Raw genomic sequence first — 57,429 nt, 5'->3', positions numbered from 1 at the left:
GAACTTAAAGGAAATAAGCTGAACCAGCACAAAGCACGCATTCATATACAGGTGGCAAGTGGCCTGAACTGGTTTAATGCAGAAGTGGCTGTTCGCTACGGTAAAAAGAAAGCTTCTTTAACGCAATTGCACCGTGCAGTTAAAGACAAGAGCAAGTACGTTGAGCTGGGCGACGGTTCGCTTGGCATTTTACCGGAAGAATGGCTCCGGAAATTCGAAAGCTATTTTGCAGCGGGTACCATAGAAGAGGACACTCTAAAAATACCTAAAACAAACTACACTGTACTTGCCGAGCTTTACGAGCAGCACATGCTCGATGAGCAGGTAAGACAGGAGGTGGCGTATTACAGCAGACTGCTCTCAGATGTAAAAACCATACCGGCCGTTCCGGCACCTGAAGAACTGCAGACAACGCTCCGCCCGTACCAGCTGCAGGGCTTAAGCTGGCTACACTTTTTAGATAACGCAGGCTTTGGGGGTTGCCTGGCCGATGATATGGGGCTGGGGAAATCGGTGCAGGTAATCGCTTTCATGCTGCTGTTAAAAGGCAGGCCAGAAAAAGGAGCCCATCTGCTGGTGGTGCCAACATCGCTCCTCTATAACTGGAAAGCTGAAATCGGTAGGTTTGCACCAGGCCTTAAGCTGTATGTTTTACATGGTGCCGACCGGGCTAAAACCGCCGACTCGTTCGATTCCTACGATGTGGTTATGACTACCTATGGTACCCTTGTTTCAGATATAAGCTTCCTGCGCCAGTACCGGTTCCATTATGTTTTCCTGGATGAGTCCCAAAATATCAAAAACATTGCCTCACAGCGATACAAGGCAGCACGTCTGCTTCAGTCACGGAACAGGATAGTACTTTCGGGTACACCGCTCGAAAACAATACCTTTGATATCTATGCCCAGCTTTCCTTTGCCTGTCCCGGCCTGTTGGGCTCCAGAAACTTCTTTCGGAACACCTATGCCATACCGATAGATAAATTCAAAGACAGGCGCAGTTCCGCCGCCTTACAAGCCAGGATCAGTCCGTTTATACTGCGAAGAACAAAGCAGGAAGTAGCTACGGAATTACCCGAAAAAACAGAAGTAATTTTATACTGCGAAATGGGGCCGGAGCAGCGCAAGATTTATGATGCATACGAAAAAGAGTTCCGGGAATTTATTTCGGCCAGTACAGAAGAAGAACTTCCAAAGCAATCGGTGCATGTGCTGGCAGGCATTACCAGGTTACGGCAGATATGTAATTCGCCGCTGCTGCTGGGGGAGGATGGGCTTTACAGTGAATCTTCGGCCAAAATAGAAATGCTGCTGGAGCAGGTACGGGCTGTTTCCAAAACACATAAGATACTGGTGTTCTCGCAGTTTGTGTCGATGCTAGACCTGATCAGAAAGGAGCTGGTAAAGGAAGAGATCAAACATGCTTACCTGACGGGCAGCACCCGGAACCGGGGAGAAGTAGTGAGCCGGTTCCAGGAGGATGATGCAACAAGGGTATTCCTGATCAGCCTGAAAGCAGGCGGCACTGGTCTTAACTTAACGGCCGCCGACTATGTGTTTATTGTGGACCCGTGGTGGAATCCGGCGGTCGAAAACCAGGCCATCGACCGCAGTTACCGTATCGGGCAGCAGAAGAACGTTATAGCCGCGCGCCTGGTTTGCCCCGACACAGTGGAGGAGAAGATCCTGATCATGCAGAAAAACAAAGCCAAACTTGCCTCCAACCTGGTACAATCTGATGATCGTGTTTTCAGAAACTTTAGTAAACAGGATTGGCTGGGCCTGACAAAGCCCTGATAAGAGTGGTGCAGCAAATATTATAAGTTAGAAGATGTATGGAGCCGAAACTGCTTTTCGTTTACAATGCCGAGACGGGTTTATTTAACAAAATGACCGATTTTGCACATAAAATCATTTCACCCGCCACCTATGCCTGTAGCCTTTGCGCGCTCACCTACGGTAACTTTACCATAAAACAGGAATGGGCAGCCTTCCTCCGACAGCTTCCGCTCCGGGTAGAATTCATCTATAAGAACGATTGGAAATTTTCACACATCCATAACCATTACCCGCTGGTGGGCCTGCATGCCTCTGATGGCTCCCTGCAGTTACTGTTGGAGGCAGAGGAACTGAACGAACTGAAAAGTCTGAAACAGCTGATGCTTCGGCTCGACCAAGTCCTTGCAAAGGCAGGCTACCAGTTGTAAAGGTCGTGCCGGTAAAATCAGCATGAAGCGCTCTGGAAGCATCTGATAAATTACTGATTGGCCAGGCTCATTTTTTAGTGAACAGTTTGAGAATGGAGGGTAATGTAAATTATATTTGCTACTGTTTCTCGTGTTGGTTTTCAGGTATGACCTTTTTAAAAGTACAATTTCCATTAGTGCGGTGCCTAACAGCATCCTTATTCAGTTTGTTTTTAGTTTCCTGCTCCGGTTCCGAAGAAGAAGGCCAGAGTAGTTTCTCCTTCTGGAGAAGAGGCGACGATAGAGAGAAGGTTGACATACCTGCTTCATTTACAGAGGCCAGTGCCCGGAAAATGGGGCAGCAGCTCGATTCAATTTTCACTCACCTGCACAAGAGAAAAGGCTTTAACGGTACCGTGCTGGTGACAAAGTATGACCAAGTGATCTATAAGGGGGCTTTTGGTTATGCAGATTTCTACCGCAAGGATTCCCTCAGCACCGAAACTGCCTTTCAGCTGGCCTCTGTGTCGAAACAGTTTACGGCAATGGCCATTATGATGCTGAAAGAGCAGGGGAAGCTCCAGTATGATGATAGTGTGCAGCAGTATTTGCCTGATTTCCCCTATAAAGGCGTTACCATACGGCAACTGCTTACCCATCGATCCGGGCTGCCAAACTATACCTATTTCAGCGATGAGCTGTGGCCGGACCGGAAGAAGCCTTTAACCAACCAGGATGTGGTGCATCTGATGGTTCAACACCAGCCAAAGATTTTTTACACTCCCAACACACGCTTCGATTACAGCAATACAGGCTACTGCCTGTTAGCGGCTATTGTGGACGAGGCTTCCGGGATGCCCTTTTCTACTTTTTTGCGGGAGCGCATTTTTGAGCGGCTGGATATGAAGCATACTTTTACTTTTAGCGATGATCTGACTGCTTATATGGGAAAATTTGCTACCGGCCATACCCGTGGCAGGCAGAAAAGAACCACCGACTATTTAGATACGGTGCTCGGAGATAAGGGCGTATACTCTACTGTAGAAGATCTTTACAAATGGGACCAGGCATTGTATACCCAGAAACTGGTTAAGCGGGAAACTCTTGAAGAGGCATTTAAAGGCTCCCGTACAGAAAAAAAGAAAACCGAAGACTACGGGTTCGGGTGGAGAATTAAAGCCCTGGAAAGTGGCGACAGCGTGGTATACCACGGTGGACTGTGGCATGGGTATACTACATACCTCATGCGCAATAAAAAAGACCATAGCGCCCTAATTGTATTGAGTAATCTGCCAAACGGCAGCCTGCAGTACCTAAAAGATGTGCAGCGGTTCCTGTATCCCATCCAGCCCGACACAGCAACCATTAAAGACACAAAGCCGGCTAAAGTAGCCAGTGCGCAGCTTTAAGGAACAGCTTCAATGTTAAAAGCCATCCCGAAAAAACGGGATGGCTTTTTTGTGTTGTATCCTGTAGCAGATCAGAACGAGATACTAAAAATTACTCTGCTTTTGCATTTGATTGAAGGGCATCAGCTACGGCAACAGATAAGGGCGTGGTAGGCCTGTTGAGGAGTGCCGAGAGCTGATGGCTGTCATCGAACAGGTTGCCTTCCGATGCGGCGGCATCCCATCCGGCAATCGCCTGCGCCAATCCTTCGGGTAAGCCAAAGCCCGTGAGTGCAGCAGCATAATCAGTCTCTGACAAGTTCTTGTAAGGAATTGTAGTACCTGTCTGGCGGGAAACTTCCGCAGCCAGTTCGCTGAGGGTATAGGCTTCATCTCCGGCCAGTTCATATGTCTTTCCTTCGTGTCCTTCCGTGGTCAAAACAGCAACAGCGGCCTCCGCAAAATCTAACCGGGTAGCCGAAGAAATTTTGCCTTCGCCTGCGCTACCCATAAAGGCACCACCCGCAAGTGCTCCCGGAATGGAACCTGTGTAATTTTCTGTATACCAACTATTACGAAGTATAGTATAGGGAATGCCAGAATTCTTCAGGGCAGCTTCTGTGGCGCGATGTTCTTCTGCTAGGCTGATGGAAGAAGTATCTGCATGTAGAATGCTTGTATAAACGATTCGTTTCACACCAGCCTGTTTTGCCGCATCTATAACATTTTGATGCTGTACAGCACGTTGCCCCACTTCACTTCCTGAAATCAGGAGTAATGTATTTATGCTGGCCAGTGCCCGGTGAAGTGTTTCAAGTTTGTTGTAGTCAGCTTCCCTGGCTTCCACACCCAGGTCAGCAGCTTTCTGAGGTGAGCGAACAAGCGCAACAATGTGCTCAGAGGATGTTTTTTCTTTCAGCTTTTCAACCACGAGACGGCCCAGTTGCCCCGTAGCTCCTGTAATGGCTATTTGCATACGAATAAAATGCTTTGGTTTAAATGTTAAGTTTTTACGCGTAGTTCGCTAACTACGCCAAGGATGAGTATAAAATATTGCAACAAAGGCAGCAGCCTCTGGCAGCATTAAATATGGTGCATGATACTACTAAGCTTTGTTATTTCAAAATGAACTCTTACTTTTGTTAACACTGTTAGGTAATTTAACAGATATAAAATGGGAATAGCAGAAAGAAAGAAACGGCACAAAGAGGAGCTACGCTCTTCTATTCTGGAGGCAGCTTGGGAGCTTGTCGTACAGGATGGGTGGCAGGCGCTTTCTATTCGCAAAATTGCGGAGGTAATTGAGTACAGCGTTCCTGTGATATATGATCATTTCGCTAATAAAGAAGCTATTCTGCTCGAGTTAACCAAGCAGGGTTTTCAGCATCTGAACCAGGAACTGATTAAAGCAAAAGCAGGTGCAGGCAGCTACGAAAAGCAGGTGGAGGCAATGGCAGATGCATATTGGAAATTCGCTTTCAGTCAAAAGGCTTATTACCAGGTGATGTACGGGTTAGGCATTCCTTCCTGTGAAAAGGTGAACCAGATAAACGAACTGGCAACTTTTAGCGAGTTGGTGCTGGAGCCTATTCACGGACTGATTGCTTCCGGTAACAGCCCCGATACCGATCCGTTTCTGAAGCTGCACACCTTCTGGTCTATGTTGCACGGGCTAGTATCTATTAACATGATGGGAGCAGAGGAAGGCAGAGAAGACATGAACCAGATGGTGCTGAAAGATTTTATACGTGGCTTTATCTCAAGTATGAAGGCATAATTTTTTTTGCATTATACCTAACAGTGTTAGAAAATATAACATTATTAATTTTTTCATATAACTTTAACTTTAGCATACATAACAATGTCAACAACTAAATGGTCACTGGACCTATCCCACAGCGAACTTGGCTTTAAAATTAAGCACCTGATGATTTCCAACGTAACAGGTAAGTTCACACAGTTTGATGTAGAGGCTGAAACAGCCGGAGAAGATTTCGCTGGTGCAAAAGTAGTGGCAAATATTAACCCGGCCTCTATTGATACAAGTAATGCGCAGCGCGATGAGCACCTGCGTAACGCCGACTTCTTTGGTGTGGAAAACCACCCGAATATGAAGTTTGTTTCTACGAAAGTGGAAAAAGTAGACGACGACACTTTCAACCTGTTCGGAGATCTTACAATAAAGGAAACTACCAAACCTGTGAAGCTTACGGTAGAGAACAATGGTGTCGCGACAGACCCTTGGGGCAATGTGAAAGCTGGTTTCTCTATCAGTGGTAAAATTAACCGAAAAGACTGGGGAATAAACTACAATGCAGCGCTTGAGACAGGTGGTGTCATGCTGGGCGAAGAACTGAAGATTCAGGGTGAAGTGCAGCTGGTAAAGCAGGCCTAGTTTATCCAGTGCTTAAAAAAAGAGGCTGCCCGGGCATAAAGTGTCGGGCAGCCTTTTTTTTAAGTACTTTCAGGAAATGGTGACTGGTAAAAGGTGTCGATAAAAAACAAGAATTAAGCAGGGTTTATTGCGGCAATGCCAGCAGTCTGCTTTTCGTATGCCTCTTTTCCTAATTTTTTGAGCACCTTGTAGTGAGACTGTATAGCAGTCCAGAAACTTTTGCTTTCCAGGTATGGCAGGTTAAACTCCTGAGCCGTTTGCTTTACAATAACAGAAATTGCAGGATAGTGCACATGGCTGACCTTCGGGAAGAGGTGATGCTCAATCTGCCTGTTCAAGCCTCCGAGCAGGAAGCTGGCCAGAGAGCTTTGAGGAGCAAAATTGGCAGTAGTCCGCATCTGATGATCCGCCCAGGCCTCCTCCACATTGCCCTGGTTGTTTGGAAGAGGGAACGCAGTACCCTCCACCACGTGAGCCAGCTGAAAGACAAGTCCCATTACCATACCTTCGGCCAGATGCATTACCAGGAACCCCAGCGCAGCCTGCCACCAGTTAAGGTTCAGCAACAGCAGAGGCAGGCCTATAAACAGGAAGTAATGCAGTATCTTATAGAAGAACAGGTTGAAGTACTCTCTTTTAGGATGGCTTTTTGTGTGCTGCCCAATCTGCTTCTGAAAGAATTTTACATAGTCTTTCCGCAACACCCAGGACAGGGAGGCCAAGCCATATAACCAGAAAGCATACAGGTGTTGGTAACGTTGCACCCTGTTCACTTTCTCGCTTTCATCTAAGCGTATCAAACCCGGGGCAACCTCAATGTCTTCATCGTGGCCCGGTATGTTTGTAAAAGTATGGTGTACAATGTTATGTGAGATATTCCAGAGGTATGGATTAGCTCCGATAAGATAAAAGAGATAGCTAAGGACTCTGTTAATTTTGCTGTTCCCGGAGAAAGAGCCATGTATGGCGTCGTGGCAAATGTTAAAGCCAATAAAGGCTGCAAATGCCCCCAAAGCTGCTGCCATGCCGAGTGTTGCCCAGGCACTGAAGGAGCCGGAAAGGATGAAGAAATATAGCGTAAAGAAGCTTAAAAGGAAGAAAGCTGCCTTCACCCAAATCCTTACGTTTCCATTCTTGGAAATGCCCTGCTCTTTGAAATAAGAGTCTACCCGCTTCCGGACCGTGGCAAAGAAGGCAGACTGGGTGGTATTGATGAACTTTAAATTTTGTGACATGATGGTTTTTTTAGCTGAGGGAGTAATAGTAGATGCAACTTCTTGATGTTGTAATCCCAGAGCCTCAGTCACTGCAAAAACATAAATCAGAATTTAAGAATGCCTGGCGGAAAGTGCTATTTGTTCTATAAAGCCAAGCAGGAGGTATTGTAAAATGAGATGGATGCTGTCAGAACCCTGTGTCAGCCTTTTCCTGTACTGTTGCACACATTATGCTTCTTATTCTTTTACAGGTTAAATTTTAGCGCAACAGCATCACCAGAAGGATTCGGGCAGGAGAAAAAATGTAATAACAAGACCAGAGTCGTTCCAGTTATAGAACAGGAGTAGCTGCATTAAAGTTTAAAGTTTGCATTTTATTCTCAGTTTAAGCAGGTGCTTTAACAGACAGGGTTACTTCAATGAGTGTAATCTTTAAATTGAGGCTGCAAATTAATTCAGAGGATTATATGCCTTTAAAGGCTTTGAGAAGGTATTTGTAAAATAATAATGTATTATTGGAAAAAATAATGAACATATAGTGCAGGTATTATGTAGAAGGGGTATAATACATAAACAAACAACATGAATAACGGAACAGTAAAATTCTTTAATGACCTGAAAGGGTTCGGGTTCATCAAAGAAGCAAATTCAGATCAGGAGTATTTCGTACACGTATCAGGACTGGTGCATGATATACATCAAAACGACGAAGTAACCTTTGACCTGGAAGAAGGAAGAAAAGGGCTGAACGCAGTAAATGTGATGCGTGCATAGCTTTATCATATATGCTTTAACAGGGAAAGCCTTACAGTTTGTAAGGCTTTTTTTATGTGGCTGATCCTGGTAATATTAACAGCATTTATAGCTACAGCGCTTTGTCATACTAAACGTATATTAGTAACGTATGCTAAGTGATCAAATAATTGAGTTATGATGCCAGCTTTATCTGAGCAACTGAAGCACAAATGCTTTTGCCGCTGATATCCGGCACAATGTAAAGTTCGAGCACACTTACAGCCTGCAGGTTTACAGTATATTCTTCCCGTTCCTCAACAGTATGAGGAGGACTAAAGTTATAGTGCTGTCTTATTATCTCTTTAGGCTCTTTATCTCCCGAGGATATCCACCTGAGTAAAAACTCCTGTGTTCGTTCCTGCTCCTTCTCATCAAAATGAAGTTGAATGCGACGGATGTTTTGCGGCTCATCAAATACTATTCTTACCGTTTGCTCCCCCGGCTGTGCCGCTCTCCATCCGCCTTCAACTCCTTTAAAAGCGGATTCGATAGGATATGCATCATGCTCCGATGTGAGTTCTACCCGGGCAAGTTGTTCCAGGTCTAACCAAACCTGCTCAGCAGGAAGGGCTGTTTGCTGCTCCCGCGTAACTATTTTTTTGCGCATACATGCATTTCTATAACTCTATTCACAAATAAGTTAATCTTACGGAGGAGAAGGTAGCAGGGCAAGCGTACTGGTGCTCAGAGCCGCCCTTTACCCCATTATCTCCGGCGCAGTTAATAAGTTAGCTTCTGAACTTTTCCAAGCCCATAGCTGAGCACATAGTACGTTGTGGTACCGCTTCGTTCTATATCTGTAGGCATGTTCAGGCCCTCAATCAGGTAAGCGCCGGCTTCATTTGCTACGCGCCCCGACACCGGATTAAAGCCCGGAGGAGTTGTGGTGAGGGAGAAATCCGCGAACTGCGTAACCAAAGGGTTGTTTTTTGGTGTCAATACAATGTCTGTGAGTGTGGTGAAGCCGCTTTTGAACTCGCTGACATTCCCTTCCTGGCTAACCCGGAATATTTTTGCCGCACCGCTGGCAAAAGGAAATCCGGTTAAAGTAGATACCAGGAATTTTTTTCCATCATATACAATACCGGTGGGCACAGCATCTGTTGTAGGGCTAACATTCGGAATCCTGGCAAACAAGCTTAGCACCTTACTGTTCCTGTCGCGTTTAATGATAGCATTAGCACCAGCATCTACTATATAAAGATGCCCGCCGGGGCCAAAGGTCAGGTTGTAGATATTGGAGTTGATCGGATCGGTCAGGTTCAGGCTTCTGACGTACGTGCCGATATCTTCGCTGGGCAGGGTACTTGCCTGCATCACCGGGTCGCCAGGTTTATAAGCGGCAACATCAGCAATATAAAGCATACCAGAAAATCCATGCAGAATATAAAGTTTGCCCTCTTTGTAAAGCAGGTGGCTTAAGCCTTCAGCACCAGGGCTCTCAGCAGAAGTGAAGGAGCTAAAGCCGGTAATAACCTGGTGTACGGTGCCATTTTTTGTGATCACAGATACGCTGCCGTCGCTGTTTCCTGTTCCGGCTTCGGTTACCCACAAGCGCCCGCTGTCATCCACGCTCATCCCTATAGGCGAATTTAATCCGTTGGCAAAGTCGGTTGCGTGTAGTTGAACAGGGTCAAAGATTATTCCCTTAAAATCATCGTCTTTGCAGCCAGCAGTTAGCAGCAGCGCAAACAGGCAAAGGAGAGAAATTTGTTTTGAAGTCATGATTTGAAGTTTTTAGATAAAAAAATAGTTTAACTAAAGAAAGAAGGTAGGGTGTTCGCCGTGACAGCAAAGAGCAGGATTATAAGTAAGAGCAATCCTTGACAGCCGGTGGAAGTTGTCTAAAAGATTAAAGGCTTGGGAAAGACTATTTTGGTAAGCGTTCTACAACATTAAATTAGTTATTTACTTGTTTAATAAAATATATAAAACATATAATTTAGCCAAGTGCTGAAATTAATGGGTGAACTCTTTAAAATTGAGGTTAATTAACTTATAAATAGAAAGTTATGGTTTGGTGGGTAGGGATTTTAATGGTGGTAACTATGCAAGGAAGAGCTTTACAGCGGCAGCTGTTTTACTGAGCTGCCGCTGAACCATAGCAGATCTGCCCGGTTGCTTTTAAAGCTGCGACGGAGGAGACTAAGCAGTAGAGCAGGTTAATTTTTTTACAGACGCATTATTTATTTGATGGCTTAATCGGATAAGCTTTTATCAGTGCCCTGGCTTCCGCAGCAGTTAAAACCGAAACACAGCCGTGTCGGGCCTCAGAAGGAAAACTAACATTTTCTTCAACGTTCCAGTGAAGGAGGTCTTGCGAATAAGAAGCACCAAAGCGGTTCGTCATGCAATAGTCGTACAGCAGTAACCAGCCAGGTTTAACCGGGTCTTTCATGGCTGTTGGCCCTTCCGTAATCACAGGGACAATCTGCCCTTCGTTTAAATGTCCTTCTATAATATTGTATGGCCCCAAAAGATTTTCGGATGTAGCCACACGGATGGCTCTTCTTTCACCAGTCCTGGCACCAAATTCTTCTTCTTTGTGATACAGGTAATACGTACCCTCATGCTCCAGCAATGTTCCGTCTATCACGGAGTAGGAGGGAGCAAAAAGTACCTTCGCAGGTGTAAATGTTTTCCAGTCCCGGGTTTTGCAGTACCAGAGCCTGCTTTCTTTCCAACCCGCATCCTCAAATGAAGAAGACCAGAGCAGGATGTACTCGTCTGTTTTAGCGTCGTAGAACCATTCGGGTGCCCATATATTTCTGGCTAAGGCTCCCGACTCATCCCGTGCATCTTTCATCAAGGGCAGGCCCCCTTCAACCTTCCAATGGATCAGGTCCCGGGAAGTTGCATACAGGCAGCTTGGCCCTACCTTCTCCCTGTCTTTTCCCATTCCACCGCCGGTTGCCAGGATGCGCCAAAGTCCATCAGGGCCTCGTCGAACATAAGGATCACGCATTTGCTGCTCCCACACAGGCTTGTTGTCGTTCAGGGGAGTCCAATGGCGGCCATCCGTGGACAGAGCTATGTGCATTTTTTCAATCTGCATAGGATCTGGCAAAGGTACCTCTACTGTGTTCCCGTTCTCATCGATCTCTATACGGGTAGGGTATCGTTGGCGGAAGTAAGTCATCATCCAGACATCTTTACCTTCTTCAATTTTGAGCTGTTGTTTTGCAGCTGGATCTTTGGGGGCAGGTTTTTTATTGGTTTGCGCAAAAGCTCCTGTAAAGGAGATAAGCAGTAGGATGATTAAGATAGGCTTCATAGTTACAACATTATTACAACCATCTAATATATAAAAATTTCCACCATTCAAGTAAGTTGATTGCATTTCTCTGATCAGCTCCGTCTGAAAGGATAAACCAGCCTGATAATAAACGCTCTCTTGCGTAAACGCTCTCTTGCGTAAACTTTTGCATCTTTGTTGGTGCAGCATGGTTGTTGTCCAGCTATTGGTGCTTCTATTTTAGTGCTGTTTCGGTAGCAATTATTCTGTGCCCTGCCGGACCCGTGCATGGAGCCTTGTTCCTGTTTTTTGTGATCAACGCTTTGCGTGTAAGTATAGAGCAACAATGGGAATTTAAAGTAACGACCTGGAAAATCCTTGTTGCCTGTTTCATCCCATTTGGGACTTTTTACATTGACTATAAAATACTCCGCTACATACAGACAGACCAAAATTAATCAACTAAAAAGAAGAGTAAGCCATCTGCAACAGAAACAGCTGTCTCTGACTGCTCTGATGACCAATTGCCCGTGTTAGAAGGTCTTGCAGCAATGACTTCCTTACGCTATACCTCGTATAGGTAACCACACCGTAGCCTTAGTACAAAAGAAATATGAATATACAAGAGAATAATAAATCAGTATTGAAAAAAGCTAATGAGGCTATTTCTGTTGGCGACTATGAGGGATTTCTATCATACTGCACCGACGACACGGAGTGGACTTTTGTAGGTGATAAAACACTGCGCGGGAAGGAGGCCGTACGACAGTGGATGGCAACAGCTTATATGGAGCCGCCAAAGTTTGTAGTGGCAAATTTGATTGCCGAGGGGGATTATGTTACGGCTCTCGGTAATATAACGCTAAAAGATGAAGATGGGCTGGAGGCGCTTTATGCGTACTGCGATGTTTGGCAATTTCGCAACGGTAAGATGGCCGGATTACAGGCTTTCGTAATCAAGCCAGAAGCGCAAGGCTAGAAGTGGAAGAATTGCTTGAAATATGTAAGAATACGGTCTACCAGTTAAAAACTAATTATGTTATAGAATGAGTACAAGGTCAAGAGATCAACAGAAGAAGCAGCGTCAAAAAGAATTTAAGGAAAGGAAAGAACATCAGGAGTTGCTTAAAGCTGCGGCAAAAAAAGCTAAAAGTGATTTATCAAAAAATGATGAAGTTGATAGAATGCCCGAAAGCTAAGACTAAGATCTTGCCTCCTTGGGAATTTTAAATGAAACTCATAAAGCCTCTAAAAATCTGGCAGACTGAAGGGAAAAGGTTTTGAAGATGCTAAAAGAATAATAAATAGCACTATACATTCTAGTAAAATTTAAAGAGGCAATTGTTTGTCTCGTAAATTAATTTGCTTAAATTTATAAGTGTATCTTATACATTTTTTAGTTGGGTAAAGCCACAGCTTTAGGAAAATACCCATAGTAGAATGAGAGAAGTAGCGAAAGCGGGTGGGTGGCAGATTTTTATATTGCTTTAATCGATAAATATATACATTAACCTCACTTATCGTTCCCGTTTCCATGATTTGTAACCTCAAACATTTGGCTAAACCATTCTTTATAGTCACCTTCCTTGTTCTTGCCTCATCAGCAATGGCTCAGGACGGTACCATCTATCCACTGAAAGCTCCAGCAGAGCCGAAGGCTATTCCGCTTGGCACAGGCGGTGTAGATAACCAGCCAGCTCCTGAAACCTGGTTTCGCCAGTGGGGCGATCCGATGGCACGCAATATCTCGACTGCTACCCTTACGCCTTTCCTGCCTGAACGAGGCAAGGCGAATGGCATGGCCGTGATCGTGGCACCAGGTGGCGGTTTCAGGTGGCTTTCGATGAGCAACGAAGGCTGGGAGGTAGCAGAAGCACTTGCCAAGCAGGGAATCGCTGCCTTTGTGCTCAAGTACAGGCTGCACCCTACTCCAGAGTCGCTCGACGACTTTAAAGCATGGATGGAAAATCCCCGCGGTGCCACAGCCTCGGCTCCAAATGCATCGCAAGGCGCAACACCGCCAGGTCCACCGCAGCTTGACCTTTCTAACCAGCTCGAAGATGCCGAGGCCGCCTACGCCATGATACTTAAACGGGCCAAGGAATGGGGCGTCGACACTAATCGAATAGGTATGATTGGCTTTTCAGCCGGTGCTGGCCTTACAATGCACGCCACACTTAATTCTAAAACCATGAAACTAGCCTTTATCGGCCCGATTTACGGCGGTATGGGTCCGGTAGAGGTGCCGAAGAATGCGCCTCCTATGTTTAATGTTATCGCTACTGATGATTTTCTTTTCCACGGTCAGTTTGGGGTGATTAATTCCTGGTTTAAAGCAGGTATACCCGTCGAGTTCCACCTCTACCAGAACGGTGGCCACGGTTTCGGCCTTGGTAATCCCGACCGGACCAGTAATCGCTGGTTCGAAGCCTTTATGCACTGGCTGAAGGTTAACGACTTTGTTACAGCTAAGTCCGGAAACACCCGGGCAGTAAAATAGCGCATGTCACATCTATGTGCTGCTGAAAATTTTATGGGTTTGAATACGAGTGTGAGCGGAGGTCTTCTTCCATGACGAATGCGACCTTTAAACTACAGAATCAAATGCTATATGAAAATTAAAGTTTTACTTGCTGCTTTCCTGTTCGTGTCTTTGCTTAGCGCCTTACAGTCCGCTTATGCGCAGCGGCCGTCTACTACAGGGCAAACTACGTTTAGAGTGGTGGAAGACGGCGGAACAGGACCCTATAGCGCCATTATGCTCACCGAGAGCACACTTCCTACGCATACTGTCTTCCGGCCGGAGAACCTGGGTGCTTTTGGTAAAAAGAAAAAGCTGCCCATCATTGCCTGGGGTAACGGTGCCTGTGCCAATTCTCCCTGGGAACATGTAAACTTTCTGTCGGAGATTTCCTCTTATGGGTTTTTAGTAATCGCTATCGGACCTATGCCACAGGAAGGAGAAAAAGGGACTGGGAGATCGGCCTCATCCCAGCTCCTTGATGCCATTGACTGGGCGGTTGCTCAGAATAACGACAAGAAGAGCCCTTACTACCATAAAATTGATGTCAACAAAGTAGCAGTAAGCGGCATGTCCTGCGGTGGCCTGCAAACGCTTGAAGTGGCTTCCGACTCCCGTGTGAGCACTGTAGTGGTTTGCAACAGCGGCATTTTCAATACACCCGGGAACGGCAGAAGTGCCATGCCCAACCTTACAAAGCAAAACCTGAAAAGCATTCATTCTCCAACTCTATACATGCTAGGAGGTGAAACGGACATTGCATACGCTAATGGCATGGACGATTATGAGCAAATTAATCATGTACCGGTTTTTATGGCTAATATGGATGTTGGACATGGTGGTACATACGGCCAGCCGCATGGCGGAGAATTTGCCAAGGTTGCCACTGCCTGGTACAAATGGCAGCTCAAAGGTGACAGTGCGGCAGGTAAGCTGTTCACAGGCGAACCTGCAGGTCTTTCGAAGGACCCTAACTGGAAATATGAGAAAAAGAATCTGCCTTAAGAGCACATTTTTTTATTATCTCAGGTAGCTGTAATTGCTATGGTTTAAAGTTACAGTAAATACCTGATTCAGGCGATACTTTTATACAGGCAAAACACCACTCCTCAAAAGATGGTGTAGAAGCCAGCATGCAGCCCACTAGCGGAAAACATCTGCCACCATGTAGGGCCGCCAGTTAGCGATAAGCACCTCGTTTTCGCGTAGCAGCAAGTAGCCGTAGTCGTAGCAGAAGTGATAGGAATTGCCTTTGGTGGTGCGGTAGAGGTGGGTGAAGTGGCGGAAGTCGAAGCCAGCTAGCTGCAGTTCCTGAATAAAGCAGAGCGAAACCTATAGGTACTTTGCAATGCCCATACCCCGCAGGCCAGCATATTCTAGCTCTGCTGCATGAGTTATATGGCCTGGCTGTGGCTCAGCCAGGAGTTGCAGATTAAGGACGAGAACCTGATGCGCCAGCTTTGGGAACAGAGCTACAGCAAGGGGCAAGAATACATCAGTTGTCCTCTGGCTTACATAGAGAAGCTGTTTCTGCTCAATTACAGCATGAACACACTTCGTACCTATCATAGCCTACTTTTACGTTTCCTTAACAGTCATGAATCCGTTGGTATGGAAAAGATCAATGCCTTTACGGAAGAGGACATAAATGCCTACCACCGTGGCCTGGTGCAGGCCGGTACCTATTCTTATTCTTTTGTGAACCAAAGTGTTAATGCTGTAAAGTTTTATTACCACCGGGTGCTGGGTCGCCACGAGGTGCAGCTACAACATATAGAGCGTCCTGAGAAAGCTGATAAATTGCCCCTGGTACTCAGCAAGCAGGACGTTTTGAAAATCCTTTCCGCAACGGACAACCTCAAGCACAGGTGTATGCTGCAGTTGCTCTATGCAAGCGGGCTGAGAATAGGGGAGGTAATCAATTTGAAGCTCACAGATGTGCAGTCGGACAGGAACCTGCTGCTTATACGTGGAGGCAAGGGCAAGAAGGACCGCACCACGCTTCTTTCGCCGAAACTGTTAGAGACCCTTCGTGCCTATTATAAGGAGTACAAGCCCAAAGTTTGGCTGTTTGAAGGGCAGTACGGCGGGCAGTACACAACCGACAGCTTACGCCAGGTATTCCAGGCCTGTCGTGAGAAGGGAGGAGTGAAGGCAAAAGCGACACCCCACACGCTACGGCATTCATTTGCCACTCACTTGCTTGAGCAGGGAACCGATCTTCGTTACATTCAGACGCTGCTGGGGCACAACAGCAGCAAAACCACTGAGATCTATACCCACGTTACCAGCTATGCATTAGATAAAATTGTGAGTCCGCTTGATTATTTGTAGAGTAGTGTTATATTAGCTCTTTGATATGTCTAGTGTGGGTACAAGTGCGCTAAGTTTAAAAATTATAAACCAAAACAGGCCAATTCCACACCACACATAGTGCGGATAGTAGGAGTAGTACTCCTGCTACACAGTAGTTGTGTGTAACCCAAATAATGAAAAGAGTTTTTGATTTTAGTATAGTTGATTGGATAAGCAATGGTGTTGACCAGGATGGTTTTGGAAAGGTAAGTAACTTACTGCCTCCAAGCTTTGAAAGGTACATCAAAATACTGATGCCTATTTGCATTGATAAGAAGATGCCAATCAAAGAATACTCTTACAATACCAAATCAGTTGAAGACCTTAATAAAAGGGTAGAGTTCTGGAATAAGTATGGAGTAATCAATGGGCATCCAGCCAAAGACAGATTGGAAAGAACTTCCTATAAAGAACTATCAAAAGAACTGAACATCCCTTATAATAAACACATAGACACACAAACTATCTGGAACATTGATAAGGAGTGGCCGCCTAATCTAGGAAGTTTACTTGAAAAGGATATTGAAACTCTTAAAGAAATCATCAGCATTCTCGGTACAACGACTCCAACCTTCTTCTTTGGTGACGTACTGAACGGGAAAGGTTTACATGAAAATGAAGAAGTTGTGGATTGGCTTTTCTTCGGAGAGTTGTCAGAACTTACAACAGTTTACATTGAGCAGAATCAAGACTTTCCAAGTTACTTCTTTGCAGAAAATAAAGGATGGTGCTTTTGCCACCCTGAAGACCAAGGCTTTTTACTGCTTGGCTGTGGCGAAGAATTAGCAAAAAAGATTATTAAATCTGAATCTCTTGAATGTTTTGAGTTTACCCAGCAAGAACAAATAATAAAAGAATAAAAAAGGGCCTCACACAACAAGGTGCATAAGCCATGCCACGACCGACGGCCTTGCACGCCTCATGCACTAGAGCGTCAGACTGTCTAATAACTTTCTTCATTCTGTAACTTTTATCAAGTTAAGTGGCTAAGGAATAACAGACTTACCTTCTTTAGCCATGAAATTAAAACAAGCCTGTAGCCGGCATGAGTCCCCCGGTGGCGGGGCCAGCCTGGAGGAGCTGATCTCCCCGGATAACGAGGTTCGCTTCATCGACGCATTTGTCGATTCGCTTCCGCTAGATAAGCTGGGTTTCCGTACTGAATTCCCCGAGAACGGGCGCCCGGCCTATGCTCCCGCCGCTCTGCTCAAGCTCCTGGTCTACGGCTACCTGAACCGCATCCGCTCCTCCCGCTGCCTGGAGAAGGAATGCTGCCGCAACCTGGAGGTGATGTGGCTGCTGGGCCAGCTCGCCCCCGACCACAACACCATCGCCAATTTCCGCAAAAACAACAGTAAAGCTATCGCCCGCGTCTTCCGCTCCACGGTGAAGCTGGCCCAGCATTTTCACCTGATCGGGGGAGAGCTGCTGGCCGGCGACTCCACCAAACTCCGGGCCCAGAACTCGAAGAAGAACAATTACAACAGGGCCAAGATCGATCGCCACCTGGCCTACATCGACCGGAGGCTTGCTGACTGCGCGCTTGCCCTGGAAGAGGCCAATGATGCGGCCGTGACGCAAAAGCTGACTTGTACGTTGGCCCGCCACGCCCAGCGGCGGCAGTATTACCTGCACCTTCTGCAGCATCTGGAGGACTCAGGGGAGGAGCAGGTCTCGCCCTCCGATACCGAGAGCCGGCAGATGATTATTCGCAACACCATCACCGAGGTGGCCTACAACGTGCAGGCCACCGTGGACGCCCGCCACTGCCTTCTGATCGACTACCGGGTAACCAACCGCAACGACTCCAAGGCCATGGGCGCGATGGTCAGGCGGGCCAAGCGCATCGTGGGCAACAGCTCTTTCACTGCCCTCTTTGACAAGGGCTACCATACGGGCTCAGAGCTGGAGATCGCCCAACAGCTAGGGATTACCACGCTGGTAGCTGTACCGGCCCCCGCCTCCACGGCTCCAGATCCCGGCTACAACCTGGAGCACTTCGCCTATGACCAGGCGTCAGACGTTTACACCTGTCCCGCGGGCCAACAACTCACCACCAATGGCAGTGTTTACACCAAGCACAGGGGGCGCAGCAACCAGACCAGCTTCCACCAGTACCGCAGCAAGGCCTGTAAAACGTGCCCCGTGCGCCACCTCTGCACCGTGGCTAAGAACGGTCGGCTCATCGAGCGCAACCTCTACTCGCCCGTCTTCGAGCGCAACCGTCAAAACATAGAGAACAACCCAGCGCTTTACAAGCGGCGGCAGGCGATCGTGGAGCACCCCTTCGGTACGCTCAAACGGCAGTGGGGCTACAGCTACGTACTCACCAAGAAGGGCATGGGACGGGCCTCGGCCGACGTGGGGCTGATGCTGGTGGCCTACAACCTGCGCCGCATCCGCCGAATTGTGGGCTGGGAGCGGCTGCTGGCCTATGTCAGTTCCTTTGCGGGCATTCTAATCATGATGATGCACCTGAAGGGCTTAGTAGAAGCGCAACTGCCGAAATATAAAAAACTGACTTCCAATACAATATATCCGAAATTCCCTATCTTTAACAAGCCAACAGGCTGAGGTTATTAGACAAACTGCCGTTAGCAGTAAATTAAAATATTGAAATGAAGAGAATCCTACTTATTCTTATACTGCAAGTTTTAGTACGACTTTCTTTTGGTCAAACTATTTCTGTTTTCGACACCAAGCTTTACTCTGAAAAAGTTGACTTATGTGACATTACCTCAAAATTCATTGATTTAGGGAAAGAATTTAAATACTATCCTTTTGGTTCTGATTTTTTCAGTGTGTCTGCTTACGACAATAGTAGCGACATCTATGGTCATTGGTCCTTTGTGGTAAGGCAAGATAGTTTAAATCAGATAGGCTTCACATCGCTTGAGTATCCAATCACCGCTGAAAACTACGATAGACTTTATCGACAAGCTGATAAATTGATAAAGCAGTATACATCGCAGTACGGACAGCCTGTGAAGTCAAACTTTATAAAAAAGGAAGGTTTTGAAAATAATAAATCCTATAATCCCAATGGCATACACAAGGCAATGTGGCTTATTGACGGACAAAAACTGAAGGTAGAGTTTGGGGTTGACGGTGAACATGGTGAATTTCATTATTCACTAAGCATTCTAAGATTTAAAGATTATTTCAGTAACATGAAACTACCTCCCCATTGGGATGGGTATTAAACCTGCTGCTAACCACACCCATAAGCCAGCTGCGCCGCCTTATGGCCAAGTCCGTTAGGTCTAATTTTAAACATTTTCAACATAATGATGCAACCTATTGTATTTACAAATGGTCATCTAAATAAAAGGAACAGTAATAAAGTTATCATTCAGAAATAACTTACAAACCTTTTTTTTAATTTATCATTAAATTCGTCAAAATGAAAAAGTATTTACTCCCGCTATTTTTTATTACAATGCTTTCTTTTTCAAGTTGTGAAGAAGAAAATATAGTAAATGATTCTATAGTTGGTGAATGGGAAATGAAATCAGCGACTAATGGCATGACTGGTGCTTCAACTGATTTCCCTCATGGCAATGGTTCCATCATGAAGTTCACTGAAAGTAACTATGAAATTATTACTAATTGGCAACTAACAAGGAGTGGCTTGTACAGTATTGTCAAAGAAACTAGCAATTTGGATAAAAAGATTTATAACAGGATTGTTTATGACAATGAGACAAATTCTATCAGGAGCTTCTTTAAAGTCGAAAACAACCTACTATACATTTGGATAGATGGCAACGATGGCCCTTCTGTAGTTTATAGAAGAAAATAAATTTGCTTAATAGAGCTGATTCGGAGGCAGACATGCTGCTTCAAAGAAGCTATGCCTTATAAGTTCTTGGGGCAGAAAGGCGGATTGCAGCTTTAGTGCATCAGCTGTTTTCGGGCTATTTTCTGAAAATCAGGCCAAAAACAGAAAAGAGCCGTGCAGCCTTTGCAGAAAAAAAAACAAGACCTAACAAGGGTAGCTGTTGCACAACTCAAGCATAACTTGTTTCTCCTATTTCTTTCCCCGCCCACCATACCTTCCGATTTGCTAAAAGTAGGCTGAAAAACTCCTGTGGCTCTGGTCTGGGCAGGGCCAAGACAGCTGTCTGGCTTCTTTTTGGGGTGAAGCGCAGCAGTTTCTGCAGGTTGTATGCTGCTGCTGCCATAATCATTCCCTTATTAGCTACTTCCAGTCCGCGAGTGTTGATCTTGCCCATTCCCATGAAGTTTAGCAGCGTACCCAGTACCGGTTCCACCGTGGCCTGCCGCAGCCCTTTCATGCGCCGCCCCAACGGCTGTTGACCCGGCTGATGGCCCGCTCGTACTCGTCCCGGTAGTAAGTGATTTCCACCTTGCGCTCATGGCCTTTGCCAATGCAGCCTTCACGGTAAGGGCAACCCTTGCAATCCTTTCTGGTGGTCAGGTAGATCTTCATTTTATTTGTTTCGACCCGGTTGGCTGCCACTCTGCGGAAGGTAGCTTTCTTGCCCCAGGGGCACAGCCAGTAATCCTCTTCTCTGTTGTAGGTGAATCCCGCAGGGCCACCCTTGTAGGTGCCGTGTGGCGGGATAAAGGCGCTTATTCCCTCTCGTTCCAATAAGGCGTAGTTGCTGCCTGAAGAGTAGCCGGCGTCGGCCAGCAGCGCGGTGCAGCTCAGGCGAAGCAGTTGTAGCCTTGCTTGAAGATGGCTGACTATGGCGGGCAGGCATAGACTATCCTTGCGGTCAGCTTGTGCGGCCTGCACGTGCGTGATCACATGGCGGCTCGTGTCTACCGAGAGCTGCAAAAGGTAACAGAGCTTGCGGGCCTTGCCCGGTTTTATCGCGATGCGGGCATCCGGATCCACGGGCGAGTAATGTGTCTTGTTGGAAGTGTATTTGGCGCCCTTGTTATGGGCGCCCGGGTGGTAGTTCTGTTCCAGTTGCCACTTGCGGTTGCGGGCCCGGATCTCAAGCAATTCTTCCCGGCTGGCCGTGATGGTACGCTGCTGCTGGCTGGCTTTGTTGGCCTTCGCTATGCGATCCCCGCGGCTGATGACCCTGACTCGTTCCAGGTGGGCATTGAGCGTCTCCTGGGGCACCTTCAGTTCAAGGGAATCCATGGATGCATTGGCTTTGACGAGAGCCGAGTCCACCACCTGCGTGTGGCCCGAGACCATGCCTGCCTCCACGCACAGGGAGAGCACGCGCGTGAAGACTTCTTCAAAGAGAGAGGCGGGCAAAAGCTGGCGGGTGCGCGAGACGGTCGAGTGCCAGGGCAGGGGCTCGTCGAGCTGGTAATCGAGGAAGTAGAGCAGGTCCAGGCGCAGGCTGCAGTGCTCGATCAGCTTGCGGTCAGAGGAGATGTTCTCCAGGTGCGCCACTAGGCAGAGCTTGAAGAAGACCACCGGGTCAATCGAGTGCTGGCCGCACCTGCCGTAGTAGGGAGCCGTCAGCTGGTAGAGAAACGAGAGGTCGAGCCTGTCCTTGAGCCGCCGGTAGAAGTTGTGCGCCGGCACGTGCGCCGAGAGCGAGAAGCGCAGCTCCCGCTCGTCTTCGAAAGTTTTCCTGCCCTGCATCCCATCAAAGATTTGGTAATATATCCTTTTACGACTATCTTCAATAGGTTGTGCAACAAGCACAAGGTATAAACGCCAGCATCAGCCGACGGCCTCCGCCGTCGTTTATACTAGTCCGTTATGGCAAAATTATATTAAAAGGAGCAGCAGCTACGAGCAACGGCAGAAGCCAGTAGCGGGAGCAGCAGCTTGAGCTACGTTCTGAATAACTAATTTCTACCGCTGCGCCTACTGACCAGTTAGCTGGCATTAAAATTATGAAAGAAGAACCAAAAGGAATAAAAGAGTATTTAGACTACTGTTTTGAAAAGTACTACCGTCCCCTTTTAGAAAAATATAGCTTTCAAATAACTGACCAGCAGATTTCAGGAATGGGTGCTTTATACTCTTTTCAAAATGACAGATTAAAATTAACTATAGTAAATGATATGACCTCAGTTTGACCTCCCCCCTAAAATTCGGACCGCTGTAAAGTAGAGGAAACGGGCAATTTGTCGTAATAAAACAAAACGAATTGCCATGAAGAAATCAAAGTTTACCGAGGCTAGAGATCATCTTCGCCATCAAGCAGGCCGAAACTGGCGTGTCGGTGGCGGAGGTATGCCGCAAGATGGGCATATCAGAGGCCACCTTCTACAACTGGAAGAAAAAGTACGGTGGTTTAGGAGTGTCGGAATTGCGTAAGCTCCGGCAGTTGGAAGAGGAAAACCGGCACCTCAAGCAGCTGGTGGCTGACTTGAGCCTGGACAAGCAAATGCTGCAGGATGTACTGAAAAAAAAGTTTTAAGGCCAGCCCAACTCAAGGCGCTGGCCGTGACCCTGCTGACGGATTACCGGGTTTCCATCCACCGGGCCTGCCGCGTGGTGATGTTCCACCGCTCAGGCTGGTACTATAAGGCAAAAGGGAAAGAAAAGGACCTGGTGCTTCGGGCGCGCATGCGCCAGATCGCGCAGACCAGGGTGCGCTACGGCATGTGGCGGATTTACACGCTGCTGCGTCGGGAAGGCTGGCCGGACAACCACAAGCGCGTCCACCGGCTCTATAAGCTGGAAGGGCTGAACCTGCGAAGCCTGCGGCCCCGGCGCTGCCGGACAGCGGCTCACCGATTGGAGCAGCTTCCTGCTAGCAATTTACATGCTTGCTGGAGCATGGACTTTGTGGCTGACCAGCTCTTTGATGGCCGCAAATTCCGCTCCTTAACTGTAGTGGATAATTATAGCCGCAAATGCCTGGCCATCGAGGTGGACCAGGGGATCAAAGGGGAACAGGTGGTGGCCGTGATGGAGCGGTTAAAACAACAACACGGCAGAGTGCCGGAGCGTATCAAAGTGGACAATGGTAGTGAGTTTATCTCCAAGGCACTGGACCGGTGGGCTTATGAAAACAAAGTGACGTTGGACTTCTCCAGGCCGGGCAAACCCACGGATAACGCCCTTATTGAGTCTTTCAACGGCAGCTTTCGGGATGAGTGCCTGAACGTGAACTGGTTCCTCAGTCTTGAAGACGCAAGGGAGAAAATCGAGGCGTGGAGGCAGGAATATAATTGCTTCCGGCCACACAGTTCACTGGGTGACAAAACGCCAGAAGAGTGGGTAAAAAAGAATATAGAGAAACCCGAATTCTCTACTTTTGACCGGTCCTAAAAATGGGAGGAGCTCAAGTTAAACATTTACTCAACTTTTAAATGGCCAACTTTCAGGGAAGTCTACACTTGGCATAATGTTGGGTGGTCTTGATGGAAGTATGGCCGAGCATTTTCGATACGCTCTCCATCGGCACCCCGTTCAGCAGCGTAACGGTAGTGGCAAAGGTATGGCGAGCAGTATGGGAGGTGACGGGTTTTGAGATCCCGCACACGTCCATGATCTCTTTGAGGTACGCGTTCATCTTCTGATTACTCAGCACAGGCAGCAGGCGGTTTTTGTAGAGACACTGCGGGTGCTGCCGGTACCTGTCCAGAATCAACTTGGCCGATGGCAACAAAGGTAGGCGGGTAGGGTTGCCGGTCTTCTGCCGCTGGACAACAAGCCAGGCTTCCCCGTCAATGCCTTTGATGATGTTTTCTTTGGTGAGCCGCTGCACGTATGTGTAGGCAAGGCCCGTCAGGCAACAGAATAGGAATATGTTCCTAACCTGGCTTAGCCGCTCGGTGACCATCTCTTTGGCTGTTATTTTCTGCAGTTCTTCCTCAGTCAAGTATACCCGATCCAACTGCTTTACTTTGCCTTTGTAGTGGAGGAAAGGGGCTTTCTCCACTAGCCCTTGGTGCAGGCATTCGTTGATGACTTTTTTGAGCAGCTTCATGTACTTTAAAGTGGAGTTGTTAGAGCAGCCACAGGTACTTCGGAGGTAAAAGTCATAATCCGATATAAAGCCGTAGTCCATTTGCTTTAAGTCTATGTCCTTAATGCCATGTTTACTTAAAAGAAATTCCTTTATGTGGTATAAAGATGTTTTGTAGCCCTTTAGGGTGGACTCGGAGCCTAGTAGGGCCTCTACGCGCTGGTTATGTGCCTCTAGCTCTTCTACGAGCATGCTGGCTTTTTCCTGCTTGCCCAGGTAGGCAGCTTTTACTTTTTTTGCAGTGGCTTCTCTTCCTTGCTCCAGTAGTTTACGGTGGGCTTCGTATACTTTCTGCTGGAGCGTGTCTAGGTAAGCGTTCAGGGAAAGAACAGCTTCTTTTGTACCTATGGCCCTTCCGGCAGATGCATTCCAGCGGCGGGGCTCACATTCCCTGGCTGTAGAGATCTCGGCTCTCTTCCCGCTAACGGTGATGCGCACGGGGCCAGATGAATAGTTTCTTTGTTTTTTCAGGTAAAAGATAATTCTGATGCGCTTGCTCATGGCTCTAAGGCTTTAAAGGTTTATAAAGTTAGCCTTGCAGCCAGCCGAAAGTCAAGATGTACAGCGCCTGTACATGCTGTGATTTAAGAAGTTACGCGCGATTCGGTGAGTCAATAAAACTGTTTAAAATGACGCACCGAATAACGCTCCTTTTTTTCGGGAAAAGCCGAATATTCCGGTGGGGGCATAAAAGCAAAAAGCCTGCTAACACTTAGTTTGCAGGCTTTTTGCTGATTTTGGTATGATAACTTGTAGTCCGTAGGGGAATCGAACCCCTGTTGCCAGAATGAAAATCTGAAGTCCTAACCCCTAGACGAACGGACCATTTTGTCGTTTGGTGATGCAAATATAGCGGTCGTCTTTTTAATTGCAAACAGTGGCGGTATACTTTTTACCTTATACCTTGTATCTGCCTCGTTTTCAGTTAGAAATTTTTAAAATATTTTACTGAAAAGGCTTTCAAAGAATGAGCGTAAGAACCAGGAACAGGTGCGAAATCATGTGATGGTGTTAATGCATTAGTTAATAGTTTCTGAGCTTCAGATCTTATAATGACAAAAGCTACTCACTCTTCAGGGATAGCACCGGGTTAGCTACTGCTGCTTTAATGGCTTGAGCGCTCATGGTAAGCAGGGCAATCAAGAGTGTGGCTGTGCCGGCCAAAACAAAGACCTGGTAGTTTATGTCGATTTTATAAGTAAAATTCTGAAGCCACATTTGCATGAGGTAATAAGCTACAGGGGCCGCTATAATAAAAGCAATAATAACCAGCTTTATAAACTCTTTCGAAAACAACACGGTGATATCCAATACAGATGCCCCCATCACTTTGCGTATACCTACCTCTTTGGTGCGCTGGGCTGCCATAAAGGCCACTAAGCCGTATAACCCGAGGCAACCAATCAGGATGGCTATGCAGGAAAAAACTTTAAAAAGCGTATTCTGCCTGGCTTCGTCGCGGTAAAAGGCTGCAATGGTTTCATCTAAAAATTCATAATCAAATACATTGTCCGGATAAGCTTTATGCCAGGTATTTTCGATATGGCGTAAAGCCGCTTCTGTTTGGCCGACATCTATTTTAGCTGTCAAAAAAAAGTAATTTTCGGCGCTGGTGGTCATAATAGAAGGATCCACTCCGGCATGAAGGGAATTCTGATGAAAATCTTCTACCACCCCGATGATAGGGAGTTGACTTCTCCCATCAAAAGATATTTTTTTGCCTAATGCCTCTTCCGGTGATTTAAGACCAAGTTTGCGGCGCATGGTTTCGTTAATCACTACTTCGGTAGCCGTATCGTTTCGTGTATATGCACGGCCTGCAACAAATGGAATATTGAACATGTCGAAGTAGTTCTCATCGGCAAATTTAGTGTTGGAATGAAAGGGCATCTTTTCGGTAGACCGCTCATAAAAGAAGCTGGTGCCATACGTGAAGTTAGAGGAGGGTGGAGCCAGGGCAAAACTTACTGCTTTTACAGCAGGATGCAATAGGATATCCTGCCGGTATGCCATGAGCTTTTTGGCAGACTGGCTTGGAAGTATCACCTGTACAACACCTTCTCTATTAAATCCCAATGATTTATTTCGAAGATACTGCATCTGCTCCGTTACAACCAGGGTACAGATAATCAGCACTTGGCAAATTGTAAACTGAGCTACAACCAAAGTGCTTCTAAACGAGAGCCCCGAAACCTGCTGTGTGGCTATTTTACTTTTAAGCGCATCTATCGGCCGGAAACGCGCCATGACAAAAGCAGGATAAATGCCGGAGAAAAAGGTGACAGCCGCAATTTCAAGCACCAGGAATAACAGCAGCACAGGGTCGAGCAACAGACTGAAGTTCAGGTGTAGCTCCAGCAGGTTGTTAAGGTAGGGCAGGCTTAGCTCCACCATGATAACTGAAATTAAAGTAGCAAAGAGTGTTATGAGCAGTGTTTCTCCAAAAAAGCGGAACATCAGTTGACTGCGGTTACTGCCTAATACTTTGCGGACACCTACTTCTTTGGCTCGTTTAATGGCCTGTGCTGTGGCCAGGTTCACAAAGTTAATGCAGGCCGTCAGCACCAGGAAAATACCGATAACTGCCATAGCCCAAATCGTGGTACGTGGCGTTACTTGGTCGGAAAAGTTAGAGATATCTGGGTTGTAGTGGAAGTCGTGCAGGGGTTGTAAAGCAAAAGCAGTAATCTCGCTCTTATTAGGCGGCATATGTGCCTTCAGGGTCCGGTTCATGGCCGCCTCGAAGGCAGCAACATTGGCATGAGCAGGCAACGTGAGGTATACATGCTGGTAACTCAGGCTATAGTTCCAGGAGTTCAAGTCGAAGGTGGAGTAGTTTTTTACAGAAGCATAAGACACAAACATGAAAAATGGCATGTCAGTATTGGCAGGCAAATCAGGTATAACCGAAAGCACCTTCAGGTTTATCTTGTTGTTCAGTCTGATGATTTTGCCTGTAGCGTCTTCACCCGGAAAATATTTTGCAGCAAGAGATCGGGTAAGCACCGCTGTATTAGGCTCCTGCAGGCCTTCCTGAAAACTTGCTTTATCCGGGGCAAAATCAAACACATCGAAGTATTCCGGCTCTACAAAACCAATCAGGCCCTCTTCCAGGTAATGTTTCGGTTCATTGCCGGATGCTGCGGGAACACTTATCTGAATATTTTCATCGGCATATACCTGCGATAGGTTCTCAAAGCCAGGGTTGTTCTGGCGGAGAACAGTGCTTACCGGGAAGTAGACCGAAGACTCTTTTTTTGACTGGTCTTCGCGGGTAACAGTGGTGGTAATGCGGTAAATTCGATCTGCTTTGGGATGGAAAGTATCAAAGCTTAGTTCGTAGCGAATAACCAGGAATAGCAGAATACTGCAGGTAATCCCTAGCGCTAAACCCACAATATTCAAAAAGCTATAGCTCTTGTTCCGTACCAGGGAGCGAAGTGCTGTTAAAAAATAAGATCTTATCATAGAGTTTTAGGAGCTAAGAGGTAAAGAGTACAAGAGTTAGAGCGTTAAAAGGTAAAAGAAAAATGTCTGTCGAAACATCTTCCAATTCCCCACTTTTCAAGTCTCACCAGCATACTAGCATATTAAAAATTAATACATTTTCTTATTCATTTTTGAGGGATAAAACCGGGTTAGCCGTGGCGGCCTGTATGGCTTTGGAACTCATGGTAAGCAGCGCGATGGCTATTGTTATAAAACCGGCCAGCAGGAAAACACCATAGCTGATGCTGATCTTGTAAGTGAAATCAGACAGCCAGAAATCCATAATGTAGTAAGAAAGTGGTACGGCCAGCAGAAAAGCTATCAGCACCAGCTTTACAAATTCTTTAGAGAAAAGCATGGTGATATCTAGAATAGAGGCGCCCAACACTTTTCTGATGCCTACTTCTTTGGTGCGTTGTGCTGCCATAAAGGCAACCAGTCCATACAGGCCAAGGCAACCGATAAAAATGGAAATGAAAGAGAACACTTTAAACAGCAGCGACTGCCGGGCCTGTTCTTCGTAAAATTCAGCTATGGTATCGTCGAAGAAGGCATAGTTGAAAACATCCTCCGGATAAGCTTTCTCAAAAATACGCTCCAGATGCGCCAGTGCCTCCTGTTGTTGGATAATATCTATTTTTGCAGCTAACATGCTATAATCTCCGGGGTTCCGGGTTAAAATTATAGGCGCAATGGGCTGGTGAAGGGAGGTCTGGTGAAAGTCTGCCACCACACCCACAATAGGGCCTCTGAACTCCGGACCGCCTCCCAAAGAAATCTGTTTCCCGATTGCTTCCTCGGCACTGGCAAGACCGAGGGCGCGCCGCAAAGTGTCGTTAATGATCATGTACTTTACAGAATCGCTGTCTGAGTACCTGCCACCGGCTATAAATTTCAGGTCGAAAAGATCGAAGTACTGGGCATCCACAAACTTCTGATGCGACTGGAAATCTTCATCCTGTGTGGCATTATCAAAGTAGATATTACTTGAGCTAACGTTACTTGAAGAAGGAACATCTGAGGCGAAGCTTACACCCCTGATGGCAGGATTCTGAAGCAGTTGCTCCCGCAGAAAACTTGTTTTAATACTTTTGCCTTGCGGTAAGTAAACCGATACGACAGCTTCTTTATCGAAACCCAGAGCTTTGTTTTTAAAAAACTCCATCTGGTCGTTTACCAGGATAGTGCAAATGATAAGTACCTGGCAGATGGTGAATTGCAGGACCACCAGCACTTGCCTTAAAGAGATACCTCCGATATGTTGTAAATTAATGCGGCTTTTGAGTGCTGTAATAGGCTGAAAGCTGGATATAACGAAGGCCGGGTAAAAGCCGGCAAACAACGTAACTACCACTGTTTGCAGTACCAGGAATAAAAGCAGCACCTGGTCCTGGAGCAGGTTAAAGGAAATAGATAGCTGCATCACTTCGTTCAGGAAAGGCAAGGCCAGTTCTGCCAGTATTACGGAAAGCAGGGTGGCAAAGAGCACCACCAGGAATGTTTCACATAAAAACTGCAGGATCAGTTGTTGCTGGTTGCCACCTAATACCTTTCGTACGCCCACTTCTTTTGCTCTTTTCAGAGCCTGAGCCGTTGCCAGGTTTATAAAGTTGATGCAGGCCGTTAAAAGCAGAATAAGTCCTGCCAGCGCCATACCGTATAGTACCTCTTTTGCAATGGCAGTTTGGGCAAAGCCCCCGTGGTAAGCGGGGTTATAGTGTATATCACTCAAGGGCTGTAATTTGTATACCTGTGTCCGCCGGGTGCGTTCTTCTGTGCTAAAGCGCTGCAAAAAATTGTTCAGATTTTCTTCGGCGGTGGCTGCTGCCATGCCTTTTGGCAAAATAAGCAAGGCCTGGTGCGAGCTTGATAGATTTCCCCAATCGGTCGGCTGCTCTTTTTCAATGGTTTTATAAGAGATAAGCATCACAAACGGAAACTCTGTGTTGGCTGGAATATCAGGCATGGTTGCAGCCACTTTTAAAGTATGCCGGTTGTTTAAGCGGATTAGTTTGCCGACCGGATTTTCACCTGGAAAATATTTTTCGGCTATGCTGGCTGTTAAAATCACCGCATTGGGTTCCTCCAGGTAAGCACCCAGGCCTTGGGCAGCCATTCCAAAATCCAGTACTTCAAAAATGGATGGTTCAGCATATCCGATAGAATTATCTTCGATCAGTTTTTTAATGGTTTTGTTGTTGTCATCCACTATGTTAATCTGTACAGAACCGCTGCCTTCAATTTGTGTAATGGCCTCGAACCCCAGGTTCTGATTGCTCCTGATCAGGTCGGTAAGCGGGAAATGGGCACCAGGGTTTTTATAGTCGGAACCCTCGAAGTTTACCACTATCCGGTACACCCGATCTGCCTTGCTATGGAAAGTGTCGAAGCTGAGCTGGTATTTAACCACCAGGAAAAGCAGGATGCTGCAGGTAATACCGAGGGCAAGTCCGGTTATATTCAGCAAACTGTAGCTCTTGTTGCGTAAGAGCGAGCGGAAGGCTGTGAGGAAGTAGTTTTTTAACATAGTACAGGTTTAGAATGGTATACAACAAAGGATCTGCTTTATCGCATGCCATTGCTATGCCAAAAGGCTAAATATAGTTTTTTGGCTGTTCAGGGCACAGGCATAGGCGAACGAGTGTCCATTGGCGGACAATTTATGTCCACGGCTGAACAGTAAACGCTGGTATAATTCCTCCTTTTTTGCCTATTTTAGGTAAATATTTAACTGGCACAATATTTTTAGGGAGCAGCTGTGTAAGGCACAGCACAATTCCGAAAGCTGGTGTCTGGCATCTTAACTATTGTATCTGAAACAACCTATGGAAGAACAGCAACTGGGCCGCATACTGGTGATTGACGACAACGAGGACATCTTGTTTTCGGCAAAGATGCTTCTTCGCAAATATGCGAAAGAAGTAGTGATGGAGAAGAACCCGAAGAAGATTCCTTTCCTGGTTTCTAATGAAGAGTTCGATATTATTCTGCTCGACATGAACTTTAGCCAGGACATCACCAGCGGCCAGGAGGGCTTTTACTGGCTGAAGGAGATACTGAAGTATGATCCGTCGGCGGTGGTGGTGATGATAACCGCTTTCGGAGATGTAGAGATGGCAGTGCGTGCCCTGAAGGAAGGGGCCACAGACTTCGTGCTGAAGCCCTGGCAAAATGAAAAGCTGCTGGCTACGCTATCGGCTGCCTCCAAACTGAAGAGCTCTTACAAAGAAGTTAGCCAGCTGAAGGAAGTGAACAAAACACTCTCGGCTGCTTTAAGCCCGGAACAGGAGATTCTTACCGGGCAGAGTGGTGCTATGCGCAACCTGTTTTTAATCATAGATAAAGTGGCCCGCACCGACGCCGATATTCTGCTGCTAGGCGAAAACGGTACAGGTAAAGAAGTAATTGCGCGTACTATACATCAGCGCTCTTCCCGGGCCGATAAAATATTCATTACAGTGGACATGGGGGCCATTACCGAATCTCTTTTCGAGAGTGAACTGTTCGGGCATAAGAAAGGAGCCTTTACCGATGCCAAAGAAGACCGGATCGGCAGGATAGAAGCTGCAAACGGAGGCACCCTTTTCTTAGATGAGATCGGCAATCTTTCGCCTTCGCTGCAGGCTAAACTGCTCACGGTACTGCAGCGGCGCGAAATCATACGGGTAGGCACTAACAAACCCATACCTGTAAACATTCGCCTGATTTGCGCCACCAATATGCCCTTGCGGGAAATGGTGCAGCGGAACGAATTCCGCCAGGACCTGCTTTACCGCATCAATACCGTAGAACTGAACCTGCCCCCTTTGCGAAAGCGCCTTGAAGACATACCGCTTTTCGCTGATCACTTTCTGGCTGCTTATGCCAAAAAGTATAAACAAGCCCTGAAGCGCTTATCGGCACCAGCCCTGGAAAAGCTGCAGCGGTATACCTGGCCTGGCAATGTGCGGGAACTGCAGCATGTGCTGGAGCGGGCATCCATCATGAGTGATAACCGGGAACTGCAACCCGACGATTTTTTCTTTATGCCGGAAGAAGAATTTAATGTGCATGCCGCTACCACCACACCGGATGCACAAAGCCTCGATGATCTGGAACGGGATGCGGTGCAGCGCGCCATGCAAAAACACGATGGTAACATTTCCAAGGCAGCAAAAGAGTTGGGGCTTTCGAGGGGAGCCTTGTACCGGAGGTTAGAAAAGTATGCGCTTTAAAAACTACAGGCTTCAGCTGCTGCTACGGGTAGGGCTATTAGCTATCACCATTTTTGTGTTTTCACGCCTCAATTTCAGCCCCGACTACAGGGGTACCTATATAGGACTGGCATTACTTGTTTTGCTGCAGGTTATTCTGCTTATCAGGTACCATGAGCGCATTAATAAGCAGCTGTCTAAGTTTCTGAATTCGATTAAATACGACGATTTTACCGAGCAGTTCAGCCAGTCCAGTGAGGGAAGGGTGCAGGCAGAGCTGGCCGGCAAGCTGAACGAGGTAATGCAGAAGTTCCGGGAAGTGCGGGCCGAGAAAGAGGCGCATCTGCATTATTTTGAAGTGATTGTGCAGCACATTGGCATAGGCATTATTTCCTATAAAAGCGATGGCAGTATACTGCTGATGAACAATGCCGCTAAGAAGTTGCTGCAGGTAGGGCAGGCACAGCAATTAACGGAGTTGGAGCAGGAAAACCAGTCCTTAACACTGGTGCTGCAGGAGCTGCACCACGGCGACAAAAGCCTGGTGCAGGTCCGGAAAGGGGGGGAGCAGATTAACCTGTCGGTGCATGTGATCGAACTCTCGGTGCTTGGCGATCAGATCAGGCTGGCATCGTTGCAGAACATCCAGAACGAACTGGAAGAAAAAGAAATGGAGGCCTGGCACACCCTTATTAAGGTGCTGACGCATGAGATCATGAATTCGGTGACACCTATTGCTTCTCTGTCGGCCAGTGCGGGAGAGGAGGTAGATGCGTTTACAGATACCGAAGCAGAGGAAGTAACAATACTAAAAGAGGAACTGGCCGAAATCAGAAGGTGCCTGCACACCATTAGCCGCAGAAGCGACGGCCTTATTCGCTTTGTAAACGATTTCCGCAACCTGACCACCATTGCCACTCCCAAACAAAGCTTGTTTAACGTGGCAGACCTGCTGCAGGAAACTAAAATGCTGTTAAGAGAACAGCTGGCAGAAAAACAGGTAACGTTAGTAGTAAAAGTACCTTCACAGCATCTGCTGCTCTCCGCTGATAGAGCCATGATAGAGCAGGTACTCATAAACCTGGTGAAGAATGCCGCAGAAGCCGTAAAAGAGCAGGAGAACGGCCTGATCACGATCACAGCCTTTCACGATGAGCGTAGTCGCATTAACATTGCAATAGCCGACAACGGTTCAGGCATGACACCGGAAGCTATGTCTAAGATATTTGTACCCTTTTTCACAACCAAGAAAACAGGTTCCGGAATAGGTTTAAGCCTTTCCCGCCAGATCATGCGCCTGCACAAAGGCAGTATATCGGTGCAGTCGGAACTGGGGCAGGGAACAAAGTTTATATTGAAGTTTTAGACAGAAGTATAGGCTAGAATAAGACAAGCCTTCGCCAGTTTAGAAATGTAAAACAATAGAACTTGCTCCGCTCTTATATCAGCTTCACCTCCCAGTGCAGGCATTCCGTTAAAATTTATTTAACTATCTTAGGCGGATATTCACGATTACCTGGGTTTATAAATGATATCAAAAACAGCTTATACTTTATTTCTTACAGCACTTCTTTCTGCGGGCATGGTGGCTTGTGTGCCGATCGAACAGCAGGGAGGAGCAACAGGGGCAACGCAAACAGCCATTCGCTACGAAGACTATACCTACGACCAGAGTGTGCAGTCGGTGCAGTGCTATGTAGCAACCGGTACGGCAGATCAGTACCTAGAGCCGCCCGTGGTTTCGCTGCGCCAGCAGCAGTCTATGGTATTGGAGTTTGACCGGCTGCATGTGGGGCCGCAGCGGCTGGTGGCTAAAATAATTCACTGCAATGCCGACTGGACTCCATCTGTGCTAACCGAAACGCAGTACCTGAACCAGTTCAACGAATTTTTTATCAATGAGGTGCAGAGTTCGGTAAACACCCGGGTACCTTATGTGCATTATCAGTTTGAAATACCAAAGGTAAAGTTGAGTGGCAATTACCTGTTGCAGGTAACGGAGGAGGGAGGCAACCTGCTGCTTACACGACGCTTACTCGTTTACGATGAACTGGTAACGGTGGTAGCGAAACTGGGAACACCAACAGGTCCTGCAGGCAGGGCGGCACGACAGCCGGTCGAGTTTAATGTGTTCTACAAAGATTATCCGTTAGTAAACCCTTCGCAGGAAATAATTGCGGTGATGCGGCAGAACCACCGCTGGGATAATGTTAAAACTTACCCGAGGCCAACCTTTGTGCGGGATGACCAGGCACGGCTGGAGTATACTTTCTTTGAAGCCAAAGATCATTTCCTGGGCTTGAGCGAATTTCGCCCTTTCGATACCCGCAGTATACGATTCAATGGCGTGGGGGTAGTTAATATTAACACAGAAGTTAGTCCTGTTGAGGTGCAGCTGGAGCCCAACAGGAGCCGCCAGGGCGGTGTTTACAGCCAGGAACCCGATACCGATGGAAAGCAGGTTTATGGAAACCGGGAGTATGGGAATGCCATGGTAAATGCGGATTATACCTGGGTGAATTTCGAATTAAGAGAAGAAGAGGTGCCGAATGGAGCTGTATACCTGCTGGGAGCTTTTAACGATTACCGCTTGTCCGATACCTATCGTTTGCGCTACGACACAGAGCGTAATGCGTATAGGGGCAGGGTATTACTGAAGCAGGGTTACTACAATTATTACTATGGCTTTAAACCCAATGCCAGTTCAGAAGCTGATGCCGCTTATTTTGAGGGCAGCCATTTCAGCACAGGCAATGCGTATGATGTGCTGATCTATTACCGCCCGCCGGGTTCCAGGGCCGATCTGCTGATTGGCTATGACGAAGTTTATTTTAACAAAAGGTAAGATGAACCACAGCTGGTTGGCACCATTATTATTATCAGAAACAAAAAAGGCGGGTATTAACCCGCCTTTTCTACTATAGAAAAAATTTACTATACGTTGAAACGGAAGTGCATGATGTCGCCATCCTGAACCACGTAGTCTTTCCCTTCCACCGCCATTTTACCGGCCTCTTTTATTTTGGCTTCGGTTTTAAACTCCTGGTAGTCTTTTAATTTAATAACCTCGGCACGAATAAAGCCTTTCTCAAAATCCGAGTGGATGACACCGGCCGCCTGAGGTGCTTTCCAGCCTCTGCCAATCGTCCAGGCACGAACTTCTTTTACACCTGCCGTAAAGTATGTGATCAGGTTAAGCAACTCGTAAGAAGCACGGATCAGTTTATTCAGGCCAGATTCTTTTAAGCCGTACTCTGCCAGGAACATTTCTTTTTCTTCCGGATCAGTGAGTTCCGCAATCTGAGCTTCGATGGAGGCAGATATCAGAACCACCTGTGCATTCTCGTTTTTCACGTGCTCCTCCAGGGTTTTAGAAAACGCATTACCAGAGTTCATAGAGTCCTCGTCTACGTTAGCTGCATAAATCACAGGCTTGGCTGTTAGGAGGTTCAGGTCTTCCACAGCTTCCAGATCATCTTCTGTAACATCCAGGCTGCGTGCGTTTAACCCGGCCTCCAGGTGGTTTTTATACTTCTCCAGACTGGCGAATTCTTTCTTGGCTTTAGCATCACCTGCTTTGGCGGTGCGCTGTACTTTCAGTAGCTTTTTCTCAACTGATTCCAGGTCCTTTAACTGCAGCTCCGTATCAATAATCTCTTTATCAGAAATAGGATCTACTTTACCGGCCACGTGTACAATGTTCGGATCGTCGAAGCAGCGCACTACGTGAATAATGGCATCCACCTCGCGTATATTGGCCAGGAATTTATTTCCCAGACCTTCGCCCTTGCTGGCCCCCTTCACAAGTCCGGCAATATCAACAAACTCAATAACAGTTGGCAGTACACGCTCGGGGTGCACCAGATCCTCCAGAATCTGAAGGCGTTCGTCCGGCACAGTTATTACACCAACGTTAGGCTCTATGGTGCAAAATGGATAGTTGGCAGATTCTGCCTTAGCGTTAGAAATAGCGTTGAATAAAGTAGACTTACCAACGTTTGGCAGTCCAACGATTCCGCATCTGAGTCCCATTCTTTAAATTTTTATTTCAGGCTGCAAATATACAACAATTAAGTTTACGCGGCACGCCAGAAGCACGTGCCCTTCACCAAATTATGGAACAGCATGAGGGAATGCCTGTCTGTTGGCTTAAATCAGGATCGGGATAATAGCCTGGATTGCACGCCCAGCTCATGCAGTGGGTTAACAGGCGCAGCTTGGTGTGCTTTCGGTGCATGGTAGGCAGAAGCAGGAGGAATGGGGATTTTCTAAAATGACAAGAGCCTGTAGATGCATCTACAGGCTCTTGTTTAAAATATCGCTACCTGAGTAGGATAGGGTGAACTACTCCCACTTCAGCTCGTCGTCGAAAGACGGTTCAGTTTCAGACACAGGTGCCTCAAGTGCAGCCAGGGCTTCTTCTGTCAGCAATTCTGATTTAACGTGATCAATTGTGCCCTGTAAAGCCTCCATAAATTTCACGAAATCCTCCTTGTAAAGGAAAATCTTGTGTTTCTCGTATGAGAAAGTCTCGTCTTTGAACTTTCTTTTACTTTCTGTGATGGTCACATAGTAGTCGTTCGAGCGAGTTGACTTCACATCAAAGAAATACGTTCTTTTCCCGGCTCTAACTCTTTGGGAATAAATCTCTGCTTTTTCGTTGTTCTCTTCCACCGTTTAATAGACGTTAAATTCAACTTGTGAACCTAAAAGTAACATATTGTTCCGATATATAAAAATTTTTGAATTTAAAATTTCATAAATAAATAACTATATCTTTGTAGCTGCACCAAAAATAGTATATCATGAATTTATGTTCTCTTATACTAGTATCCCTGCTTTCGCTCTTCTTAGATGCAAGCCCCTATCAGGCCAATGGCAAGGCCTCTTTCTATTCTGATAGGATGCAGGGCCAGCGCACCTCCAGCGGAGAACGCTACGACAAAACCCTTTTTACAGCAGCCCATGCCACTTTACCGTTTAACACGCTGGTAAAGGTAACCAACACCGACAATGGTAAAAGTGTAGTGGTCCGGATCAACGATCGCATGGCCCGCAAGCGGCACACGATAATTGATGTGTCGAGAGCTGCTGCCCGGGAAATAGGACTCGTGCGGGCGGGCGTAGCCCCGGTTAAGCTTAAAGAGGTTAAAAAAATGGAGCCGGAGCAACAAGAAGCGCCTCTGGCCGTTTCAGAAACAGCAGCTGTAAAACTTTAACCTTTGCCTGTTATGAAGAAACCCCTCACCCTGGCCGATGTACAGAAATTCGAGAACATGGAATTTCTGGCAAAGCAATTAGTGGAGGGGTTTATTACAGGGCTGCATCAGTCACCTTACCATGGTTTTTCGGTTGAGTTTTCGGAGCACCGCCTCTACAACAGCGGTGAAAGTACCCGGCACATCGACTGGAAGGTTTTTGCCCGCACCGATAAGCTTTTTGTAAAGCGCTACGAAGAAGAAACCAACCTGCGCTGCCATATTTTGCTGGATGTTTCTCCTTCGATGTATTATCCTACCGAGAATAACGGCAAAATTACCTTTTCGGCTTTATGCGCAGCGGCACTGGCTACGCTGCTTCGGAAACAGCGCGATGCAGTAGGGCTGGTTACCTTCTCAGATAAGATCCTGCTGCAATCGCCGGTGCGCTCTACGGCCTCGCACCTGCACACGCTCCTGCTCTTGTTGCAGCAGCAACTGGAGAGTAAACCTGTACCGGCCGGTACCGATGTGCCTTTCGTGATACACCAGATCGCTCAGCAGATTCCGAAACGGTCGCTAGTGGTGATCTTTAGCGATATGCTGGGCCGCTACGATAACAGTGATGCCATTTTTGCTGGTTTGCAACACCTGAAACATCAGAAGCACGAGGTGCTTATTTTCCATGTGATGGATCGTAAAACCGAGGAAGAATTTGACTTCTCGGAGCGCCCTTACGTGTTCGTGGATGTGGAAACAGGGCAGGAACTAAAACTGCAACCCTCGCAGGTAAAAGAGCATTACCAGGCGGCTGTAGAAAGCTATAAAAAGGAGCTTGCCCTTAAATGCGGCCAGTACAAGATAGACTTTGTTCCGGTTGATATACTGGAACCCTTCGACAAGGTGCTCTACTCTTACCTGGTAAAGCGGGCAAAGGTGAAATAATTGTTTGCCTAGCATGACAAAATGTTTCGGGTACACTGCTTATACTGATGTGCCTAAACCATGTATCTTAGCTTGTGTTGTTAGTTCTCTCATGCGCGTTTAGAAGCCAGTAGGTTGTGTCATTTTGATACAAGCTACCTGATGCATTCTCTATAGGTCTATTATGCCATCTCCAGCGACTTCCAGAGGTATTTACAGGCAATGGTTCTGTATGGTCTCCAGGCTTCAGATACTTGCAGCATATCCTGGCGTAAAGCTTTTCCCTTCCCTTCAAGCCCATAGTGTTTTTTCATCGCATTCTGTATTCCCAGATCATCCAGCGGCATAACATCCGGCCTTTCCAGGGCAAACATTAAAAGCATTTCCACCGTCCAGCGGCCTACACCTTTTAGCTGTGTGAGGTGTTGGATTAGCTGTTCATCTTCCATGGCATCTATGGTGGCGTGGCTGAGGTTACCGGCTGCTGCAAAAGCCGCTACATTCCGGATGTAGTTCAACTTCTGAAAAGATAAACCTGCGCTTCTTAATGCTTCGTCTGCCGCCGCCAGCACCAGTTCGGGGTTAGGATACTGATCCGGAAAAAGTTCGGTGAACCTTCTGAAAATAGTGGCTGCCACCTTAGTAGAGAGCTGTTGCGATACGATGGAGCCAAGGAGCTTGTAGTAGATATCTTCAGACCTGGAAGAAATAAGTGGAGGTGTAGCGGCTATGATCTGGGCCATGACCGGATCCTGCCGGAGTAGTGCCAGGGCCGCCTGTAGTGCAGTGTGCATGAAATACCTGTTTGCTTCTGGTCCTAAATAAAAGGAAATTCTGCAGAATTACAGCACCTGTCACCTATAAAATGAAAGTGAGCAGCTCAGAGTCTGTGGCGGTTTAGACTCCTCTGCTGCTCACATGTAAAATAGGTAGGTGTAGATTAGGTTCAGTTAGATTAGCATAGATTTGTAGTGTTACTTAAAAAGGCTGTTTAATTGCCGAAGGAGTATATGAATGCTGCTCCTACCGTGGCCTGTGTTTTCTTGTTATACAGCCCGCTGGAGCCTTCAAATACATTGTCTTTCGCTTTATCAACCCGCACTTCAGGCTTGATCATAAAATTGCCGTCAGAAAGTTTTACATCGCCTGTCAGGGTAAGCGAAGTAACCTTCATAGGACCTACATAGCGTACACCGCCCGGGTCTGAAAAGTATTCGCTGCGCAAGCCTAAGCCAAACTTATCGCTGATGGCATAGTTCAGGTACAGCGCACCACCTCCCCAGGTCGCATCTTTGGTCCAGGGATCGTCTGCAATCACTTCGGCAGCTCCTGTATAGAAAGAGCCATAGGCGGCATTCACTCCGACTTTAAAGGCATCATTTACATTAAAGGAAGTTGTCAGGTCGAATAAACTGGTATAAGAACCTTCGTCCTCGCCGAAGTTAGACATCGTGTTGTACTCATCGCCACCAATCCAGTTCAGGTATACATCCCATCCTTCAATAGGTGTAACATGCATCTGGGCGGTAACAGATTTTTTATCGTTAAAGTCCATTAAGCCGTCCCAGCCGTTTACCACGCCCACCATCAGTCCCAGCTTATCGTTTACCGTGTAGTCGAGCTTCGCTCCTGTATGATAAAAAGGTCCGTTGCCGAAGAGGTAAGAAAGGCTGTAGTTAAAGTTTAAAGGTGCATCGATCAGTTCGTAACCGATGTGCGTGCCATATTGGCCAATGGTAAAGTTCAATTTGTCGGTAAGGGCATACGACAGGTAGGCCTGTTTAATGAAACGGGCAGTTCCTTCGTTGCCAAAGTTGCCCAGGTCTGCATTGGGGCCAAAGGTAAGATCGGCTACCACAGTTGCTTTTCCTTTGGTGTAGGTTAACATCGTCTGAACTAAGCCAAGTGATATTGAATTGTGGTAAAGGTCAAAAACCCTGCCTCCATTTATACCAGATTGAGGTTTATTTAGATTATATTGATAATAGGCATCAACGTAACCACTTAAACTTAATGTTCCTTTCGAGTCGTCGGTGGATGTTTCCTGCGCATTCACTATATTTGCACAAGTGAAGAGTGCTGCGGCTGTTAGCGATAAAAGTTTTTTCATACTTTTGAAAATGTGATGTTTGAATATTTTAAGAGAAGTATTGTACTGAACCTCCGCCGTTAGATTGCTCTTCAAATTGCCGTTTGGAGAAAAATCGTTAGAAGCGGTGGAAAGGGGAGGGAATACAAAACATGATCAGAAAAGTGGAAGCTTTGCTAGCTTCGCGGCCTCTTTGCTTTAGTAAAAACAGTGGTAATGTGGACCAGACATTACCACTTGTTTTTACAGACCATGTCTAAAGGGAAATCTCAATAAACAAAGGTGTTATTTACACGGCAACCGGTTTTTTGCTGCCGGCAGCCACAGTAGTTTCTTTCTCATTCAGGCTCATTTCAAAGCCAGGAGCATTGATGTCTGGGTAAGCATGCATTTTGTGTTCATGAATATCAAGACCATCCAGTTCTTCTTTCTCTGATACACGGATACCCATGGTAACCTTCAGGACATACCACAATACAAAGGCAAATGCAAAGCTGAAAGCGCCCACCATGCCGATACCAATGAGCTGACTGATTATCTGATCTACTCCAGCCAGTGCACCGAATAAACCCACTGCCAGTGTGCCCCATATACCGCATACAAGGTGTACAGAGAGTGCTCCCACCGGATCGTCTATCTTTAACTTGTCGAACAATACAACAGCTAACACTACAAGAGCGCCGGCCACCAGACCGATAACAATAGAATCCGTTACGCCCATCTGATCTGCTCCGGCTGTAATGCCCACCAGACCGGCCAAGATACCGTTCAATACCATGGTGATATCAGCAGATTTAAAAAGGATCATGGAAAGGAAACAGCCTCCGATAGCGCCGGCAGCGGCAGCAAGGCTTGTCATAACCAGCACTCTTGATACAGCGCCCGGGTCGGCAGAAAGTACGGAACCGCCGTTAAACCCGAACCAGCCTAACCATAAGATAAACACGCCAATGGTTGCCAGTGGTATGCTATGGCCCGGGATAGGTTTGATTTTGCCGTCAACATACTTTCCTATTCTGGAGCCCAGTAAGATAATACCCGCCAGGGCACCCCATCCTCCTACAGAGTGTACAATAGTAGAACCGGCAAAGTCGTAGAAAGGCACTGTTAGTTCGTTCAGGTAGCCACCTCCCCATTTCCACATACCTACAATAGGGTAGCAAATACCTACAAAAAGTACAGAGAACACCATAAAGCTGGTAAGCTTCACACGCTCTGCTACAGCACCAGAAACAATAGTAGCGGCTGTGGCGGCAAACATACCCTGGAAAAGGAAGTCTGTCCAGAAGGTATAACCTTCGTTGTAAGCGGATGTTTCACCTCCCTCAGGCATGTTTAAACCGAAACCGGAAAATCCGAAAAAGCTTCCCGCAAAGTCGCTGCCCGGGTACATTACTGAAAAACCCCAGAGGGCATAGGTAATTAAGCCTATAGCCGGAATCATGCTGTTTTTAAAAAGAATATTGACAGTATTTTTGGAGCGAGCCAGCCCTGATTCCAGTGTGGCAAATCCTAAGTGCATAACGAAAACCAGGAAAATGGAGACCATCATCCAGACGTTGTTGACTACAAATAGATCTTGTGACATGGTTAAAATAAATTTATGTTAGAAAATAGATTACAAAAGAGGTAAAAAACTACAGAGCCATTTCGCCAACTTCACCGGTTCTTATCCGGATAACTTCTTCCACGTCCATCACAAAAATCTTCCCGTCACCTATATGGCCTGTGTTGGCAACCTTCAGGATGGTAGAAATAACATTCTCTACCTGGTCTTCTGTAACCACCATTTCAATTTTGGTTCTCGGGATAAAGCCTACATTGTAGGTAGTGCCCCTGTATACCTGGGCAGAACCATGCTCCAGCCCAAAGCCCTTTACATCATAGGTCGACATAAACGGAACACCTACTCCGGTTAAGGCTTCATATACATCCTCAAATTTGGATGTTCTGATGATTGCTTCAATTTTTTTCATAAAAGTGGAAAGATATTGTTTAGGGTATCGTTTTACAGGGGGTGTGTGTTTAAAACGATATAAAATTAATGATTATACTATATAAAGCAATAGGGGTATGTTAAATATTTTATATAATTTTTAGTAAATGGGTATATTAATAAAGGGAGTGTTAAAGAAATGTGTGTTTTCTTGAAAATTTGAGAGCCTGTATTGTTAAAAATTTGGCTGTTTTAGAGGTTTTTTTAATGTTGAGGATGGTTGTTGATTAAAATTTTAAGCAGAATAATATTTGTTTAAAAAAATGGCATGACTTAGCCTTTGGTTTTAAAGTAGTAAAGCAAATCCTGAGATTTTGTTAGAAGAGCAATACGGGCTGATTGAGTTGGACCAAAATAAGAAGGGGGAGCATGCCAGCATGCTCCCCCTTCTTATTTTGGTAAATGTGTACTTAAATGATGGCTGGTTCTTTATCCAGTGCTTTTAGCACCTGCAGGGTATGCTGAAGCATCTCCTGGGTAAAATCCAGATGGGTTACAAAACGTATCATCTGCGGGCCGAAGCTTACAGCCAGTATTCCTGCTTTAGCCAGTCCATTCAGAAAGGTTTGATCAGTATACCTGTTATTGAGTTTGAAAATTACGATATTGGTTTCGACAGGCAGAACACTTTCTATGTAACCTGAATTTAAAAGAATGGCTTCTAGCTGTTTTGCTTTCTGGTGGTCTTCCTGCAGGCGGTCTATGTTGTGGTCTAAAGCATATATACAGGCAGCTGCCAGAAAGCCTGCCTGGCGCATGCCGCCGCCCAGCACTTTACGGATTCGCCTGGCTTTCAGGATAAGCTCTTCTGAGCCCAGTAACACCGATCCAACCGGTGCTCCCAAACCTTTGGAAAGGCAAACCGAAATACTATCGAAATAGCGGCCGTAATCTAACGCTTGATCGCCGGAGGCAACAAGGGCATTAAACACGCGGGCTCCATCGAGGTGCAGCGACAGCTTGTGCTCTTTGCAGACATCCGATATAGCGGCAATTTCAGCTAAAGTATAATATGTGCCGCCTCCCTTGTTGCAGGTGTTCTCCAGCGCCACCAGTTTTGTAACAGGAAAATGTATGTTGTTTAACGGGCGGATGTAAGACGCCACCTGTTCCGGAGTCATTTTCCCCCGCACACCATCTACCAGTGCGGTAGAGGCCATAGAATTATAAGCAATTCCACCTCCTTCGTACTGGTGGATATGAGCCGATCTGTCGCAGATAACCTCCGACATCGGCTCTGTGAAGGCTTTGATGGCAATTTGGTTCGTCATGGTGCCGGAAGGGCAGAAGATGCCCGCCTCCATGCCAAACATGGCCGCCGCCTTTGCTTCTAACGCATTTATAGTGGGATCTTCTCCGTAAACATCGTCGCCTACTTCGGCAGCAAACATGTGCTGGAGCATTTCCTGCGAAGGCTTGGTAACTGTATCGGAACGTAAGTCTGTTAGTTGCATAAATTAAATTTGATTCTGGAAATACTTTTCTTTGTAAAAATAATAACTTACTTTTGCGGTTCAAATTTAAACATTGCAACGATGGGAGTTACTAGACTTAAAAGAAAAGACCGTAAAAATAAAGCAAGAGCTAATAACAAAGTAGCCAGAATTAAGCAGTTATTAAAAGTTCCTGTTATCAAGAATGTTGATATGGACGAATTGCGTGCACAATTTGGTGAAGCTCCAAAGAATGTAGAGGCTCCTGCCGCTACAACTGAAGAAACTTCTGCTGAGTAATTATTCTTACGGCAAGTAAAACCATCTGCCTGCCAACGCTGTGAAAGCTTCGGTTGGCGGGTTTTAGAAAGACTTCAAAGTGTGTCTGCCTGGCAGGCGCACTTTTTTATGTCCTTTTCCCCAGTTCGATCACCTGCAGGTCGCGCACTTGGGCATCTGTAATGGTAAAGCGAACCATGGTTCTGATTTTATGAAACCCGTGTTTGCCTGCCGCGCCCGGGTTAATATGCAAAAGGTTGTTCAGGCTTTTGTCAGTCATCACCTTTAAAATATGGGAATGGCCCGTAATATAAAGTTCGGGTGGGTTCTTTTGTATCTCCTGCTTTATATCCGGATGGTATTTACCGGGGTAGCCTCCGATATGGGTCATCAGTACCTCCAATCCATTTGCTTCAAACCGAAGCACCTTCGGGTGCAGCTGGCGTATATCCGAGCCATCTATGTTGCCATATACGCCCTTTACCGGAGCTATTTCACTTAGTCGTTCAGAAACTTCGGCAGTTCCGAAGTCGCCGGCGTGCCATATCTCATCGCTGCCCGTCAGCAGTCGCAGTATCTGATCATCCAGGTAGCTGTGGGTGTCGGAGAGGAGTCCTATCTTCATAGTGTTACTTACTTCCCAACCACACGATCGGGGTTATCTGTTAAAAAGCTTTTCCAGGACTTGCCGCCCTGTTTGGCGTTGTTGCCTTTCTGGTAGTGGTGGCAAAGGGCTACACCCAGGGCATCGGTGGCATCGAGTAGTTTAGGGGCATCCTGTATTTTCAGGATCTGCATGAGCATGCTGGCCACCTGTTCCTTAGAGGCATTCCCGTTGCCAGTGATCGATTGCTTAATTTTTTTTGGCGCATACTCTACGTATGGTATGTCTCGGGAGAGCGCGGCTGCAATGGCAACTCCCTGTGCTCTACCCAGTTTCAGCATCGATTGTACGTTGGTGCCGTAAAAAGGCGACTCAATGGCCAGTTCATCGGGCAGGTACTCGTCGATGAGCTGTATCATCCGGTCGAAAATTTTCTTTAACTTGATGGCGTGATTGCTATAGCTCTTCAGGTGAATAACACCATATTGAATGAGTTTAACTTTAGAGCCAGTCACTTCAATAAGCCCATAGCCCATTACCTGGGTGCCTGGGTCTATACCAAGTATGAGTTTGTTGGGGGGTAGTGCGGGTGAGTAAACCATGTGGTCACAAAAATAAGACATTAAATTGAACATTACTTTAGATAGAAGGTTCCTTTTGCTCCTGGGAAAAGCATTTGTGATTTTTATCACGGTGTACCTGTTGTATAAAACCATTTTTACGGCTCCGGATACCTTTCTTTCCTGGGGAGGTATACTGGAGGCCGCAACGCAGAGTCCGCACCGGTTTTTATACCTTATCGCTGCCTTGTTTATACCTGTAAACTGGGGCTTTGAAGCCTGGAAGTGGCAGCTGCTGGGGCAGAAAATAGAATCAATGTCTTTTTTGCGGGCCTACAGATCGGTGATGGTGGGGCTTACCCTTGGCTTTATCACGCCAAACAGACTGGGCGATTATGCCGGAAGGGTAATGGAGCTGAAGAGCAGAGCACGTTTAGAAGCTATTGGCGCCATTTTTATAGGCCGTTTCTGCCAGTTAGCGGCTACTGTACTGGCAGGTTCGCTAGGTTTGCTTTACTTCATATATGGTATGTTTTGGGAGCTGTATCCCGGTGCCGGCTTAAGCCTGGTTCTGTTACTGATTGGGTTAAACCTGGCAATTTTACTTTTATTATACAACGCCAGGGCTATGGTGGCGCTTGTCGCAGCCTTTAAGCCACTTCGAAGGTTTCTGCGGTATATTGTTGTAATGAAGCGCTATAGTTCAGCCGAAATGACAAAGCTGCTGCTGCTATCGCTGGGGAGGTATGCCGTTTTTCTGGTGCAGTTTATTTTACTCCTGGTGCTGTTTGAGGTAAAGCTTACACTGCTGCAGTACATCTGTGGCGTTTCAGGCACGTTCTTTCTGAAGTCAGTCGTGCCGTCGGTTTCGCTGATTTCAGATTTGGGAGTAAGAGAACTGTCGGCCATGTACTTGTTTGGACTGCTGGGGCAGGAGCGTTTACAGGTGTTAAGCGCCAGCCTTAGCCTCTGGTTGCTCAACATACTGGTGCCAAGTGCGGTAGGCTTATTTTTTGTGCTGCGTTTGCGTGTGTTCGGGAAAGGAGAAAATGCATGAGTTATGTGCTGCTGCTTTCACTGGTGGTTTATGGCTGGCTAATTGTGCGCCGCTGGGTGGCCTGGAAAAAGCTGCCTGAGGTATTGCCTACGCAGGGCTGGCCGCAAAAGGCAAGGCTTTCAGTTATCATACCTGTACGAAACGAGGCCGACAATATTCTGAACCTGCTGCATGACCTGGAGCAGCAGACTTACCCCAAAGAGCTTTTTGAGGTGCTGGTGCTGGATGACCACTCCGACGACGGCACCCCCGCCTTGCTGCAGGAATATAAGGCTACTTCTGCTTTGCAACTAAAAGTCATAGAGTTGAAAAACTATATTAATCTAACGCAAAAGAAAGCAGCTGTAAAAAAAGGAGTGGAACTGGCTGCGGGAGAGCTGCTGGTGTTTACAGATGGCGACTGCCGGGTACAGCCGGAGTGGCTGTTGCTCTATGCCACAACTTACATAAAGAAACAGGTGTGGTTTATCAGCGGACCTGTTAGCTTTCATAATACCCATACTTTGTTTGAGCGGATGCAGCTGGTGGAGTTTGCCAGTCTGATCGGGATAGGAGGGGCTTCTATAGCAATGGGAAAGCCGAATATGTGCAATGGAGCCAATTTAGCTTATACCAAAGAAGCCTTTGAACTGGTAGGTGGTTTTGTGGGTAACGAAGGAATAGCCAGCGGCGACGACGAATTTCTGCTGCACAAAGTACACGCGAATTACCCCGATAAAATCACGTTCTTGAGAAGTAAACAAGCGATTGTATACACAGAAGCCCGTAAAACGCTCCGGAGTTTTATAGCGCAGCGGGTAAGGTGGGCCAGCAAGTGGAAAGCGTACCAGAGCCTGCATGTTCAGGCGGTAGCCTTTAGTGTGTTTCTGGTAAACCTGCTACTCTTCCTGGCCATACCTGCCGTTTGGCTTGGATGGTTGCCTTTATGGCTCTTTATAACAGGGTATGCTATTAAATTTGCAATAGATTTTTTATTTTTAAAACGTATACTGCAGTTTTTAAACAAAGCAGCCTACCTCTGGTATATGCTGCCGCTGCAACTGGTATACATACCGTATATAGTTTTTACGGCGCTTTGCGGTTTGTTTGGCCGCTATAGCTGGAAGGGAAGATCAATCAGAAACAGATGACAGAAGTAGAGTTTGATATACTGGATGAATTGTATTTTGTAGCTTCTTACAGCGATCTTAGAGGCACCTTGTCTTTAAGCGATGAAGAACTCTGTGCAGGCTTAAATTCCTTGTTGGAGAAAGGCTACATTAAAATTCTGTACCCGGATCAGGATACGGAGCATGCCTACGATGCAGCTTCTTTCAGCAAACATTGCCAGCAGTACTACTTCCTGGCAACAAAAGCTGGTCTTGTGGTACATAACTCCATCTGAATGGCAACTCTTGCAAAAGCGCCTGTAACTTCCAGGCCTCCTTCTTATTACATCCGTCAGCGACTCAGGCAGAATACACCTGCCATGTTCGGCTTGTGCATTATTCTTATTGCTGCTTTACTGGCGATAGGCGGCTATGTTTTTATGCCCGACAGTACCCCGAATGCCAATAACGGGCTGGTGCAGCTACAAAAAAAAGCACCGGGCTTTTCTACGCAGGTTCTGCTTCTGCGGAGGCCGGCAGAGGCGGTGCGAAAGGTGAATTTTATAAGTTACATTTTTTCGGGAGAACCTTCGCAGTACTCGGAGCTGCCCGTTGAGAGTTATTCCTTTTCCGGAGATAGTATACTGGTGCAGCCTTTGCGCAGCAATAATGCCATGAATGACCAACTGCGCAAATTTGCTTTAACCGACGTTACAGGTAAGCAGGGGGACGAGGCGCAGTTGCAACAGCAGGTAGAGCAGGAGCACCTTGTCAGCCGGACCTTCTGGTTAGGTACCGACAAAGCCGGTAGAGATGTAATGAGCCGGCTTATACTGGGAACCCGCATCTCTTTGGGCATTGGCTTTGTGGCGGTGCTTATCTCGCTGGTGGTGGGTATAACAGTAGGTGCCTTAGGAGGTTACTTCGGAGGCTGGGTTGATAAACTCATGCTTTTCCTGATGACGGTGGTATGGTCGGTGCCCAGCATTATGCTGGTAATTGCCATTAGCCTGGCAATCGACAGCAAAGGCGTGTGGGTAGCTTTTGTGGCAGTTGGCCTTACCATGTGGGTTGAAGTGGCACGCGTGGTACGTGGTCAGATACTTAGCCTGAAAGAGAAAACCTATGTAGAAGCCGCGAAGGTGCTAGGTATTCCGCAGTATAAAATAATTTACAGGCACCTTTTGCCAAACATGATCGGGCCTTTAATAGTAATAGCTACAGCTAACTTTGCTTCGGCCATTCTGATAGAGGCTGGCCTTAGCTTTTTAGGACTGGGAGTACAACCGCCTGCACCATCCTGGGGAATGATGGTGAATGAAGGTTTTCAGCTCATAGGTGCAAAATCCGGTCTTTTTTTAGTACTTTTACCGAGTATATGTATCAGTCTGCTGGTGTTGGCCTTTAATCTTCTGGGTAACGGACTGCGCGATGCTTACGACCCTAAAATTCCGATTTCGAATGCCTGAACTAATTGTACCGAATACACAACAGGAGCTTAATCTGAAAAAGCTGGAGCTCTCTGCCTTGCTGGAGATCACGCAGGCTATTAACGATAATTTGCCTGAGGCAGCTCTTTATAAGATTTACCGCTTCACCTTGCTTGCCCAGCTGCAGATTAGCCGCCTGGTATTGTTTATGCACGACGAGGACTGGGAATGTAAAGTGTGCTTTGGAACCGAACAAGATTTTACCAAAGAGGAGCTACCTGAAGAAATCAAGAATCTGAAGGAGATTACCAATACCTCCAAACTACATGTGCACCGGAAGTGGCGGGCCTTCGAAATTGTTATCCCGATTCTGCACAATGGCAAGTTACTGGCCGTTGTTATGATCGGGAAAATACAGCCTTACTATACCAATATGGAGGCGCTCAGCTTTGTACAGACTGTCAGCAATATTATGCTGGTGGCGATCGAAAACCATAAAATGGCGCGCCTGAGGTTGGCACAAGAGGCGATTCGCCGCGAGATTGAGATTGCCCGCGAGGTGCAGTCGATGCTCTTCCCGAAGGCACTGCCCAACGACAAAGATGTGGCTATACATGCCAGCTATATTCCGCATTCCTCCATTGGGGGCGATTACTACGACTACGTAGATATAGATGCCGAACAGTGCCTTTTTTGTGTGGCTGATGTTTCGGGGAAAGGCGTGCCTGCTTCGTTGCTGATGTCTAACTTTCAGGCGGGATTGCGCACCATCCTGCGCCAGACTTCAGATCTGAATACCGTTGTATCGGAGCTGAACCACCTGATCTACAGGAATGCCATTGCTGAAAAATTCATCACCGCTTTTCTGGCTATCTATAACCGCAAGACGCGCGAACTATCTTATGTAAATGCCGGGCACAACTCGCCGATTCTGCTCTACGAGAACAACGACCACCGCCTGCTGAACGAGGGCTGCACCATGCTGGGTGTTTTTGATGTGCTGCCGTTTATGTCGGTTACTAAAATTCAGGTGCCGCACAACGCAATTATGCTCTGCTATACCGATGGCTTAACCGAGGTGTTTGACGAGGATGAGGCGGAGTTTGGCGTGGAAGGCACCATCAGTTTTCTGCAGCGCAACAGGTATCTGAGCTCGCGCATGCTGCACCTGCAGTTGCTGAACGAGATAAACCTGTACAACGAGGAAGCAACCTTTACAGATGATATCACCCTGCTTTCGTGCAGGTTTAAATAAATAGCACCGGAGGAAGAGCAGGCTTATTGTAGCAGCCTTCCCTCGCAGCCGGATTTCCAGCAGCACCCTAATTACCTGTCACTCTCATTTAACATGCGTTTTTTCAAGTCTCCTTTCCTGGTGAAGAAATTATTGTCGGACTATACCTGGAACAGGAGCGGTAAGGAGAAAACGCTGTACCTGACTTTTGATGATGGACCTATTCCGGTAGTGACGCCGTTTGTACTGGAACAGTTGGAAAAGTACAAGGCCAAAGCCACTTTCTTTTGTGTAGGAGAAAACCTGTCTAAACATCCGGCTATTGCAGAGCAGGTGTTGGCCGCAGGGCATGTACTGGCGAATCATACCTATAATCACCTGAAGGGCTGGCAAACACCTTTGCACGACTACCTCCGCAATGTGCAGCTATGCCAGGAAGAGCTGGAGGCGGTTCAGAAATTTTCCCGGCCACGGAAGAAGCTATTCAGGCCCCCGCACGGACGAATAAGCCGGTCGCAGGCTGCAGCTTTAAAAGAGCAGTATGAACTGGTAATGTGGGATGTGATCAGCTACGATTTTGATGCTTCGCTTTCGCCTGAAGCATGCCTGCAAAAATCCATCAGGCATACCCGGAATGGAAGCATTATTGTATTTCACGACAGCCTGAAGGCACAGCGTAACATGATGTATGCCCTGCCGCTTTTCCTGGAACACTTTACGGCAGCAGGCTATACATTTGAGACCTTATGATCGTATCGGTAATCTATTTTATACTTTACTTTAGCCTTTTTATACTGCTGATCTTGTTGCTGCTCTTCAACAGGAAACCATACCATCATAAACTTTCGGAGAAGCCTCCAGTCAGTATCCTGATTGCCGCCCGCAACGAAGAAAACAATATTCTTGCTTGTCTGAAAGCAATCGAAGCCCTGGATTATCCTGCCGGTTTAGTGGAAGTGCTGATAGGCGACGATGCTTCTACAGATGCTACCAAAGCAGTTGTGGATGCTTTCATAAAGGACAAGCCTCTCTACAAATGCATAACCATTACCGGAAAAATGGGCCAGGCAAAAGGCAAAGGAAACGTTTTGGCACACCTGGCAAAGCTTGCCAGCTCCGACTATTTCTTTTTCACAGATGCCGATATCCAGGTACCCCGGCAGTGGGTGCATGTAATGCTGTCTGAGATGCAGGAGGATGTGGGAGTTGTAACAGGTATTACCACCACCAAAGGTGCCGGCTTGTTTGCGAGGCTGCAGAACATGGATTGGTTGTATGCCCTGGGGCTGATGCAAATGGTAGCCGATCTGAAGCTGCCTGTATCCACTATGGGAAACAACATGCTCCTGCGCCGTCAAGCTTATGAGGCTGTGGGTGGCTTTGAAGTAATACCCTTTTCGGTTACAGAAGATGTGGCTATTTTTAAAGCAATTATAGAGAAGGGCTGGCAATCGCGCAACATCTACGATCGGCGTGTGCTGGCGCTTTCTGAACCTGCAGAAACTATACTGCAGTTATTACACCAGCGGAAACGCTGGATGCGGGGCTCTATGCATCTGCCGCTGTATATGGTGGTGGTGCTGGTACTGCATTCGGCTTATTACCCGGTGCTGCTGCCTTTTTTCACGTATACCTCGGTAGGGGTTATGGCGGGTATATTTGCTTTTAAAGTGGTGTTGCAAAGTATTTTTGTGGCTGTTTGCCTGCAGCGTGTGCGGCAACAACAGCCCTGGTGGCTGTACCTCCTTTTTGAGCTTTACCTGGTTATTTCTTCTGTTGTCCTGATTATTTTTTTCTTTCTCCCGACCAGTATTCGCTGGAAAGGCCGTAAGTATTAATCTTGAATTTTGTAAATCTGGAACAGCACACCATAGGCGCTTTAAGATTTCGTATTCAGGTAAGTTTAGTCTGTTTGAGGGAGTAAGGCTATTCTTATTTTTATGACTTATCTTCACGTTCTGACAGAATATACTGTAGCATTGCTAAAGCTATCTAAAGACACATGAAATTTGTTGATTCGCACGCCCATATTTATTCTGAAGAATTTAAAGAAGACAGAGACGCCGCTATAGCAAGGGCTTTGGAAGATGGAGTAGCAAGGATTTACATGCCGAACATCGACCATACTTCCATCGATGCTATGCTGGAGGCAGAAGAAAAGCACCCGGAGCAGTGTTTCCCGATGATGGGATTGCATCCGGCCTATATAAAAAGCGGATTTGAAAAAGAATTGTACCTGGTGGAAGAGTGGCTGGCCAAACGCCCTTTTGCCGGTGTAGGAGAGTGTGGAATTGATCTGTACTGGGACAAGACCTTTTTCCCGCAGCAGCAGGAGGCCCTGAAGGTGCAGGCCGAACTCGCTAAAAAGCACAACCTGCCGATTATCCTGCACACGCGCGATGCGTTTGATGAGACCTATGAAATTATCAAAGCCGCCCAGGATGGTACCCTACGCGGAATTTTCCACTGCTTCACAGGTACGCTTGAGCAGGCGCAGAAGATAAAGGAACTAGGATTTTTAATGGGCATTGGCGGCGTGGCTACCTTTAAGAACGGAGGGCTGGACAAGGTGCTGCCACACGTGGAACTGGAAGACCTGGTACTGGAAACCGATTGCCCGTACCTGGCGCCTGTGCCCTATCGGGGGAAAAGAAACGAGCCTGTTTACGTGCCGCTGGTTGCCAGCCGTGTGGCAGAACTAACAGGTAGAGCGATAGAGGAAGTGGCAGAGGTAACTACCCGTAATTCCCTCAACCTATTTAAACTCTGAAAATGACAATAGAAAAAGTAAACATAGACACGGCTGCTCCTGATAATCCAGAAGCTTCTATTTTGCTTATATATACGGGTGGCACTATCGGGATGGCCTATGATGAAAACCGGGAGCACCTGGTGCCATTCAATTTCAGCCTGATTGTAGAAAAGGTGCCGGAGCTCGGTAATTTCCGTTATCTGCTTTCGGTAATTAACATGGACCCGCCCATAGATTCTTCGAATGTTTCTCTGAAAGAGTGGTACATGCTGGTGCAATTAATTAAGGAGAACTATGCTGCGTATGATGGCTTTGTGATTCTGCACGGTACCGATACCATGGCCTATAGCGCCTCGGCACTGAGTTACATGCTGGAGAACCTGCAAAAGCCGGTTATTTTTACAGGAGCACAGGTGCCTATCGGCAGAACAAGGACCGATGCCCGTGAAAACCTGATTTCAGCTTTGCAAATTGCGGCTAAAAAGATTAACGGTAAAAGTGCTGTGCCGGAGGTGTGCATCTACTTTCATAATTTACTGATCAGGGGCAACCGGGGCAAGAAAGTGGAAAGCCGCTATTTTAATGCCTTCAAATCGGAGAACTATCCTGTGCTGGCGAAGGCAGGCATTAAAATAGACTATACCTGGCATGCTATTCGTCCGCATGCAGAGGCGCATTTTAAGGTGCACGAGCATTTAGATGACCGGGTGGCGATTCTTAAGCTGTTTCCGGGTATAACGGCCGCAACTATAAAAAGCATCCTGCATATTCCTGACCTGCGGGGGGTGGTGATGGAAACGTTCGGAGCTGGCAATGCCCCTACCTGGCCCTGGCTGCTGAACCTGTTGCAGGACGCCATCGACAGAGGTATTTACATTTTAAACGTTTCGCAGTGCGACGAAGGACGGGTAGACCAGGGCAGGTATGAAACCAGCAAGTACCTGCTGAACATGGGGGTGATTGGGGGTGCTGATATTACGACAGAGGCTGCCATTACCAAGATGATGTTTGTGCTGGGCCTAAAACTGGATAAACAAAAGACAAAGGAGCTTTTAGGCAGTAACCTGCGCGGGGAAATTTCTATTTAGTTTATTTGTAGGTAATGTTTGCTTTTACTTGCACTGAATAGTAAAATCCTGCTACCTTTGCACCGCAATACAGAGAGGTGTCCGAGTGGTTGAAGGAGCACGCCTGGAAAGTGTGTATACCTCAAAAGGGTATCGCGGGTTCGAATCCCGCTCTCTCTGCGGATTAACTTATCAATTAGTATAAAAAGCCCTTAAATCAGCGATTTAAGGGCTTTTTTGCTTTTAACCCCCACCTGAATTTTACATTTTATCTCCTTTTTGAGGGAGCAAATTCGGGTACCCGAAATCGGAACGGCTTCGGGTACCCGAATTTAGGTGTAACTAGGTAGTCTTCAGAAAGATGTACAGGTATTTTACATCTTGTGGAGCCTTGGTTTGATCGTTAAATTTAAGTGTAAAAGGAGGAGCTCTATGTGCGCGGCAATGAGAAGATGCTGGAGGAAGAGCAGGACCATCACCCACCGCGTGAGCGAAGATATCGCATAGTGGCAACAGAAGCCTCTGTTGCGGCTCTACATCATCGTGTGGATGGCATCGCTTTCAAGGTTCGCTACAGCGGCAAGTTCATCACCTGCACCAACAACCTCAACGGCTTCTCTAGAGGGTCCTAATAAGGCTGTTCTAACATCGGTTACTTCTTCTTAGGATAATAGTGAGGTGGTTGAAAAGATAAATTCTCTGCTTCTTTGGTTATTGTATCTCGGCAATATTCTAAGCCAAAGTTGATTCTATGTACTCTCTGAGAGTTTTTGTCTTTCTACCTAATAACTGCTCTAAATCGCCTGATTGAAATTGGAATTCACCTTCTTCTATTGCCACTACCCAGCTCGTAATAAATTCGGCAACATAACGAGTAACTCCTTTCGCAACTATCGCATCAATATATTCTTCTGCTGTAATGGTGGTAAAAGGAACAGGTTGCCCTTTTACTTCCGCAAGAATTTTTGCCATGTCAGAAAACGAAACAGAATCGTTGCCGCCAAGTGAATAAGTTTTATTTTCGTGTCCCGGCGTAGAAAGTATTACAGCATGGGCTTCTGCCAATTCATCTCTTGTTGCAGGTGCCATCTTTCCATTGTTTGACGGAACTTTTATTCCATTTTCATAAGGATTGGCATCATAGTAGAATGATAGAAGGTCCATAAAAGGCGGCTGGTATAAAATGGTATAATCAAGCCCTGAAGATTTAAGTACTTGTTCCGTAAAAAGGTCTGATTCGGTTACTTCAGGAATAATACGTCCCGAACCTTCTTTACGCATAATTGCCATATATATTACGTGCTTAACGCCTGCTTGGCGGGCAGCGGTAATTACATTATAATGTTGGGTAAAGCGATCTGTAAAAGCTACTGTGCTTGTAAGCATTACTTTGTCAACCCCTTCAAAGGCATGTAGTAACGAATCATAATCAAAATAATCACCAAAACGAACTTCAACGCCTTTTGCAGCTAATTCTTCTTTTCTCCGGGAAAGTCCGATAATTTGGTTTGAGGGAACTCCCTTTTTTAATAAATGTTCCACTGTACCTTTTCCAACTACACCTGTAACTCCGGTTACTAATATTTTAACTTGAGATTCTTTTAGATCGTCTGTCATCTTCTTTTATTATAAAATGATTAAATTTGCTTTCAGTTTGCAACTGAAAAACAGGATTAATACTTTCAAATTGCAAGTGTAAAATTAAATGATTGCTTTCAATTTGCAAGTAACAAAGCAGGAAATTTTATGAAACTAAGTGAAAAGCGTTCCGATTGCCCGATCAGTTCATCATTGGATATTTTTGGAGACCGATGGTCGCTATTAATTGTGCGGGATTTGATGCTTTATGAATCCCGTACTTACGGAGATTTTACAAAGTCAGCAGAAAAAATTGCAACGAATATATTAGCTAATAGATTGCAGATATTGGAGAATAATGGAATAATCATCAAATTACCATATCCAGATAATAAAGTAAAAGCGCTTTATAAGCTTAGCCCAAAAGGTGTTGCCTTAATACCTGCTTTGATTGAAATAGCTCTTTGGGGAGAAAAATATATATCCAACGCTGAGGAAGGTTCGCCTTTTCTCAAAGAAGTAAAAAAGAACAAATCGAAATTTCTGAAAAATGTTATGGATAAGCTATCGGCAGAAGATGAGGCTACTATTGATTGACTATTGTTCTTAATGTTACGTGCCTTTCGTCTATCTTCTTTATAAATTTCTTCAGCTTTTCTGTAAGAGCACATCATCTACCCCAACTAAGCACTCCTAAACTATAAATCAGGGAATAAAAGAACGAACATTTCAGCGGGAAAGTTTTTTCCTGATATAGTGCTCAAAAGTATCTGATACAGAATCCACAAACTTACTATGGGTAAGCGTTAAAGTATTGAAATCTGAAATAAAGTAACTCATCTGTGTGGATATAGAAGTAAAAGATAATCAAGAACAAAATTTTTGAATTTTCACAGGTAAGCAGGTTGACTATTGGTGTTAAAGGGCTAAGCCTTGAAATACAGGAGATTCCTATGGATGTAAGAAATGTCAGGACAATAAGAGGCTTTTGGCAGGTTATCAACTAAAATATGTCTTTAGCTAACTCAGTGTATACCCTATGCTCGGCTAATACTTCGCACATTGAATTCCGTTGCCAGCCAGAAAACAGGTTGATTTCAGCTTGAGTGTAGCGGTTGCGGCCGTGCGTGAGGCTAGCCACGCACCAGCCCACATCTGACACCTGCAGCTCACCTTTGGCGTTGTTGGATCTCATCCGTCCTCACATTTAACGTGTCCCTTGATTTGCATACAAGGTTCAGGGCTTTGCATACAGCTGGTAGTATAACCTTAGCGATCTTTGCCCTATAAAAATCTACATTATGGAAATAAAGAAAATAGCATTGGGAAGCCAGGGATTGGTTGTACCAGGTATTGGTTTAGGGTGTATGGGTATGACCGGCTTTGAGGAAGCAAACATGTACGGGGAGGCAGACGAGCAAGAAGCCATCGCTACCATCCACCGGTCCCTCGAATTAGGCGGCAACTTTTTAGACACGGCAGACTTATATGGTCCATTTAAAAATGAGCAGCTTATCGCGAAAGCTATCAAGGGCAATCGCAGCAAGTACATTATTGCCACCAAGTTTGGGTGGGAAATAGACGACGACAACAAGGTGACCTGGGCCATCAATGGCAAAAAAGAATATGTAAAAAAAGCGTTGGAGCGTTCCCTTAAAAATCTTAACACCGATTACATAGACCTGTATTACCTGCACCGGCTTGATAAGAACACTCCCATCGAAGAAACGGTTGCAGCCATGAGCGAGCTGGTGAAAGAAGGGAAGGTAGGATATATCGGCCTATCAGAAGTTTCTTCGGAAACGGTAAAAAGAGCGCATGCGGCTCACCCGATCACGGCCGTACAAAGTGAATATTCGTTGTTTGAGCGTACAGTGGAAGAGCGGGGTATTCTGCAAACCCTACATGATCTGGGCATAGGTTTCGTAGCCTACTCACCGCTGGGGCGCGGGTTTTTGTCCGGACAGATTCGTAGCATTGACGATCTGCCGGAGAATGATTTCCGCCGCGCGATACCCCGCTTTCAGGAAGCCCACTTCTCTAAAAACCTAGAATTGGTCAAAGCTATTGAGTCCTTAGCGAGAGAAAAAAACGTTACTCCTTCCCAGTTGGCGTTGGTCTGGATCATGAGCAAGAACATTTTACCCATTCCGGGCACTAAACGGAGAAAATACCTGGAGCAGAATATAGCGGCCACCGCTATTCCATTAAGCGGAGCAGAACTGTCTGGTCTGGAAAGTATTGTGCCGTTAGGTACTGATACAGGTAAACCGTACGATGAATTTAGCATGGGGCTTATTGACTGATTAACTGATTAACTCTCCGCGGCTGCATTTTTTGACAATGCAGCTGTTATTTTATAAATTGTGGTATTTATACTAGTGTTATGAACTCCATTAACTCTGTTTCAGAATTTCACCGGTTATTGTCTTTGCCCGAACCTCGCC

General features: G+C 46.4%; 54 protein-coding genes, 2 tRNA genes and 2 pseudogenes (2 of these 58 only partly in view). 37 read left to right on the top strand and 21 right to left on the bottom strand.

Annotated features, from left to right (window positions below; genetic code table 11):
• From C1N53_RS08870 to C1N53_RS08860, 3 genes are all read left to right on the top strand, one after another.
• Positions 1-1,797, top strand: the 3' portion of a protein-coding gene (locus tag C1N53_RS08870) for a DEAD/DEAH box helicase (RefSeq protein ID WP_137758960.1). 1,149 nt of this gene lie to the left of the window's left edge; only the last 1,797 of its 2,946 coding nucleotides appear in the window; the start codon falls outside the window, past its left edge; it ends in the stop codon at positions 1,795-1,797.
• 38 nt (positions 1,798-1,835) lie between these two features.
• Positions 1,836-2,207 (top strand): GTPase, encoded by a 372-nt coding sequence (locus C1N53_RS08865; RefSeq protein ID WP_137758959.1) that lies wholly within the window; start codon positions 1,836-1,838, stop codon positions 2,205-2,207.
• 206 nt (positions 2,208-2,413) lie between these two features.
• Positions 2,414-3,595 carry a beta-lactamase family protein gene (locus C1N53_RS08860; protein WP_240773438.1) on the top strand — a complete coding sequence of 394 codons (1,182 nt, stop codon included), beginning with the start codon at positions 2,414-2,416 and terminating at the stop codon, positions 3,593-3,595.
• Between the two features lie 91 nt (positions 3,596-3,686).
• Here C1N53_RS08860 and C1N53_RS08855 read toward each other — a convergent pair whose 3' ends face one another.
• A complete protein-coding gene (locus tag C1N53_RS08855; protein WP_137758957.1) occupies positions 3,687-4,550 on the bottom strand; it encodes an SDR family oxidoreductase in 864 nt (287 codons plus the stop codon).
• Positions 4,551-4,748: 198 nt separating this feature from the next.
• Here C1N53_RS08855 and C1N53_RS08850 point away from each other — a divergent pair, with 198 nt between their 5' ends.
• Together C1N53_RS08850 and C1N53_RS08845 are read left to right on the top strand one after the other, a co-directional pair.
• Positions 4,749-5,351, top strand: a complete 603-nt coding sequence (locus C1N53_RS08850) for a TetR/AcrR family transcriptional regulator (RefSeq protein ID WP_137758956.1) — start codon at positions 4,749-4,751, stop codon at positions 5,349-5,351.
• A gap of 84 nt (positions 5,352-5,435) precedes the next feature.
• A complete protein-coding gene (locus C1N53_RS08845) occupies positions 5,436-5,969 on the top strand; it encodes a YceI family protein (protein WP_137758955.1) in 534 nt (177 codons plus the stop codon).
• Between the two features lie 113 nt (positions 5,970-6,082).
• On the opposite strand, the gene C1N53_RS08840 is transcribed toward C1N53_RS08845, so the two are convergent.
• Positions 6,083-7,204: an acyl-CoA desaturase gene (locus C1N53_RS08840; protein ID WP_137758954.1), complete on the bottom strand. Its 1,122-nt coding sequence runs from the start codon at positions 7,202-7,204 to the stop codon at positions 6,083-6,085.
• Positions 7,205-7,768: 564 nt separating this feature from the next.
• Between C1N53_RS08840 and C1N53_RS08835 the strand changes: the two genes are divergently transcribed.
• On the top strand, positions 7,769-7,960 hold the full coding sequence (locus C1N53_RS08835; RefSeq protein ID WP_137758953.1) for a cold-shock protein: 192 nt from the start codon (positions 7,769-7,771) through the stop codon (positions 7,958-7,960).
• A gap of 154 nt (positions 7,961-8,114) precedes the next feature.
• Here the strand turns inward: C1N53_RS08835 and C1N53_RS08830 are convergent, their stop codons facing one another.
• The 3 genes from C1N53_RS08830 to C1N53_RS08820 form a co-directional block, all read right to left on the bottom strand.
• Positions 8,115-8,588 carry a hypothetical protein gene (locus C1N53_RS08830; protein ID WP_137758952.1) on the bottom strand — a complete coding sequence of 158 codons (474 nt, stop codon included), beginning with the start codon at positions 8,586-8,588 and terminating at the stop codon, positions 8,115-8,117.
• A 113-nt stretch (positions 8,589-8,701) separates the two neighbouring features.
• The gene (locus C1N53_RS08825) at positions 8,702-9,706 is read right to left on the bottom strand and encodes a ScyD/ScyE family protein (protein ID WP_137758951.1); all 1,005 of its coding nucleotides are present in this window, start codon (positions 9,704-9,706) and stop codon (positions 8,702-8,704) included.
• 457 nt (positions 9,707-10,163) lie between these two features.
• Entirely contained in the window at positions 10,164-11,255 is a 1,092-nt protein-coding gene (locus C1N53_RS08820) for a glycoside hydrolase family 43 protein (protein WP_137758950.1), read from the bottom strand.
• Between the two features lie 173 nt (positions 11,256-11,428).
• On the opposite strand from C1N53_RS08820, the gene C1N53_RS08815 reads away from it, so the two are divergent.
• From C1N53_RS08815 to C1N53_RS08775, 10 genes are all read left to right on the top strand, one after another.
• Positions 11,429-11,674, top strand: a complete 246-nt coding sequence (locus tag C1N53_RS08815) for a DUF3817 domain-containing protein (protein WP_371415963.1) — start codon at positions 11,429-11,431, stop codon at positions 11,672-11,674.
• A 155-nt stretch (positions 11,675-11,829) separates the two neighbouring features.
• Positions 11,830-12,195 (top strand): nuclear transport factor 2 family protein, encoded by a 366-nt coding sequence (locus C1N53_RS08810; protein WP_240773437.1) that lies wholly within the window; start codon positions 11,830-11,832, stop codon positions 12,193-12,195.
• A 67-nt stretch (positions 12,196-12,262) separates the two neighbouring features.
• A complete protein-coding gene (locus C1N53_RS22515) occupies positions 12,263-12,415 on the top strand; it encodes a hypothetical protein (protein WP_168193995.1) in 153 nt (50 codons plus the stop codon).
• 407 nt (positions 12,416-12,822) lie between these two features.
• Entirely contained in the window at positions 12,823-13,716 is an 894-nt protein-coding gene (locus C1N53_RS08805) for an alpha/beta hydrolase (RefSeq protein WP_240773436.1), read from the top strand.
• 111 nt (positions 13,717-13,827) lie between these two features.
• On the top strand, positions 13,828-14,742 hold the full coding sequence (locus C1N53_RS08800) for an alpha/beta hydrolase (RefSeq protein WP_137758948.1): 915 nt from the start codon (positions 13,828-13,830) through the stop codon (positions 14,740-14,742).
• Positions 14,743-15,126: 384 nt separating this feature from the next.
• Positions 15,127-16,071, top strand: a complete 945-nt coding sequence (locus C1N53_RS08795; protein WP_137758947.1) for a tyrosine-type recombinase/integrase — start codon at positions 15,127-15,129, stop codon at positions 16,069-16,071.
• Positions 16,072-16,226: 155 nt separating this feature from the next.
• Positions 16,227-16,952, top strand: coding sequence for a hypothetical protein (locus C1N53_RS08790; protein ID WP_137758946.1), 726 nt, complete (start codon positions 16,227-16,229; stop codon positions 16,950-16,952).
• Positions 16,953-17,109: 157 nt separating this feature from the next.
• On the top strand, positions 17,110-18,666 hold the full coding sequence (locus tag C1N53_RS08785; RefSeq protein WP_206077633.1) for an IS1182 family transposase: 1,557 nt from the start codon (positions 17,110-17,112) through the stop codon (positions 18,664-18,666).
• A gap of 44 nt (positions 18,667-18,710) precedes the next feature.
• Positions 18,711-19,295 (top strand): hypothetical protein, encoded by a 585-nt coding sequence (locus C1N53_RS08780; protein WP_137758945.1) that lies wholly within the window; start codon positions 18,711-18,713, stop codon positions 19,293-19,295.
• 200 nt (positions 19,296-19,495) lie between these two features.
• Positions 19,496-19,894 carry a hypothetical protein gene (locus C1N53_RS08775; RefSeq protein WP_137758944.1) on the top strand — a complete coding sequence of 133 codons (399 nt, stop codon included), beginning with the start codon at positions 19,496-19,498 and terminating at the stop codon, positions 19,892-19,894.
• Positions 19,895-20,102: 208 nt separating this feature from the next.
• Here the strand turns inward: C1N53_RS08775 and C1N53_RS08770 are convergent.
• A pseudogene (locus C1N53_RS08770) lies at positions 20,103-21,667 on the bottom strand (IS1182 family transposase).
• A gap of 257 nt (positions 21,668-21,924) precedes the next feature.
• Here C1N53_RS08770 and C1N53_RS08765 point away from each other — a divergent pair.
• On the top strand, positions 21,925-22,110 hold the full coding sequence (locus tag C1N53_RS08765) for a hypothetical protein (protein ID WP_137758943.1): 186 nt from the start codon (positions 21,925-21,927) through the stop codon (positions 22,108-22,110).
• Between the two features lie 76 nt (positions 22,111-22,186).
• Positions 22,187-23,311 (top strand): annotated as a pseudogene (locus C1N53_RS08760) (IS3 family transposase).
• A gap of 52 nt (positions 23,312-23,363) precedes the next feature.
• On the opposite strand, the gene C1N53_RS08755 reads toward C1N53_RS08760, so the two are convergent.
• The 4 genes from C1N53_RS08755 to C1N53_RS08740 form a co-directional block, all read right to left on the bottom strand.
• Positions 23,364-24,512: a site-specific integrase gene (locus C1N53_RS08755; RefSeq protein WP_137758941.1), complete on the bottom strand. Its 1,149-nt coding sequence runs from the start codon at positions 24,510-24,512 to the stop codon at positions 23,364-23,366.
• Between the two features lie 252 nt (positions 24,513-24,764).
• Positions 24,765-24,836, bottom strand: a tRNA-Glu gene (locus tag C1N53_RS08750).
• A 237-nt stretch (positions 24,837-25,073) separates the two neighbouring features.
• Positions 25,074-27,479, bottom strand: coding sequence for an ABC transporter permease (locus C1N53_RS08745; RefSeq protein ID WP_137758940.1), 2,406 nt, complete (start codon positions 27,477-27,479; stop codon positions 25,074-25,076).
• 142 nt (positions 27,480-27,621) lie between these two features.
• Positions 27,622-30,027 carry an ABC transporter permease gene (locus C1N53_RS08740; RefSeq protein ID WP_137758939.1) on the bottom strand — a complete coding sequence of 802 codons (2,406 nt, stop codon included), beginning with the start codon at positions 30,025-30,027 and terminating at the stop codon, positions 27,622-27,624.
• 298 nt (positions 30,028-30,325) lie between these two features.
• On the opposite strand from C1N53_RS08740, the gene C1N53_RS08735 reads away from it, so the two are divergent.
• From C1N53_RS08735 to C1N53_RS08725, 3 genes are all read left to right on the top strand, one after another.
• Positions 30,326-31,714 carry a sigma-54 dependent transcriptional regulator gene (locus tag C1N53_RS08735; protein WP_137758938.1) on the top strand — a complete coding sequence of 463 codons (1,389 nt, stop codon included), beginning with the start codon at positions 30,326-30,328 and terminating at the stop codon, positions 31,712-31,714.
• Complete coding sequence (locus tag C1N53_RS08730) at positions 31,704-33,059, top strand: PAS domain-containing sensor histidine kinase (protein WP_137758937.1); 1,356 nt, start codon at positions 31,704-31,706, stop codon at positions 33,057-33,059. The genes C1N53_RS08735 and C1N53_RS08730 overlap by 11 nt, the downstream gene beginning before the upstream one ends.
• 162 nt (positions 33,060-33,221) lie before the next feature.
• On the top strand, positions 33,222-34,538 hold the full coding sequence (locus tag C1N53_RS08725; RefSeq protein WP_137758936.1) for a DUF5103 domain-containing protein: 1,317 nt from the start codon (positions 33,222-33,224) through the stop codon (positions 34,536-34,538).
• Between the two features lie 89 nt (positions 34,539-34,627).
• Here the strand turns inward: C1N53_RS08725 and ychF are convergent, their stop codons facing one another.
• Both ychF and C1N53_RS08715 read right to left on the bottom strand, forming a co-directional pair.
• Positions 34,628-35,725: a redox-regulated ATPase YchF gene (ychF, locus tag C1N53_RS08720; RefSeq protein WP_137758935.1), complete on the bottom strand. Its 1,098-nt coding sequence runs from the start codon at positions 35,723-35,725 to the stop codon at positions 34,628-34,630.
• Between the two features lie 312 nt (positions 35,726-36,037).
• Entirely contained in the window at positions 36,038-36,367 is a 330-nt protein-coding gene (locus C1N53_RS08715) for a DUF3276 family protein (protein ID WP_137758934.1), read from the bottom strand.
• Positions 36,368-36,498: 131 nt separating this feature from the next.
• Between C1N53_RS08715 and C1N53_RS08710 the strand changes: the two genes are divergently transcribed.
• Together C1N53_RS08710 and C1N53_RS08705 are read left to right on the top strand one after the other, a co-directional pair.
• The gene (locus tag C1N53_RS08710) at positions 36,499-36,912 is read left to right on the top strand and encodes a septal ring lytic transglycosylase RlpA family protein (RefSeq protein ID WP_137758933.1); all 414 of its coding nucleotides are present in this window, start codon (positions 36,499-36,501) and stop codon (positions 36,910-36,912) included.
• 12 nt (positions 36,913-36,924) lie between these two features.
• Positions 36,925-37,836: a DUF58 domain-containing protein gene (locus C1N53_RS08705; RefSeq protein ID WP_137758932.1), complete on the top strand. Its 912-nt coding sequence runs from the start codon at positions 36,925-36,927 to the stop codon at positions 37,834-37,836.
• A gap of 161 nt (positions 37,837-37,997) precedes the next feature.
• Here the strand turns inward: C1N53_RS08705 and C1N53_RS08700 are convergent, their stop codons facing one another.
• The 5 genes from C1N53_RS08700 to C1N53_RS08680 form a co-directional block, all read right to left on the bottom strand.
• Complete coding sequence (locus C1N53_RS08700; protein WP_137758931.1) at positions 37,998-38,609, bottom strand: DNA-3-methyladenine glycosylase; 612 nt, start codon at positions 38,607-38,609, stop codon at positions 37,998-38,000.
• A gap of 197 nt (positions 38,610-38,806) precedes the next feature.
• Positions 38,807-39,925: a porin gene (locus C1N53_RS08695; protein WP_137758930.1), complete on the bottom strand. Its 1,119-nt coding sequence runs from the start codon at positions 39,923-39,925 to the stop codon at positions 38,807-38,809.
• A 268-nt stretch (positions 39,926-40,193) separates the two neighbouring features.
• Positions 40,194-41,492, bottom strand: coding sequence for an ammonium transporter (locus C1N53_RS08690; protein WP_137758929.1), 1,299 nt, complete (start codon positions 41,490-41,492; stop codon positions 40,194-40,196).
• Between the two features lie 49 nt (positions 41,493-41,541).
• Positions 41,542-41,880: a P-II family nitrogen regulator gene (locus C1N53_RS08685; RefSeq protein WP_137758928.1), complete on the bottom strand. Its 339-nt coding sequence runs from the start codon at positions 41,878-41,880 to the stop codon at positions 41,542-41,544.
• Between the two features lie 430 nt (positions 41,881-42,310).
• Positions 42,311-43,354, bottom strand: coding sequence for a low specificity L-threonine aldolase (locus tag C1N53_RS08680; RefSeq protein WP_137758927.1), 1,044 nt, complete (start codon positions 43,352-43,354; stop codon positions 42,311-42,313).
• A gap of 9 nt (positions 43,355-43,363) precedes the next feature.
• Here C1N53_RS08680 and C1N53_RS08675 point away from each other — a divergent pair, with 9 nt between their 5' ends.
• Positions 43,364-43,633 carry a hypothetical protein gene (locus tag C1N53_RS08675; RefSeq protein ID WP_240773489.1) on the top strand — a complete coding sequence of 90 codons (270 nt, stop codon included), beginning with the start codon at positions 43,364-43,366 and terminating at the stop codon, positions 43,631-43,633.
• 106 nt (positions 43,634-43,739) lie between these two features.
• Here C1N53_RS08675 and C1N53_RS08670 read toward each other — a convergent pair whose 3' ends face one another.
• Together C1N53_RS08670 and ruvC are read right to left on the bottom strand one after the other, a co-directional pair.
• Positions 43,740-44,237: a metallophosphoesterase gene (locus C1N53_RS08670; RefSeq protein ID WP_137758926.1), complete on the bottom strand. Its 498-nt coding sequence runs from the start codon at positions 44,235-44,237 to the stop codon at positions 43,740-43,742.
• A gap of 8 nt (positions 44,238-44,245) precedes the next feature.
• Positions 44,246-44,839, bottom strand: a complete 594-nt coding sequence (gene ruvC / locus C1N53_RS08665) for a crossover junction endodeoxyribonuclease RuvC (protein ID WP_256377490.1) — start codon at positions 44,837-44,839, stop codon at positions 44,246-44,248.
• A 55-nt stretch (positions 44,840-44,894) separates the two neighbouring features.
• On the opposite strand from ruvC, the gene C1N53_RS08660 reads away from it, so the two are divergent.
• From C1N53_RS08660 to C1N53_RS08615, 10 genes are all read left to right on the top strand, one after another.
• On the top strand, positions 44,895-45,833 hold the full coding sequence (locus C1N53_RS08660) for a lysylphosphatidylglycerol synthase domain-containing protein (RefSeq protein ID WP_240773435.1): 939 nt from the start codon (positions 44,895-44,897) through the stop codon (positions 45,831-45,833).
• Positions 45,830-46,963, top strand: a complete 1,134-nt coding sequence (locus C1N53_RS08655; protein WP_137758924.1) for a glycosyltransferase — start codon at positions 45,830-45,832, stop codon at positions 46,961-46,963. Before C1N53_RS08660 ends, C1N53_RS08655 begins: the two co-directional genes overlap by 4 nt.
• Positions 46,960-47,217, top strand: coding sequence for a hypothetical protein (locus C1N53_RS08650; protein WP_137758923.1), 258 nt, complete (start codon positions 46,960-46,962; stop codon positions 47,215-47,217). The genes C1N53_RS08655 and C1N53_RS08650 overlap by 4 nt, the downstream gene beginning before the upstream one ends.
• A complete protein-coding gene (locus tag C1N53_RS08645; protein ID WP_137758922.1) occupies positions 47,218-48,390 on the top strand; it encodes an ABC transporter permease in 1,173 nt (390 codons plus the stop codon).
• Positions 48,383-49,606, top strand: a complete 1,224-nt coding sequence (locus C1N53_RS08640) for a PP2C family protein-serine/threonine phosphatase (RefSeq protein ID WP_137758921.1) — start codon at positions 48,383-48,385, stop codon at positions 49,604-49,606. The genes C1N53_RS08645 and C1N53_RS08640 overlap by 8 nt, the downstream gene beginning before the upstream one ends.
• Before the next feature lie 93 nt (positions 49,607-49,699).
• On the top strand, positions 49,700-50,335 hold the full coding sequence (locus tag C1N53_RS08635; protein ID WP_137758920.1) for a polysaccharide deacetylase family protein: 636 nt from the start codon (positions 49,700-49,702) through the stop codon (positions 50,333-50,335).
• The gene (locus C1N53_RS08630; protein WP_137758919.1) at positions 50,332-51,423 is read left to right on the top strand and encodes a glycosyltransferase; all 1,092 of its coding nucleotides are present in this window, start codon (positions 50,332-50,334) and stop codon (positions 51,421-51,423) included. The genes C1N53_RS08635 and C1N53_RS08630 overlap by 4 nt, the downstream gene beginning before the upstream one ends.
• A 164-nt stretch (positions 51,424-51,587) precedes the next feature.
• A complete protein-coding gene (locus C1N53_RS08625; protein WP_137758918.1) occupies positions 51,588-52,355 on the top strand; it encodes a TatD family hydrolase in 768 nt (255 codons plus the stop codon).
• A 2-nt stretch (positions 52,356-52,357) separates the two neighbouring features.
• Entirely contained in the window at positions 52,358-53,425 is a 1,068-nt protein-coding gene (locus tag C1N53_RS08620; RefSeq protein WP_137758917.1) for an asparaginase, read from the top strand.
• A gap of 71 nt (positions 53,426-53,496) precedes the next feature.
• A tRNA-Ser gene (locus tag C1N53_RS08615) sits at positions 53,497-53,584 on the top strand.
• A 552-nt stretch (positions 53,585-54,136) separates the two neighbouring features.
• Here C1N53_RS08615 and C1N53_RS08610 read toward each other — a convergent pair.
• Positions 54,137-55,021 (bottom strand): SDR family oxidoreductase, encoded by an 885-nt coding sequence (locus C1N53_RS08610; RefSeq protein WP_137758916.1) that lies wholly within the window; start codon positions 55,019-55,021, stop codon positions 54,137-54,139.
• Positions 55,022-55,150: 129 nt separating this feature from the next.
• Between C1N53_RS08610 and C1N53_RS08605 the strand changes: the two genes are divergently transcribed.
• Complete coding sequence (locus tag C1N53_RS08605; protein WP_137758915.1) at positions 55,151-55,579, top strand: helix-turn-helix domain-containing protein; 429 nt, start codon at positions 55,151-55,153, stop codon at positions 55,577-55,579.
• 406 nt (positions 55,580-55,985) lie between these two features.
• On the opposite strand, the gene C1N53_RS08600 is transcribed toward C1N53_RS08605, so the two are convergent.
• Positions 55,986-56,177, bottom strand: a complete 192-nt coding sequence (locus tag C1N53_RS08600; RefSeq protein WP_137758914.1) for a hypothetical protein — start codon at positions 56,175-56,177, stop codon at positions 55,986-55,988.
• 106 nt (positions 56,178-56,283) lie between these two features.
• On the opposite strand from C1N53_RS08600, the gene C1N53_RS08595 reads away from it, so the two are divergent.
• Both C1N53_RS08595 and C1N53_RS08590 read left to right on the top strand, forming a co-directional pair.
• On the top strand, positions 56,284-57,288 hold the full coding sequence (locus C1N53_RS08595; RefSeq protein ID WP_137758913.1) for an aldo/keto reductase: 1,005 nt from the start codon (positions 56,284-56,286) through the stop codon (positions 57,286-57,288).
• A gap of 80 nt (positions 57,289-57,368) precedes the next feature.
• Positions 57,369-57,429 carry the 5' end (the start) of an AraC family transcriptional regulator gene (locus C1N53_RS08590; RefSeq protein WP_137758912.1) on the top strand. 836 nt of this gene lie beyond the right edge of the window, so only the first 61 of its 897 coding nucleotides appear in the window; the start codon lies at positions 57,369-57,371; the stop codon falls past the right edge of the window.

Origin of the sequence: Pontibacter sp. SGAir0037 (genome assembly GCF_005491705.1) — a bacterium.
Taxonomy (GTDB): Bacteria; Bacteroidota; Bacteroidia; order Cytophagales; family Hymenobacteraceae; genus Pontibacter.
Note: the sequence above shows the minus strand (reverse complement) of the source record. Positions and strands in the feature narration are given on the sequence as shown.

Coding starts and splice junctions, on each gene's coding strand:
- C1N53_RS08685 (WP_137758928.1), bottom strand. CDS start 41,880: ATGAAAAAAATTGAAGCAATCATCAGAACATCCAAATTTGAGGATGTA.
- C1N53_RS08625 (WP_137758918.1), top strand. CDS start 51,588: ATGAAATTTGTTGATTCGCACGCCCATATTTATTCTGAAGAATTTAAA.
- C1N53_RS08790 (WP_137758946.1), top strand. CDS start 16,227: ATGAAAAGAGTTTTTGATTTTAGTATAGTTGATTGGATAAGCAATGGT.
- C1N53_RS08810 (WP_240773437.1), top strand. CDS start 11,830: ATGAATATACAAGAGAATAATAAATCAGTATTGAAAAAAGCTAATGAG.
- C1N53_RS22515 (WP_168193995.1), top strand. CDS start 12,263: ATGAGTACAAGGTCAAGAGATCAACAGAAGAAGCAGCGTCAAAAAGAA.
- C1N53_RS08710 (WP_137758933.1), top strand. CDS start 36,499: ATGAATTTATGTTCTCTTATACTAGTATCCCTGCTTTCGCTCTTCTTA.
- C1N53_RS08640 (WP_137758921.1), top strand. CDS start 48,383: ATGCCTGAACTAATTGTACCGAATACACAACAGGAGCTTAATCTGAAA.
- C1N53_RS08825 (WP_137758951.1), bottom strand. CDS start 9,706: ATGACTTCAAAACAAATTTCTCTCCTTTGCCTGTTTGCGCTGCTGCTA.
- C1N53_RS08630 (WP_137758919.1), top strand. CDS start 50,332: ATGATCGTATCGGTAATCTATTTTATACTTTACTTTAGCCTTTTTATA.
- C1N53_RS08865 (WP_137758959.1), top strand. CDS start 1,836: ATGGAGCCGAAACTGCTTTTCGTTTACAATGCCGAGACGGGTTTATTT.
- C1N53_RS08755 (WP_137758941.1), bottom strand. CDS start 24,512: ATGAGCAAGCGCATCAGAATTATCTTTTACCTGAAAAAACAAAGAAAC.
- C1N53_RS08765 (WP_137758943.1), top strand. CDS start 21,925: ATGAAAGAAGAACCAAAAGGAATAAAAGAGTATTTAGACTACTGTTTT.
- C1N53_RS08730 (WP_137758937.1), top strand. CDS start 31,704: ATGCGCTTTAAAAACTACAGGCTTCAGCTGCTGCTACGGGTAGGGCTA.
- C1N53_RS08835 (WP_137758953.1), top strand. CDS start 7,769: ATGAATAACGGAACAGTAAAATTCTTTAATGACCTGAAAGGGTTCGGG.
- C1N53_RS08775 (WP_137758944.1), top strand. CDS start 19,496: ATGAAAAAGTATTTACTCCCGCTATTTTTTATTACAATGCTTTCTTTT.
- C1N53_RS08840 (WP_137758954.1), bottom strand. CDS start 7,204: ATGTCACAAAATTTAAAGTTCATCAATACCACCCAGTCTGCCTTCTTT.
- C1N53_RS08705 (WP_137758932.1), top strand. CDS start 36,925: ATGAAGAAACCCCTCACCCTGGCCGATGTACAGAAATTCGAGAACATG.
- C1N53_RS08855 (WP_137758957.1), bottom strand. CDS start 4,550: ATGCAAATAGCCATTACAGGAGCTACGGGGCAACTGGGCCGTCTCGTG.
- C1N53_RS08645 (WP_137758922.1), top strand. CDS start 47,218: ATGGCAACTCTTGCAAAAGCGCCTGTAACTTCCAGGCCTCCTTCTTAT.
- C1N53_RS08780 (WP_137758945.1), top strand. CDS start 18,711: ATGAAGAGAATCCTACTTATTCTTATACTGCAAGTTTTAGTACGACTT.
- C1N53_RS08600 (WP_137758914.1), bottom strand. CDS start 56,177: ATGAGATCCAACAACGCCAAAGGTGAGCTGCAGGTGTCAGATGTGGGC.
- C1N53_RS08605 (WP_137758915.1), top strand. CDS start 55,151: ATGAAACTAAGTGAAAAGCGTTCCGATTGCCCGATCAGTTCATCATTG.
- C1N53_RS08610 (WP_137758916.1), bottom strand. CDS start 55,021: ATGACAGACGATCTAAAAGAATCTCAAGTTAAAATATTAGTAACCGGA.
- C1N53_RS08620 (WP_137758917.1), top strand. CDS start 52,358: ATGACAATAGAAAAAGTAAACATAGACACGGCTGCTCCTGATAATCCA.
- C1N53_RS08735 (WP_137758938.1), top strand. CDS start 30,326: ATGGAAGAACAGCAACTGGGCCGCATACTGGTGATTGACGACAACGAG.
- C1N53_RS08680 (WP_137758927.1), bottom strand. CDS start 43,354: ATGCAACTAACAGACTTACGTTCCGATACAGTTACCAAGCCTTCGCAG.
- C1N53_RS08690 (WP_137758929.1), bottom strand. CDS start 41,492: ATGTCACAAGATCTATTTGTAGTCAACAACGTCTGGATGATGGTCTCC.
- C1N53_RS08850 (WP_137758956.1), top strand. CDS start 4,749: ATGGGAATAGCAGAAAGAAAGAAACGGCACAAAGAGGAGCTACGCTCT.
- C1N53_RS08670 (WP_137758926.1), bottom strand. CDS start 44,237: ATGAAGATAGGACTCCTCTCCGACACCCACAGCTACCTGGATGATCAG.
- ruvC (WP_256377490.1), bottom strand. CDS start 44,839: ATGTCTTATTTTTGTGACCACATGGTTTACTCACCCGCACTACCCCCC.
- C1N53_RS08830 (WP_137758952.1), bottom strand. CDS start 8,588: ATGCGCAAAAAAATAGTTACGCGGGAGCAGCAAACAGCCCTTCCTGCT.
- C1N53_RS08635 (WP_137758920.1), top strand. CDS start 49,700: ATGCGTTTTTTCAAGTCTCCTTTCCTGGTGAAGAAATTATTGTCGGAC.
- C1N53_RS08740 (WP_137758939.1), bottom strand. CDS start 30,027: ATGTTAAAAAACTACTTCCTCACAGCCTTCCGCTCGCTCTTACGCAAC.
- C1N53_RS08745 (WP_137758940.1), bottom strand. CDS start 27,479: ATGATAAGATCTTATTTTTTAACAGCACTTCGCTCCCTGGTACGGAAC.
- C1N53_RS08795 (WP_137758947.1), top strand. CDS start 15,127: ATGAGTTATATGGCCTGGCTGTGGCTCAGCCAGGAGTTGCAGATTAAG.
- C1N53_RS08805 (WP_240773436.1), top strand. CDS start 12,823: ATGGCTCAGGACGGTACCATCTATCCACTGAAAGCTCCAGCAGAGCCG.
- C1N53_RS08700 (WP_137758931.1), bottom strand. CDS start 38,609: ATGCACACTGCACTACAGGCGGCCCTGGCACTACTCCGGCAGGATCCG.
- C1N53_RS08655 (WP_137758924.1), top strand. CDS start 45,830: ATGAGTTATGTGCTGCTGCTTTCACTGGTGGTTTATGGCTGGCTAATT.
- C1N53_RS08845 (WP_137758955.1), top strand. CDS start 5,436: ATGTCAACAACTAAATGGTCACTGGACCTATCCCACAGCGAACTTGGC.
- C1N53_RS08820 (WP_137758950.1), bottom strand. CDS start 11,255: ATGAAGCCTATCTTAATCATCCTACTGCTTATCTCCTTTACAGGAGCT.
- C1N53_RS08800 (WP_137758948.1), top strand. CDS start 13,828: ATGAAAATTAAAGTTTTACTTGCTGCTTTCCTGTTCGTGTCTTTGCTT.
- C1N53_RS08695 (WP_137758930.1), bottom strand. CDS start 39,925: ATGAAAAAACTTTTATCGCTAACAGCCGCAGCACTCTTCACTTGTGCA.
- C1N53_RS08785 (WP_206077633.1), top strand. CDS start 17,110: ATGAAATTAAAACAAGCCTGTAGCCGGCATGAGTCCCCCGGTGGCGGG.
- C1N53_RS08595 (WP_137758913.1), top strand. CDS start 56,284: ATGGAAATAAAGAAAATAGCATTGGGAAGCCAGGGATTGGTTGTACCA.
- ychF (WP_137758935.1), bottom strand. CDS start 35,725: ATGGGACTCAGATGCGGAATCGTTGGACTGCCAAACGTTGGTAAGTCT.
- C1N53_RS08650 (WP_137758923.1), top strand. CDS start 46,960: ATGACAGAAGTAGAGTTTGATATACTGGATGAATTGTATTTTGTAGCT.
- C1N53_RS08725 (WP_137758936.1), top strand. CDS start 33,222: ATGATATCAAAAACAGCTTATACTTTATTTCTTACAGCACTTCTTTCT.